The sequence below is a fragment of the Enterococcus sp. MMGLQ5-1 genome (genome assembly GCF_013155265.1).
Taxonomy (GTDB): Bacteria; Bacillota; Bacilli; order Lactobacillales; family Streptococcaceae; genus MMGLQ5-1.
The window spans coordinates 1-57,671 of record NZ_JABJXU010000004.1 but is presented as its reverse complement, the minus strand read 5'-3'; the positions used below and the strand labels follow the sequence as shown (position 1 = coordinate 57,671).

The following is a 57,671-nucleotide window of genomic DNA, read 5'->3' as shown; positions in this document are numbered from 1 at the left end:
GGCGATATTCATTATTCTGGTAAAAAACTGTAGGAGATCGATTATCTAAATCTACAACAATTAACTCCTTAGGTAAAGCTTGCTTTTCCATAAATGATTTTCCAGATCCTTTCGGATGTGTCCAACCGATAATAATTTGACCTTTCCTAATCAGTTCATAGTCTATAGGTTGTATGAGCTTTAAAGAAAAAACGCCATCACATAGAGCAAAAATTTCATTATGTTCTACGATAACAGCACCCTTATCTCTGTATTCTTGATCAGGGATATCTAAATAATCACCCAATCCTTGTTCAATATAAATTTCGTTGTTAAAATTTTTGATGTCTTTTGGAAATAGTGGAACTCTTTGTTCGTTTGGAAAATTTGATTTAATAAATCCTAATTTCATTTTTACCACCTTCCGCATCCAATGTACAGTTAAATTCTGTGTACCATTTTTAAGTATACGCTTTATTAGTGGTAATAACTGCTTTTATCGAAAATAAATAAGTCACATCACAAAAGATGACTGAAATGAGGTATATTAACACAAATTATTTATCTAAATAAGTTTTAATCGATAGCCTTAAATCTGCCAAAATTATTAAGTATAATACCATTTATTTTGATAAATTATTTATAAAAATACTACTCAATTAACAAGTGTTATTATTTTATGTAAACATTTTTATTCTACTTGATTTCTAAGCATTTCTCTCTCAATTATAATTATTTTTTCGTTTGCAATCTTCTCAATTATTTTTTTTAACTTTCTACTATCAATAGTAGCCCTTATTTTATTCTCTTCACTGATTATCTGCGCTACAGGTAGCTGATCATGCTTTTGAAGATTTTCAGAAACAAAACTATGTGGAATATATTTATCGATAATTGATTTAACTTCATCACTATAGTCCTCACAATCGTATACTAAAATAAAATCAGAATCTGATAAATTTTCATAAATGTTTTTGTTTGTTCTGATAGATTCTTTTATGATTGATAAATTTATTAGTTCGCTAAAATGCTTACGTTTCAATATGTTTTCTATTTCTTTTATATCTTTTTTCTGGGTAAAATTCACTTCATTATAAATTTTAGTTATTAATACATTAGCTTGATTTACTGTTAAAAAAGAAGTACTGAAATACTTTACATCTCTTTTTTTAGGTTTTATTTCTAAAACATACCAAAATATAACTGTATTTATCAAATAACTTTCTAACTCTCTAAAACCGAATTTTTTATTGGTTTCTTTGGATATCAATGTATGTAATATTACATGTTCTATTAAATTACAATACACTAGATTTTCTTTTTTTTGAAATTCGAATGGATAATTTTTCCTTTTAATCGTATTTAAATCTGATAAATTATGAAACTTATTTTCAAAAACATGATGACAATACAATCCATCGCTAGTTCTGGAGTAACTACCTTTAAAAATTCTTTCCACGTCACCATTTAGAAATCTACTATATGCTCCCTTTTCAAAATAATCATCTTTTACACTTCCGTATTTCTGTATCAATTCATCTACTAATTGTAAATAAGACATTTTAAATAATGAACTATAATATTCAAATTTATTTTTTTCTATCATATCTATTCTCCTGCTAATAATAAATATTATTATTATATTAAATGACTAAGAATTTCTTTGTTTATTGAGAATTATAAAAAAGATTTCCGAAAAAAAAAGAGCCACGAAGTAAATCGTGACTACTTTTGAAATTATGCTTTACGAACGTTAACTGCTTGTAAACCACGTTGGCCTTCTTCAGTATCAAATGTTACTGCTTGACCTTCATCTAAAGATTTAAATCCATCAGATTGAATTCCTGAAAAATGTACAAATAAATCTTTGTTGTCTTCTCCAGTGATAAATCCAAAACCTTTTTCCGCATTAAACCATTTTACTGTACCGTTACTCATATTGTTTCCTCCTTGTGCATATCTTGTATGCTTATTATTGCAAAAAATGTTTGATAAGCAAAAGGAGAACTATCTATTTCTATATACTACTCTCATTACATGCCAAAATTGATTACATTACTAGAGTAACACGTTTAGTATCATAAAGCAAAATAAGTTATAACTATGCTATTTATTCATATTCTCCAACTCCAACAACCGCCTGTCTTGGTACGTCCTACTCTTTTCATATTTCCAGGTATCCAAGGCACTTAAATAACAATTATCTTTAGTAAATACTTTGGCTTGCTCATGTTCAGTAGTCATAAGGACTTCATCACGATTGGCTGTTCTATCCTCTTTAACATACAATTGGCCCATTTTAAAAACAAACTCATCTAGTTTATTTGATTGCTTAACCTTTATTTCATTTTCTACAAGTGAATATAGATAGCCTAAATCACTCTCAGCACGTATCCTAAGCTTACGATAATCCTGTAATGTCATTGCGTATTGTTTAGCTATTTCATCATCTTTATTGGGTATAATAGAGGTGTAAATCCCCCTAGAATTATCGAAATTGGCTTCTTTATCTGAATGATAATATTTATCGGCTAAGATATTACGTTGTTTTTCATCTAATTGCTGTAATGCTGTGAAAAATATTCTAGCATTATCTTTTTCATAATAAGTCAATAGAGTGATGTTTTTTTCAGTCATTTTCCAATGTCTTAACAGAAAAACAATTTGCTGATTTCTAGTCGTCAAGAAACATCATCAACCTTTCTAATTTATCGTCCATGTTATCCGTCAGCTTCAACGGCTCTTTTGGAAACTCTAAGCCGTATCGATAAGCTGCAGCCGTTTCAATCTCATATATCTCATCTTGTAATTGCTCGATGATATCTTTTGATATAGAGGTAGTATGTTCATATTTAAAGTATTGGATCATCAGCCAATAATCAGCCTTAGAAAATGACTGCAAACACTGTTTAAAAGCCTTGTGCTTAAATATAGTGATTTCTAGTGCATGACTGACGTATTCTTTAGCGCCCTCAATATCATCAAGCAACATATCAATTCTAGGCGCTTCTACATGGATATCTAAGCCACTATAAACGATACGAGTTGCTAGGGTGCGATTATATAAAGAATGCTCTAAATCGCTCATACGTGCATATAATCGCTTTATTTTATTATCTAATCTAAAGTATCGCTGTATCTCTAAATGGCTTTCTTCCAAGTGTCACACCTCGCTTTATAAATATGTTTAGTTGCTGTATAATGTAGTTACAAAAGGAGTTACATTCCTTCCGCATTAACGCTTAGGCGGTGGGGGGGATGTAATTCCTTTGGTCCTATAGTCAAGCCTTTTTTAGGGCGTCAGAAATGTCAGATTTTATCTCTTTTTTAGAGTGCCAATTTTATCCTTTGGTGTCATTTTAAATGGCACCTATACTAAAAAACACATCACTCTTAGTGATTAGATTGACCCACTTTTTTCACTATCGTTTTGTGCGATAGCAGATTTTATGATAATGTGGTCATTCTGAATGGCTACTTTTATATAAATGGACTGTATACTTTTGTACTCTCTTATTGATTGTTATTCAAAAAACAGCCAATTTTCACTAATCAGATATTAAATGACAATCCAATATATAAAAATCAGCTCTTTTTTTAAAAGTAAGCCACCAATTAAGGCAGCTTACTCACAAAACTAATCTAAAATTGCAACGCTAATTGCCTTATTACGTCCGTTATGTTCAGTAACTTCATACTCAACCTTTTGACCCTCTACAAGCTTTCTGTAACCAGTAACCACAATATCGGAGTAGTGAACGAAAATATCGTTATTATCGTCTCCAGTAATAAATCCGTAGCCTTTTTTTTCGTTAAACCATTTAACTGTACCTGTAATCATTATTTATTCCCCTTCTAGTTTTCTGCTCGATTTAAAATATCATCGATACTATTTTGAATACGTAAGTTTTGAAGTGATGAAATTGATGTAGTTAAAAGATAATCTTTACTATTATCGACATAGATACGCAAGTTCAAGCGTTCCTCATATAGATCATTTAAACCACTTCGTAACTCTGTTAACCATTCTTGGCGAATACGAACAATCTCTTTGGCTGCAGCTTGTAAATCTTCCAAATACTTAATTTGAAGGTTTTCTTCTAAAGTTCTTTGCTCATTTCGTACAATATTTTCTATTTCTGACATCAGTTTCTTTGATTGATACTTAACCAAGTTTTCACGTTCTTTTTCTGCTTCCTGAATCAATTTATTAAGGTCATTCAAATCATTATTAACACTATTTTTATCTTTAAAAGTATCCAAAGAATATTTAGCAGTGCCTACTAATTTAGCACTTGAATTACTACGCAGCTCACTCTCATGATTACGTAAATCGCTAATATTCTTATCGATAACTGAAAATTTAGTCTGTTGTTCTTGTACAATTACACTTAATTTACTCATAATCTTCTCCTATAATCCTTCTGTAAAAGCATCGATCATTTGATCCATAACACTTTTTTCTTTTTTATCATCCTTAGCCTCATCTATACCTTTTTCTTCCGCTTCTTTAATACAAGCGGCGATGATATCCTCAGGTAATTTTTCATCTTTTACCATTTGTGCTAAAAGCTCTGTTAAAATTTCATACTTTGTTTTTGTATTTTCCATGATTTACTTTTCTCCATTCTATTTTTAAAATATTTATCAATCTAATTATTGGGTTGGATCACGCTGCCTAATTTTATTTAGACGAGGTATAACACGCTCACTATAAAATTTATCTGCAGCAACATCATCAGCCGCAATCGCCCTTAGTTCATCATCTGTTGCCTTTTTTAGTTCCTCATTTAAAATTTGATTCCCTAAGCCAACCTGTGAAGGTAAGGCTTGGCGCTCTATTTGCTTTAGTCTTTTAGCAATATTTTTAATGTTCATTGATAACCTTCTCAATTTCTTCAATACGTGCTTGGACATCATCTAATTCAAGTGAGCGATAAGCAACATCAAGCACATTCTTGGCAGCCTGTACACGTGCATTAGGTGAATTATCAGAATCAAGCATAATCTCTTGTAACACCGTCACAGCTTGCTCACTGGTCTTTTGAAGCCTAGCAGTCACCTGTTGCATAGCTTCACGCCTTAACTTGCGATATTCAGTTAAAAAGACTTCGTCTTTCAAATATTTATAGCCAGTCGTTCGATTAATACCAGCTTGCTTACAGGCTAAATCTACGGAAGGGGCTTCAAGTAATGCTTTTAAAAATCGGTCTTGTCTAATATTTAAAGTTTCAGCCATAAAATCTCCTTTCTGTTGTTTTTTTAATTATTCTGTTGATTACATGCCATCCCATTTACCGAGCTTTATATCAATATCAGTATCCTTACAAAATATACTAGGATTAATATTAGGTGGATCAATCGAAATAACGGCTTCCTCATTCTCAGGATCATTGACTTGTATAATCATTAATGCGCTAGCCGTCTCCATACTGATAAAGTTTTCAGCGCTTTTTATGAAGTTTCGATATTCTTTTTTCACATTTCCACCACCCTAATAAATAAAAAAGAGGACACCGTTAAGCCTTTTAGCTTAAAAGTATCCTCTAGTATTCTAGTCAGATTATTTAATTTTTTCTTTTATAGAACGCTCTACATGAATAATTTTACCATCTTGTACTTGGATCGTAATTGTTCCAAATTCTGGCACTTCATAGTGTTTTTCACTACCATTATTCACTATAATGACTTCGTTTTTCATACGTTTCTACCTCACTATTATATCATTTTTACCATACTTTTGATAGCTTTTTCACCATGAATATACTATATTAACCAGTATCCTCGGTGTTTCTTCGGATAATGTTTTTAATACTGAGTACTGAATATCAATCAATCTATAATTATTACGATTTAGTATTTCCAATTTATCATTTACCCTATCTTCTATATTTAATTGAGTTACCACTACCGATAAATACCTATAATTCATATTTTTTCTCCTTATTTTTCTGAAATTGATTAATAATTGTCGGTTTACCAACCTTTTTTTATCATTTGTCGGTCTCTGTAACCATTGGTAATAAAGGAGTTCCGCTATTTTACCGACAAACCAACATAGAAAACGCTCACGGCTTTATATATAAAAAATAGAATAATATATAGCGCATATATATAATATTATTTATTCTAAGATATATATAAATATTGTTGGTTTGTCGGTATAAACCTATTTTCCTTACTCCCCCAACGGTTTTAAACACCAACAATATGTAAATTCTATGTTGGCTCGTTGTCGGTTTGTCTTTTAAATAGCGGTTGATATTTTTCTCTATCAACTTTTGAATAGAATTTATAGCGAACGTCTAAATCATAAAGCGCTTCATCGTCACCCTCTACAAAATAGCGTAAAGGTGCTAAATTATTCCTTGTGTATTCCCAGCCCTCTTTTTCAACTAAAGGTTTTAATTCTCTAGTAAACGTATTTTGTTTCATTTTTGTAGGTTGGTTATCATAAAAACAATAAGCTTGAAAGTAATTAAATAAAAACCTAACTGGTAATCTTGTGCTTTCTAAAGATGAAAAAACTTCCTCGTAAAAAGCAAACACTGGGTTATTATCCATCACTAAATCATAAATCGCTTCTCGACTTTCCGAAGTATCCTCAACCTCTTTAAAATCTAGCTGCAAAGCTTGGTATAAGATAAATTCTAGTAGTCGCTTATCATAAATATACTTCTCTTTGATATTCCGATTGTTTTGATTGCCTTGATAAACATGATTAAATCTTATTACACGCAATCTCCTTAAAAGTCCGTCAGTCATATCTCTAAAACGTGGTAAACCGTTCATCGATTGAATCACGAACGGTGTTAAAACTGTCGTAAATGGTGTTTTCCCTTTTGGATTAAGCAGTACGCCATCTCCAGTCAAAACACTTTTAAAGCTTTCGCTCGTCTCATTAAAGTCTCTAGGGTTATTATCATCACCAATTAATAAGGTTTTACCGTAGGCACTGGCCAACTTGAAATCACTCTCAAATTCCTTAATTTTAAGACTGCTAGTGTTATCTTTACCGACTAAGTTTTTCATCAGTGCTTGAAAAGTTGACTTCCCTGTCCGCCCTTTTTCACTATTAAAAAAGACTGTAATTTCAGAAATATAATTAGCATTGATAGCGACTGCAAAAAGCTGCCATAGTAATTTTTCTTTGCTAGCATTATCATCAGACAATTCTTTTATCCAATCGCTAAAACACCAGTCTTTAAAAATAGGCTCTTTTGCATGCTCTACATAATCAGTAGCAACCTTATTTACAAAGACATAATGGCTAGAAAAAGGCTCTAATCGCTTAGTTTTTCGATTATATACACCATTGTTTACTACAATTAAATTTTTATCCGTTGTCCTAGAATATTCTTCACTCTCGACAGTCAAATAATGTCTAACTGTATTGCATTGTTGATTTGTGAGAGTATACTCCACAGATAACACTAAACGATTAATAAAACGCTCTCCCTTTTGATAAATGCCACTATCGATGTCATAAACAGCTAAAGGGGCAAGTTCGGGATTATCTTCATCAATCAAAATAAAATTACATTGTTTCTTTAAAATATTTGCGACTGCTCTAGGGCTAACATTTGGTATTTTTTCTTCACCATTTTTGTTAATTTTAGTATGCTCTTGCCGCCATTGCTCACCTAGCATAACTAACTTTTCTTTTAATTCATCCATTGACTGAGGTTCTGCGTTAAATTTTTCCTCAGCAATCTGATCTAGCTCTTCAATAGACTTCACTCTCTCACTCCCAACATTGTCATAGTAACGGACTCAACCGTCTGTTTGACTTCTTTTTCACTTAATGGGGGCATAAAATAACTATTAGCAACTTTAGCAACTTCAAACATCACGCTAGGTTTGACACCTTGTTTGATAAATTTTTTTGTTAAGTAGGCTATTCGATTATTTCTACCACCTTCTTCGCTACCTTGAAAAATCTCAATTAACATATTATTCAAATATGATTTATTAAATACTCGTTTGGTCGGGGAGAGTGTTTTATTATAATCATCAGAAAAGCCTTTAGTTTGCACTTGCCAATCTTTAGCAATATCAATTAGTTTATTAGATTCTAAACGTTTTAAACCCTTGTGTATGTATATATCAGATTTATCATTTATAGGTAAACCCTGAGCTTGACTCCATGTGCCATTACTTTCGTCAACTTTATCGATAATCGATTTTAAGACAACCTTACTGAAATAATTAACTAATAAATGATATTCTCTAGCTTTAACTGATTCTCTAAGTGGTAATACTAAGCGATACCGCAATCCTTTAAAACCGTTTGAAATCGTTGGATATAACACAAAATCGTAATTTTTAAATAGTTTTTGAATCTTTTGAATTAACTCATTTTTTTCTTTAAAAAAGATATCATCTAAATCAATTATCAAACAATCTCGACTAATTAAATTCTGATTTTTTCTGACAAGTTCTGTCATTTCACCTGAAATAAAACAATTCAATTTAAACCTTTTAAGTTGTGATCGCTGCTCTTCATTTTTTGGTATATTAACCTTAAATGGCTCATATTCTTCAAAAAAGGTGAGGACATCTATATCTATAACTTCATCTATCTTTGATGGTGATACTTTACCTATATATATCAATTATCAACACCTCTCTCAAATGCTTCTATTTTTTTATTATTTTTTTCGCTTAACGCACACAAAGCGCTTGTAAATCCACTCAATGCACTTATGTCATTGACTGTAATGCTGTCAGAACTAGAAAAACGTTCAAAAACAAATATATCTAAAGCTTGGATAGCATTATCTAAATTATTACTATCTGAAATCAAATCATCTAAATCAATTTGTTTTTCATTCATGTTTAAAAATCCTCCGTAATCTGTTATAATTGAGGATAAAGATAGGCTTAAAAGCCTTGTATTCAGCCTTTATCACTGTCCGCCAAGACTTTTACGTGATAAGGCTTTTTCTTTATCCTCATACATTATTTAGTCCTCAATTTCATAACCCAATAATTCATAAATCTGATACAAAATAGTAGCATTGAGATAGTCGCTTAAATCTTTAGCACGGTCTAATGCTGATTGTTCTAGTTCGACACCATCTAAAGAATAAGGGTATAGTTTGCCCTCTTCCAAAGTTGCAATATCCCCTGAGATACCTTCAATATCTTTTAATAAATCCTTTAGTGTTGGTGCTTGTTCTTCGTGTTGCTCTAATTTGATAATTTTTGACATAATTTTTTCCTCTTTCTTGGTTAATATTTACTAAGTATTGGCGTGATGGATTACTTATTATTTAAGAGCCATGCTCTCATTTGCGATTTACTATATACTTCTTTCCGTTCAGATAATAAACGCCCCCTAGGCAGCCCTAAGACTAATAACTCCTCAAAGTACTCCGCCGAAACGTTTAAAAAAGTGTATGCTTCTTTCTTAGTGAGTAAAATGTCACTATCCAGGTGACTGTCTTTTCTAGCCTGTTTAATCGCTTCTAGAGTAGTGTTATATACTGATTGATATATTTGGTCTAACTGTGTAGGTTCTAACGTATGAGATACCTTAATTTCAATCTCTGGGCTTACTGGTGTCATGCAGATACCTCACTTTCAATCATCCGATTAAGTGTTTGCTTAATGAAGTCGTAAGATTGTTGAGCTTGTAACATTGCAATTACAATACGCTCAAAATTTAGGTAAATTGGTTGTTCAACAGACGTCAATAAGTCTAAGCCTACTTCTTTACCACTAAAGCCACGTTGCGCCCTAAGCTGCTTAACGTTGTAACCTGTTGTACTTTTAGCTAATAAATTGTTAAAATGAACATATGAATGAGGTTTTTTAAACTCCCATTCGTTGATAACGTCTACTAAATCCCGATGAGTTGGTTGCTCTATTGCTCGGTTTAGTTGGCGTTTTTTTAGTTCTTCACGCATTAAAAAGAAACTATTTACTAAATTAACTTTAAATTCCACTACTTCAACGGTATTAGCTAAAAATGTAATAACTAAAGTTGCTTGTGGCTCGTTTAGATGATAAATTTTCTTTCTCGCACGTCCTGACGCTCGGATTTCAAATCCGACCGTGCCGAATTTTTCTAACTTTTCTATATGAGTTCTAATCAGTCGAGTAATACTATCTCGGCTATTCCCCGAATACTCTGCGATGATTTCATCGGTTGTAAAAGGCTCACTTTTCAATGAATTGCCATTCAAAAAAACTAACTCTTTTTTGTTCTCCATATAATTCCTCCTGTTCCTGTAAAAAGTTCTATTGCGTGATAGTTGAATGGTTAGGCTGTTAATTCTTCAATCGCTTTTAAAACTTTAGCCTTGCGCTCATCATTTAATGGTGTACGTAACCACACACAGAAACGACTATCGGAAATGCCGATTTTTTCAGCGATTTGCCAGTTTCTAATATTGTGAGTAAAAATGATGTTTCTGATTTCTTGGTTTGCTTTCATAGATTCCTCCTGTATTTTTTAGAGTGCAATTTAAAATATTTATGTAACTCTAAAAAGACAGTAACATATTTTTATTTACAATGCAACATCAATCTGTTATTGTTTTTATAGAATGCAAAACTAAGGAGAGAAAATGGAACTATATCTAAATGAAATATTAGCGGAGAAAGGTATCAGCATTAATCAACTACATAAAATTACTGGAATTTCTAGAACCACTTTAGACCCTTTATCAAAAGAAAAGATTGTTCCTAAAAAAACTAGAATTGATACATTAAATAGAATTGCAGAAGCCTTGAATATCAATTTAAATGAGTTGATTTCTTTCTCAAAAGTAAATGAACAAGAATTTAACATTAAATTACACGAAGTCATAAAACATGATTACCTCGCTTATGAAAATTCATTCATGGATAGATTATTGTTAGAGGTTAGTAATGGGAATAAAATTTTTTATGCCTATGTGACTGCCTCATATAGACCACTTGATATTTTTTTGAAAAAACACGAAAAATTAATAGAGGAACTAGAACATCTTGTCAATGATTATAAACACGGAGAAGAATTGGATGATAGGTTTGATGAAATATCTAATTTTTTGAATGATAAAGCGATGTTGTACAGAGGAAAATTTATATTTGATAATTATTTTTTAATTAATGATTTTTTTGAGGTTGAAAAACGCCATACTATTTTGAATAAAATTCCTTTAAACAATAAATTTTCATCAATGAGGGAAAATTTAACCGATGAATATTTTTTGATGTCTATTTCCAATTGGTTAGGTAACTACTATGAACTAAAAAATCAAATAAGTATGGCGTACCCTAAAATAAATAGTTTCGATGCAGCCGAATATGAAAAAGTAGAAGTTGATTACTTTATTAGCTATTTTACTGCAACAACCATAAACACTGATATTAAAGTAGAATATAAGTTTAAAATTGAATAAATAACCTCTAAATCTCAAATATCTATTAACTATTGGCGTGGTGGTAGATAGGAGAACAAAATGGCACAAATTAAGAAGTATATAACTAAAGATAATCAAACTAGGTATATGTTTAATGTGTACGTGGGGAAGCATCCCAAAACTAAGAAGAATGTATATCGTAAGAGGCAAGGATTTAGGACTAAGAAACAAGCACAGATTGCACTTGCAAACTTAATCAAGGATATTGAAGAAAATGGACTTGAGGATCAGCAAGAAATAACGTTCAAAGAATTATATGATCTGTGGCTTAAGCAGCACAGACTGAATACCAGGAGTTCAGCAATTGGCACTAATAGAAATTACATTGAACACAGGATAATGCCTCATTTTAAAGATATGCTGCTATCTGATATTAGCGTAGCGTATTGCCAAAAAGTATTGAATAATTGGTTTGAAAATGGCTACAAGAGCTATAAAACGTATCGTAAACTTACAACTCAAATATTGAGATATGCTGTTGTAATGGAGCTTATTAGCGATAATCCTATGAGTAAAACGATATTACCACGAAAAAAAGAAGCAGATAACAAGCTAAAATATTATACAAAAGATGACCTAGAACATTTCTTTAATTGCGTTGAAGATAACCATGATTATAAACAACTTGCCTTTTTTAGATTACTAGCTTTTACAGGTTGTCGTAAATCAGAAATACTGAGTTTGCAATGGAAAGATATAGACTTTTTTAATCAATCCATTGATATCAACAAAACTTTGGCCATTGATGAAAATGCAAAAGTTGTTATTCAGAAACCTAAAACATTGGATAGTATTAGAAATATTAGTATTGACCACGAAACCTTGCTGATACTAAAAAAATGGCGCAGTATTCAAAAAATAGACTACTTCAAAATGGGTTTTAATAGTGGATCAGATACGCAATTCCTATTCACCACTCTTAAAAATAATATCTATAATCCAAAAGTAGCCAATGACTGGCTTAACAATATAATCAAAACGTATTCATTACCTAAAATCACACCTCATCACTTCAGACATACACATGCTAGTTTATTGCTTCAAGCTGGTGTTCCAATAAAAGAAGTATCTGAAAGACTGGGGCATAAAAACATTAAAATTACACTTGAGATATATTCTCATGTTATGCCAGATGAAGCCAAAGAGACGGGGAATAAATTTGCTACTTTTGTAGGTTTTTAACATAAAGTACAGACAAAAGCACAGACCCTTACAATATTTTAAAATAAAAATTCATATAATCCCTTATATATCAGCATACTAGGCGATTCATAAATTTAAACCTCCTAACCAAGAAGGATTAGGAGATTTTTTATGCCGGAAACAAAACAATTTAAAATTTGGTTCAAAGCCGTTTTACCAATTATTCATCGCTATTGGAAACTATACTATTTAAATCTTTGGGAATATGATGATTGGTTACAAGAAGCAAGGATTATACTTCATCAAGTGATCTCCTTAAAAACGCCAGAACAACAAATCATTGCTCACTTTTCCGTAAAATTCAAATGTCATATCCTAGATAGTTTAAGAAGACAGGATACTGCAAAAAGAAAAGCTAATCGCCAAGAATATTTGGTGCTTGATGATGAAAATATTAATATTGATTTATCGGTTGATTATCTGGTGGCCGAGCAAACCATCTGCAAGGAATTATTTTATAACTTTTTTGATAAATTAACTGAAAAGGAGGCAATTTTTCTAAAGCAAATTATTACTGACCCAACCACACCCAAAGATGCTAAATTTAGAAGATTAAAACGAAAATTAATCAGTAATCTCTATCCAAGTGATAGCTAATCTACTAATTAAAAGTAACTGCACTATTCTTGATTTTTTATCTATCCTCTCGTATCATGGATATACATTTAAGTGAGCTGCTAAATTGTCACTTAAGTCGAATCATTTAATGAAGGGGAATGATATGATGACAGAATATTTTGAACGTAATCGAAAACGCTTTGCCTCATTTGGCGTAGTTAACACCCTACCCGGTGAAATCATTGATAGCTTTTGGTTGATGATTGATCGAAATTTAAAAGGGCTGATTCCTTTAAATAGTTTATTACACTTCATACTGATCAATAATCAGGGCACCCTGACAATCCACTATGCTAGCCCTGAAAATAATATTGCTATATCTATGGATTTACCATTTATTTATGAAGAGGGCTGGGCAACCGATGTCTATGCCTATGATAATGGACAGCAAGAAACAATTTTATTGCCCGCCGAATTACCTGCTGGTGTGAAATACTAAAAAATGGATAATTGTGTACAGAACCCCTTAAGTTAGCCCAAAAAATCTAACTTAAGGGGTTCTGTACATTGGTTTATGACAATTATTCGTTTTTTTATTTTAAATCATCGTTTCTAAAACTTGGATGACAATCTTAGCAGAGTTGCGTCCAGCATCCAAAATAAATTGATCAAAACTTGCCGTCGCTTGCTGATCGGCCGTGTCACTGATTGCACGGACAACAACAAAGGGCTTACTAAATGCCAATGCGGTTTGAGCAACACTTGCACCTTCCATCTCAATTGCTAACGCAGTTGGAAAATGAGACAATATGCTTTCAATTTTTTGACTAGAATTAATGAAGCTGTCACCGGTCACAATTAAGCCTTGATGTAAAATAAGACCATTTTGTTTGATCCTTTTACCAAGCTCGCTCACGAAATATTTACTAGATTCAAAATACAATGGTTGGTTAGGGAGCTGACCAAATTTATAACCAAACCCTGTAACATCAACATCATGATATGCTAGCTCTGTTGCAATCACAATATCACCAATTGAGATTCCTTTAGCAACAGCGCCTGCTGAGCCAGAATGAATCAGCCCATCCACCTTGAAGGTCGTGATTAATAAAGTGGCAGCAATACTGCTCATTACCTTTCCAATGCCTGACTCTACCAAAACCACCTCGTGACGACCAATCACGCCTTGATTAAAAATAAAATCACCAATTATTCTTTTTTCAGCGTTGATCAGTGCAGCCGATAGCTGCTTGATTTCTTCTGGCATTGCCGCGATAATTCCAATTTTCATTTAAAGCCTCCAAATTGCAAAAATTAAAAGTGCAAGTAAAACAATAACAATAAACAAAGCACGATTTAAAAAACGGCGCCTGCCAACTGACTTATATTGTTCAATGGTCCGATTGGATTTAACCTGACTCTTTTCATTTTTTTTTCGTTCTTTCCGATAATGATTATACATTGCTTTTTCACGTTCAGAATAAGAGCTTTCAGATTCTTGAATTTGCTGTTCACGTAACCTTTCCTGCTTTTCTCGTTCCTTACGCAAAGCTTCTCTGGTAACTAATGGTTTTGACACCTACATCTCACCTTTCAGCCTCTTATTTTCCCAATATAATAGCGCAATTACTGTTTTGGCGTCCTCAATTTCACCATTTTGCAATTTGGCTTGCGCTTCCTCAAAGGTTAATTCCTGTTTTACAATGACTTCATCATCATCTTGGGGTAATGGATTGGCTTGTTTAACCAAATCTTTAGCAATGAAAATATGTAATAGCTCATCAGCAAAGCCTGGGGAGGTGTAAACCTCAGAAATCAATTCAATTGATTGAGCAAAGTAACCTGTTTCCTCCTCCAGTTCTCTTAAGGCTGCCTCTTTCAAATGTTCACGTTCACCAGCCTCTAGCTTTCCTGCAGGAATTTCAAGTAAAACTTTTTCCATCGGCTTTCGATATTGACTAATTAAGATAACCTTATCCTCAGGTGTTATTGCTAAAACTGCCACACCACCTGGATGAAAAACTAATTCCCGCTTAGCTTGACCTAATCCATTTGGAAGCTCTACGTCATCATGGACTACTTCGATAATATGCCCTTTAAAAATTTTTTTTCGGTTTAAGGTTTTTTCTTCAAAATTTTTTAAATCCATCTTATTCTCCATTTCATTTGAACATTATCATTAAAAAAATTGTATCACAAAACCAATAAATTAAGCTAAAACTTATAAATTTTAAGAAAAATAAGTCTTTTGACTTATTCTTTCCTAAAAAAAAAGTGTTATAATTCTTCTATCATCAACTGATGGAGGAAACGATATGTCTAAAAAAAAGAAAATCATTATAAAAATCTTAATTACCTTTCTAATTCTGATGGTATTGGGTTGGAGTGATGAAATAGCACCTGAGGCCTTTTCAGATTTAGCCACTATGATTGCTCTAAACGCAATTTTTTGGACTTGGTCTTCATTTAAAACAACGATTAAATGGTTTTTGCCTGTTTCATTACTAATAATTGCTGCAGATATTTCAGATTCGCTAACTGGCTTCCTAGCAATTGGTTTAATAATCTATTATGCAATATTTGCTAAGAAAGGACATAGTATGAGACAAAAAGCAAAAAGCAAAAAAACGAATAGCGAAAAAGAAAAGCTATATCACGAAGCTGGTTTAAATGAGCAAGACATTAAGGCATTCCGTAATACGATGGCTGAAGCGAAGCAAAATATTATTGATTGGGAAGCTAATGTAAAGCAAAATGCCACACTCAAAAAAATCGAAAAGGAAACTCAAGGGATTATTGCTGCTAAGGCTTTATTCAAGGAAATCGTTGAGGAACCCAAGCGTATAACGGAGGTTGATACTTTCCTCTACAAGCGCTTGCCCAATATCGTTAATTTAACTGAGAAGTATCTAAAAATAACAGCGCACAAAATAAAGGCTGAATCAACCATCGAAACATTGAAGAAAAGTGAAGAGGTCATTCAAAAGGTATCAATTCAAATTTCAAATGACTATACAAAATTCGTCTCAGATGATTTGGAAGATTTAACGATTGAAGCCGAAGTCGCAAAAGAAAATTTGAAGAATTAACAACTCATTACATGATTCTTTCTATGGGCCGGTTAATAAATGCATTCCCATTTAAAAACCGACTTAATTGAGAATCATGTTTTTTCTATACATTTTAGACTTCTACTTGTGTTAGTAAATCGTTTATTTTACAATGATTTTAGTAACCTTATTTTAAAATAATCAATTGATAAATCGTTTACAATAACAGCCCAAACTAAATGAATGGAGAAAAATATGGCGAACGAAATTTTAGCTGATTTAATGAAATCGGACATTCCAGTAGAAACATCCACCCTGCCCCAAGAGCAGCAGCAAGAAATTAAGGCGATGCAAGAAACGAATCGCGTTGCTAAAAGCTATGAAACACTCTCAAAAGAAGAGCTGGAGCAAGCTAAGATACTTGCAAAAACAATTGACGAATCAAATTCTCAGGCCGTGATTCAATATGGTGCCAATGCGCAAAATAAACTGGCCGAATTTTCTAACGGTATGCTGACGCAGGTTAACTCTCAAGAAATCGGTCCTGTCGGTGATGTTTTAAACGAATTAATGTTTAAGCTTCAAGAAGCCAATCCAGATGAATTAGTAGCCCAAGATAGTAATATCTTTAAGAAAATATTTGGTAAGGTTAAGCAATCCATCTTTGAAATTACACAAAAATATCAAAAAATTGGTGCTAGTATCGATAAGGTGGCAATTAAGCTAAATCATGAAAAAGAAGAGCTATTAAAAAGTAATACAACCTTGGATGGTTTATATAAACAAAATTTAGATTACTTTAATGCGCTCAATGTCTTTATCGCTGCTGCTGATTTAAAGAAGGATGAGCTAGAAACTCAGACAATCCCTGAGGCTTTGGCAAAAGCCAACGAAACTGGAAATCAAATGGATATGCAAATTGTTTCAGATTTACGACAATTTGTTGACCGCTTGGATAAGCGTTCTTATGATCTCAAGCTTGCACGCCAAATTACGATTCAGCAAGCACCGCAGATTCGTTTAATTCAAAATACCAATCAGGCTTTAGCTGAAAAAATTCAAACCTCAATTAATACAGCAATTCCTTTGTGGAAAAATCAAGTGGCAATCGCTTTGACATTATTGAAACAGAAAGAAGCGATTACTGCACAGCGCCAAGTCTCTGAAACAACCAATGAATTGTTGACCAAAAATAGCGAAATGCTGAAAACTTCTAGTATTGAAGCTGCGCGTGAAAATGAACGCGGTGTGGTCGATATTGAAACACTTCGCAAAACTCAGAATGATTTAGTTGAAACGATTCAGGAAACCTTGCGAATTCAAGAGGATGGACGCACAAATCGCCGGAATGCTGAAGTTGAGTTAGCTCAAATGGAAGAAGAGCTCAAACAAAAGCTGCTCGAAGTAAGTCAAACCCAAAACGGACATCAATAAGCTAAGCAACTGAATGCCTAATAATTAAATGCAAAATAAATAGATAGGTGAGCTCATTTTTAATAAATGACTGACCTATCTATTTTTAATACTAGCTATCCATCAAAAATAAATTGACAAATTACTTGGTCTGACGCTTCGATTAATACCAATAAATTGAGTTCATTTAAACAAGCTTCCTTTTGTGTTTCTTTTAGCCAACTTTTAATTAGTAGAGCTGAAGAGCATTGATATTTTGCCAATAGCTGCTTTAATAATTCTTCTTTGTGAATATTTCTCTGAATAGGATCAATAAAATTAAACTGCCCTCCTTCAATTTTTAACCGCATCTCGAACACTCTTGGCAACCGCCTCAGCAACGCCCTCCTGAAATGCACCGGGTATAATGTAATCCGTCGTTAATTCACTATCTGGAATAATGCTCGCGACACCTCTAGCTGCCGCCAGCTGCATTTCAATCGTAATATCCGTAGCACGTGCGTCTAACGCGCCTCTGAAAATACCCGGAAAGGCAATCACATTATTGATTTGATTTGGAAAATCACTTCTGCCAGTACCAACAATGTAGGCACCTGCTGCTTTAGCAACATCTGGCATAATTTCAGGAACGGGATTTGCCATTGCAAAGATAATTGGCTTGTCTGCCATTGTCTGAATCCAATCTGGATTTAATACGTTTGGCGCAGAAACACCGATGAAAATATCCGCACCTTTCACAGCATCCTCTAAAGTGCCTTCTAAATGTGATAAATTAGTCACCTTGGCGATCTCTTGATGATGGGCTGGTAGCTCTGGGTTAGTTGCTGAGATAATACCAATTTTATCAACAACAGTAATATTTTTCGCACCAGCATCAAGCAATAATGAAGCAATTGATAAACCAGCAGCGCCACCGCCATTAACCACAATCCGGGCTGTTGCAAGCGGTTTATCAATCAATTTCAAGCTATTAATCACCGCAGCTAAGACAACAATCGCTGTTCCATGCTGATCGTCATGGAATACTGGAATATCTAGCTCTTCAATCAAACGGCGCTCAATTTCAAAGCAGCGTGGCGCACTAATGTCTTCTAAATTAATCCCACCAAATGAAGGCGCAATGGCTTTAACGTGTGCAATAATTTCTTCCACATCTTGAGTAGCCAAAGAAAGTGGAATCGCGTCAACATCAGCAAAACGTTTGAATAAGGCAGCCTTACCCTCCATAACAGGGATGGCTGCTTCTGGACCAATATTACCAAGACCTAAAACAGCTGAGCCATCAGTCACAACAGCGACCATATTTCGTTTAGTCGTTAATTCATAAACTTTCTCCTTATCATTGGCAATCTCGGTACAAACTGCTGCCACACCCGGTGTATAGGCAATTGCTAAGTCTTCCATTGTATCAATTCTCACTTTAGGGATAACCTCTAGCTTGCCACCCATAGCTCTGCTTACTTCGATTGCTTTAGCTTTTACATCTGTCATTATTAATACTCCTTCTAAATTATAATTATTTAACTAAAAAATAAACGCATAATTGTAACCATCGTTAATACGGTCAAAGCACCACCAAGTCGAGTCGCTACTTGAGCAAATGGCATTAAATTCATTCGATTGGCAGTTGAAAGAATTGCGACATCTCCTGTACCACCCATGCCACTTTGACATGAGGTGATGATTGCTGCTTCAATTGGATACATATTTAACAGTCCGCCGACGAAATAACCAGTTAAAACAACGGTCAAAACTACTGAAATTACTACCACAAAATATTGCCAAGTCAGCATACCAACTGCATCTTTCAGCGGAATATAAAGTAAACCTAGGCCAACCATTAATGGAAAAGTAAAATTAGATGAGATAAATTTATAAAGCTGCTTTGAGCCTTTCGTCACGTTCTCTGGCAAAAGATTTAAATACTTAACAAATGCAGCGACTAAAATCATTAAAACAGCGCCAGGAAAGCCTGTAATATGCTCTAATAGCTTGCCCGTAATAAAAATAGTGCAGGCAATTAAAACGCCGCCACCCATTAGCTGTAAATCAATTGGTGATTTATCCTCAGCCATTGCGTCCGATAAATCTGTATCATTAATTTTAACTAATTCACCATTGCCGCACTTGTGCTGCCATTTTTTATTTTGACCCATGCGGCTTAAGATTGCTGAGCTAATAATCGCAAAAAAATTGCCGACAATCGTCGCTGGAATTAATTGTCCGACAAGCTGCTCACTCGGTAAACCAGTTAAGGTACTATAGCCAAGTGAGAGTGGCAAGATTCCCTCACCAATTCCTCCAGCTAGTACAGGTGTGACAATATAAAACAGCGTATGCTCAAATCCAAGTCCTAATAAAGTGCCAATCGCCGTACCAATAATCATTGCTAAAATCATACCCGTTAGCATTGGGATAATCATTCGAATCAACCCCTGAATGAGTATCTTACGGTGCATCCCCAGAATACTGCCACATACTAAGCAGGCAATATAAAAATACAAAAAGTTGGCTTGCTTCATTAGCATATCGGCTGCATCTAGAACATTTTGATTGAAGAAGTTAAAAAAAACCAGAATTGATGGAATTAATAATGAACAAATTGCGGGACCTCCGAACAGCTTTAATCCCGGAATATTCGCACCAAGTGTCCCTAGAAGCCAGCCAAGTGACAAAATAACGGCAAAGCCACCAATCATCGAGACAGGTAATTGTTCAAGGTAACCAGTAACCATAATGATTATACTGACAACTAAATAGACAGGTAATGGTAATGCCCCTACTTTAAAACTACTTAATTTTTCCCATTTACCCTGTTCATTTTTTTCAATTTTCTTATTTGTAGCCTCCATTTTGAAACTCCTTTATTATTTTTTAAAGAAAGCGCTTTCTTTGTTACATGTTGAGTATAACGAGTTAATTTTTGCTTGTATCTTTATTTAATTAATTAAAGTATTAAATAAATAAAGAAACAGGATTTAAATACCTTTAGCTTCTATTATTCGATATAATCAATTTAGAAAACGAGCTTTAGGAGGATTAGATGAAAATAAAAAATGTTACACTCTGGATTCGTCTGACGTCTTTAATTTTTTTGGTCATTTCATTATCAGTTGGTTATCTAGCTTTTCAATTAAATAACCATTTCTATCAATTAGAGCAAAAAAAGCAAGAAGAGAATCTAATTGCAATCGGTCGCTCCTTGACTCATAATCAATTGATAATCACGCAGCTTGAACGTGAGGAAACAAATACTATGCTACAGGCGTTGACCAAAAGCGTTGAAAAAGACTTTAATCTTAGCTTTATTGTTGTGATGACTCCAAATAGTATTCGATTAACACATCCCAATAAATCAGAAATTAATCAAAAATTTCAAGGTGGAGATGAGAAATATACGCTCCAATCAGGGAAAACATATATTTCAACCGCCAAAGGCACAATGGGGACTTCATTAAGAGGCTTTGTACCTGTAAAAAATCAAGATGGGGAAGTTATCGGGGCGATTGCAATGGGTTTGAATTTAAAAAGAATTCATCAGCAATACCAACAAATCCAGAATCTAGTTATTATTAATATGATAATTTGCTTAATTTTTAGTATTATTATAGCTTCAGCAGTTGCCTTTTCTTTAAAAAAAGGCATGTTGGATATGAATCGGAGCGAAATTAAATTATTAGATGAGAAATATCAGGCAATGTTTGAGAATGTTTCAAACGCTATTATCCTAACTGATCATCATGATCAAATTCAGCTAATCAATCCAGCTGGGGAAAAGATAATTCAAAAAATTTTAGGTAATGCAGAGATTCACCAACAAAGGCTGTCCGATATTTTCCCTGTGATTAAGCAAACTAATCCGATAAAATCTAGTCAAAACTATTTTCAAGATGCTGATACTGATTACTTAATTTCCACCACACCACTTAAAATTAATCAAAAAAATAATGGCTCATTAGTTATCATTCAAAATATTTCTGAAATGAAGGCTTTACTTGGTCAATTAAATAACACCACAACCTACACTTCGGCATTACAGGTACAAACACATGATTTTTTAAATAAGATGCATGTTATCTATGGCTTAACCGATGCTGAGGAGTATCAAAAGCTCCGAGCCTATTTATCTGAAATTTTAGAGGCTGACCAAGAATTCATTGGACGAATTACTTATTTAGTTCATAATCCTGTTATCGCTGGCTTTTTAATTCAAGAGAGAACGCGCTTTATCGATCAAAAAGCGAATCTAATGATTGAAATTTATCCAGATATCCCTAATTCTGCTGATTTTATACAAACTCAAAATTGGATACAGCTCATTACTAAAATTCATCAGTTCATACTAGAGCATAATATTTTCGATAACTTACAAGTTTCTATGAGCTACGATCAAAAGTCAATTGAAAGTCACTACCAAACCTATTATGAACCAATTAATGAGGATGCTATCACGAACGCATTAATGAGCCTTTCAACTGATTATCTACTTACTATATCAAAAAGTGTAATTTCTTATTCAATAAAGGATGGTTGGTTCGAATTATCACTAATCACCCCCTATCAGGAGGACTAATCATGTCGAAATTAAAATTATTAATCGTTGAAGATGATCCAATGGTGCTTTATATTAATAAAAATTATTTAAACAAAATGGCTATTTTTGATGAAATTCTAGAGGCAGATGCCTTTGATTCCGCAATAAAACAGCTACACCATCAAAGCTTTGATCTCGTTTTAATTGACATTCATTTGAAGCAGGGCAATGGACTAGAACTTGCCAAAGCAATCCGTGCCAAAAATATCAAAACAGAAATCATCATGGTAACCGCATCTAATGACCGAAAAGATATTCAAGAAATGCTAAAGCTAGGTATATCAGACTATCTCGTTAAACCCTTTAATTTTAATCGATTAGAAAAAAGCATCTTAACTTTTCTTAATAAAAAAAACATTCTGGAACAGACTGAAAAAATATCACAAACAGAGATTGATACCTTGGTTGGCTTAAATGGGCAGCATAGCTTAGTAGGAGAAAAAGAGCTGGAAAAGGGGCTGACTAGAGAAACAGCTAATCAGATACTTAAATTAATTCAAGCCGCACCAGCTGTTTTTACCGTTAATGACTTTCAAGAGAAGACCAAGTTATCTCATGTCTCCATTCGAAAATACTTCAAATTCTTTGAAAAAGAGGGCTGGTTAGTTGCGCAAACAGAATACGGCAGTATCGGCAGACCGATTATCTACTATTCTATTAATCCCACTGGTCAAATGCCGAGTGAATATTAAAATGGAGGTGGGACAAAAGACGTTTAACGCCGTAAAAAAGGTGCTTTCTATCTCTGATCAAAGCTGTGAAAAATTGACAAGTCATTCGTTTATTCAGTCGGACGTTTTCTGTCTGACCGAATGACGTAACTATTTGAACAGTTTTGAGAGAGAAAGCCCGTCAACCAAGGTGCTTTCTATCTCTGATCAAAGCTGTGAAAAATTGACAAGTCATTCGTTTATTCAGTCGGACGTTTTCTGTCTGACCGGATGACGTAACTATTTGAACAGCTTTGAGAGAGAAAGCCCGTCAACCAAGGTGCTTTCCATCTCTGATCAAAGCTGTGAAAAATAGACGAGTCATTGTCGCATTGTCCTCCGTAAATTACAAACAATACAAAAGGGGCTAGGACTTTGGTCCCAAACCCATTTCGCATTATTTCAAAATTTGATTAATTAAATCTAATTCTACTTCGGTAAATTCTAGATTGTTTAGTGCCTTTAAATTATCCTCTAACTGACTTACTTTAGAAGCACCAACCAAAACACTAGCAACTGTCGGATTCCTCAAATTCCAAGCCAATGCCATTTGTGCAAGTGATTGCTGTCTACCTTGAGCTAAACCATTTAATTGCCTAATCTTAGCTATGGTTGCATCGACTTGATCTTCACTTAGAAATGGGCTATCGGAGCGATGTGCTCGGGAATCCTTTGGAATACCATTTAAGTATCGATTACTCAGTAAGCCTTGAGCTAAAGGACTAAAGACAATTGCACCTAATCCCTGTTGCGCCAGTACATCTAAAAGTGCTGTTTCAATCTTACGATTGAACATATTATACTGAGGCTGATGAATAATAAAAGGGGTTTGCCATGCTTTAAAATACTCAGTGATTGCTTGAGTCTGCTCAGGAGAATAATTAGAAATACCGATATAAAGTGCCTTACCTTGACGTACCAATAAATCTAATGCATGCGCCGTCTCTTCAAGTATTGTCTCAGAATCTGGGCAATGATGATAAAAAATATCAAGGTAATCTAGCTGCATCCTTTCCAAGCTTTGATTACAGCTGGCGATAATGCTTTTCTTAGAGCCACCTTTTCCATATGGTCCTTCCCACATACTAAAACCGGCCTTAGAAGAAATAATTAACTCATCACGATATGCCTTAAAATCTTCATTAATAATTCGACCAAAGCTGCTTTCAGCAGACCCTGCTGGTGGACCATAATTATTAGCTAAATCGAAATGAGTGATACCGCTATCAAATGCATGGTGCATGATTGCTCTTTGATTAGCTATGTCATCGACATCACCGAAATTATGCCAAAAGCCTAATGATAAAGCTGAAAGCTTCAGTCCTGACTGACCCACTCGACGGTAAAGCATCTTTTCATAACGATTTTCACTTGCTTGATACATTATTAATAACCTCTTTTCATAATATTTTCTCTAGCTTTACTTAGTCTAACACTTAAAGTATCCTTTAAGTAAAGCATAAATAATAAGGAGAAACATTTGAAAAGACAAACAAGCTTTACAATTCGTGAATTAAGCCAAAAATTTAATTTAGCACCGTCTACCTTAAGATATTATGAAACAATTGGTCTTTTAGACCCTATTGAACGAAAGGGTAAGCATCGTGTTTATTTTCAAGCAGATATTGATCGTTTGGGTGCCATTCAATGCTTCAAACAGACGGGCATGACAATTAAACAAATCCAAACGTTTTTTGAAAATGAAAAAATTGAGAATAATTTTGATTGCCTCTTGACCGCATTGATCAAGCAGCAGGATAACATCGAACAACAAATCAATCAATTAAATGAAAATAAAAAATTTATCAAAAGAAAAATTAATTATTATCAGGCTAAACAGGTAGCATATCTAACTCATCAGAATGAACCACAGTGGCTTTAAGCCAATAATATAACTATTAATTCTAAAAATGAGGCTGAGACATAAGTCCTTGTCTATTTTCATAATTTCGTAATTCAATGCGGCAATGGTGTAGGAAAGCAAGCAAATTGCCGAACCTTATCTAAAATACTAAATCAGCTTTTTCACATCATTAAACGTTTTTTGGTCATGCCTCTTTAAAAATGACTTTATTAACAACACCGTATTTATGGTAAAACAGTAAATTTTAATTGATATGGTAGCTTCGCCTTAGAGTTATTTTGAATAAAATCAATGAGAAGCTGCTGAATTTCAACGCCAGTATTAAAGACAGAGCTGGCCTGCTGATAAATTTCATAACCACCACCACCCAAGGCACGATAATTATTTAAAGCAACCACAAAACTGTCCGTTGGCTGAACATCAGCCTGATGATATTTTAGGCTCACCACACGATTGCCCACAGGACGACGAATATCTAAAGCATACTCAATACCAATAAAAAAATCATAATTATAATGTTCAAGCTTTGGTGAGAGCCAGCGGGGATTTAAAACAACTCCCTCATGCTGAACATAAGAAAAATATTCCGCAGAATGCTCGATTGCTTGCTTAAGCATTCGACCATTCATCTTTACAATATATAAAGTATTATCATAGGGATAGTTGCTCATAATATCACGAATCGTTAATGACTTGGGAATCGAATTTAATTGATTAAACGAGCTAACCACGGCAATATCAGCATTACCCTTTAGCATTTCTACTGCTCCAACGAGCTCAACCCATGGACTACCCATTGTTGCAAATTCCAAGTGTGTTTGCTTGGCAATTGATACTGGGAGATGACCAATAGGCTGACTTAAAAAATTTTGTACCTCTTGCTCAAGAGGGAGTAGGTTTTCTGCTAAGTTTTTATCATAGGAATTGTTAGGTATTTTAAGCTTACTTTTGATTTTAAGATTATTTTCAACCAAACAACCTTCAATTTCAAAATAATTTTTCCCCATATTTGTTGGCTGAACAATGTATGTACCAAATAAATATTGCCCTTCAATTGAAGCGTGCTGATGACCGGTTAAAAGCAAATCAAAGCTCAGCTCCTTCGCAATTTTATAGCCAATATTTTCCCCTGATTCAAAAAGCAGCTCACCAGTTACTAAATCCGCTTCAAAGCCACCATGATAAAGGCAAATCGTCACATCAACCTTGTCCTTAATGCTTTCGAGTGCTACCTTTGCTGCTTCAAATGGTTTATTTATCCGAATATCAACAATATTTTGCGGATTTTCCCAGATATTTGTAAAATCAGTGGTAATCCCGACAATACCTACCTTAAGCCCATTTTCCAAGGTTTTTAAAACGGTCGGAAAGAGCAGATTCCCTGATGCATCTGTTACATTGACAGCACTTACTTTGGCATCAATATGACTGAGGTTTTCCTTTAGTGCTTGAAAGCTATAGTTAAAATCATGATTCCCTAAGGTAATCACATCATAACCTGCTGCATTCATTAGCTGAGCAACACCCTGTTCATAATTCTGCTTTTTTTGGAAAAAATTAATATAGGGTGAGCCTTGAAAAATATCCCCACCATCTAAAATCAAAGTATTGCCATCCTTATTAAAATTAGCGATAACCTTTAATAAGCCAAGCGCCTTTTCCTGTTGATCGGTATAATCTGTTGGGAAAAGATAGCCATGAATATCTGAGGTATAATATATTTTAAACGACTGCATAATGATTTATCCTTTCAATAAAGCATTCCGAATATGTGATGAGATCGTTTCAACTATTAATATCAAAAAGAATAAGCCAATCAATAGAGAGCCAACCTGAGACCATTTATAAGCATTCATTGCAAAAATTAAAGGTGCACCAATGCCGCCTGCGCCGACCAGACCTAAAATAGTCGCATCGCGTAAATTCATGTCAAAGCGATACAGTAAAATTGAAAAGAAGTCAGCCTTTAGCTGTGGAATAATGCCAAAACGAATTTTTTGAAAAAACGATAGACCCGCTGCGTCTAAGGATTCAAGAATACCGTTATCTAAATCTTCAATCGTCTCAATAAACAGCTTGGAAATCATCCCAATTGAAACAAACCCTAATGTCAAAACACCTGCTGAGGCACCCGGACCAGTTACACGAATAAACATCAAGCCATAAACAAAGGGCGGTACTGTTCTAATCGCCATGATTAAGAAACGAATCACATAGGCAATTGCTTTAGGCATCATATTCGTTGCGGATAAAAATGATAAGGGCACCGCAATGATCGCGCCAACAATTGTTCCCAAAATAGCAATAGCAATGGTTTCTAGCAATAGATAAAGTACACCAGATTTAGAAAAATCAAACAGAAATGCTAAGTCTGGGTGGAAAATACCTTTAAAAATATTTTTAGCAATCTGCACACCATCCTTTGATAAGGGTTGTATTTTAATGACTGAAGCAGACCAAATAAAAATCAGTAATAAGATAACAAGGATTCCGAGATAATAAAAAATTTTATTTGATTTTTTATCCAAATATTTTTGTATTAATAAATTTTCCATAATTTTCCTAACTTTTTAATAATGAACTATTATTTACGTTCAACCCCAAAATTAGGTTAAACGGGCACGGATTTGTTGACTGATTGTTTCAATGCAAATCACAGCAACAAGCAGGGTCAAAAGAATCATGCCAACATTTTGATAATCCCGCCAAGCAATATTCTCATTTAAAATAACACCAATCCCACCTGCACCAACGTATCCTAAAATTGCTGCATATCTAACATTACCCTCAAAATTAAATAAAGCTGTCGAAAGATAGATTGGCAATAACTGAGGGATAACACTGACGACAAATGCTTTAGCCTTAGAGGCCCCAAGCGCTTCTATAGCTTCAAAAACTGCCATATCAACGGTTTCTATTTGTTCAAATAATTGCTTACCCATATAGCTAAAGGAAAAAATAAAAATTGCGACTGTGCCCGCAAAGGTACCTAATCCCCAGATATAAGTTGCGATTAAAGCTGTGACCAAAGTCGGCAGGGTTCGCATAACCGTAAAAATAATTCTTACTAGCTGATTAAGCCATTTGATATGAACAATATTATCAGCCGCTAAAATGGCAAAGGGGACCGCTAAAATACAGCCTACAATTGAACCAATGAAGCTCATTTTAATCGTATCTAGCAATGGTGAAATAATTTTATCTAGATATGATACTTCTGGTGGGAACATTGCAAATAATATTTGCCAAAATTGGCGCCCATTCTGAACTAATTTCACAAAATCAAATTCAGTAATATGAAACGCTAAAGCAATAATCACAATAAACAGAACAGCATAAATTGGCGTTCTAGTCGCCTTCTCCTCAACAACCTCCTGATTCGCTAAAACATAACGTTTCGGCTTGAAAATTTTATCATACAGATTCATGCACAATCGCCTCTTTTCGATAAATCTCATCTAATATTTCCTGACTTACCGCCTCGGTTGGCCCATCAAAAATAATCTTGCCCTGTTTAACAGCCACAATTCTAGTGGCATAGGATAATGCAAGCTCAACATGATGAATATTTATCAAAACCGTTTTATTTAGTTCTTCATTAATACGTTTGAAATCATCCATCACTTCTTTGGCGGTAACTGGATCTAGAGCAGCAACGGGTTCATCCGCCAAAAGAATTTGCGGATTTTGAGCAAGGGTTCTTGCTAAGGAGACACGCTGCTGCTGACCACCAGAAAGCTGGTCTGTTCTGATAAATGCCTTATCTAATATTCCAACACGACTAAGAGACTCTAAAGCGATTTGTTTATCTACTTTAGAAAAAATGCCGAATAAAACCTTGATAAAAGATATTTCCGGTACTCGAGCACTCAAAACATTCCGAATAACAGTAACACGAGGCACCAAATTATACGATTGAAAAATCATACCAATGGAACGTCTAAATTTTCTTAAATCCTTACCCTTTAACTTAGAAACCTCTAAACCATTAACATTTAAAATCCCTGATGTAATATCATTTAAACCATTAATTGTCCGAATTAAAGTCGACTTTCCAGCGCCACTAGCACCAATAATCGCGACAAATTCACCCTGCTGAATCTCTATGCTAATATCATCAAGCCCTTTAACACCATTAGGGTAAATTTTTGAAACATTTTCAAATTTTATCATTTCGTTTTCTCTTTCCTAATTCATCGTATTTAAAATGGATTAAAAATAGAAAGTGTTCCTGTAATTGTTATCATTAGATATTTTTCTAATGAACAAGTAACAACGCTACAGAAACACTTTTAATATTCTAATTTATGATTAAATCACTGATTTCTAGCTATTTGCCTTCATCAGCTCTTGTGCCTTAATTTCTGATTTATAGTCATCGTTTGTAGCTTTCTTATAACCTTCGTGTGAATAAATGGCGATTACTTTTTTACCCTCATCAGTTTTTGCTAAGTTAATCAAAGCTTCTTGTAATGCTGATTTAAGACCAGTTGTAATCGTTTTTGAATTCTTAGAAACCACAATTGCATCATTGTAAATTGCTGGCGTTACACCTATAACATTAGTTTCTGTCCAAATATCAGATTTCCCATATTCCTTTGTCCATGCCTCTACAAAATCACGACGTGCATCTGCATAAACTGGTAAAACATCAATTTGACCTGATGCTAAACGCGCAAAACCAGAGCCATATGAATCATTTTGGACAGTTGTTGTTAATTCAGTAATATTATGATTATAATTTTCATCTAACCAAAGTGATGGATAAATATAACCAGCAGAAGAGGTTGTTGAGGCTAGTCCCCAATTGGCACTACTTAAATCGTCCCAAGTTAATTCCTTACCAGCATTAATTTTTTTAGCTAGTTCTTGTCCTTTTGCAGATGGTCCAGCGATAATCAATGAACGATATGAAGTCGCTTGCTTATCGGTTGTTTCAGTTGCTTTACCGTCATTCCAGTCTTTCGCATTTTCACTATCCTTATCTAAGCCAGCACGAGTAGCAGTCAAAATAACATCGGTATCATCCTGATATAGAGCATAGGTCCCACCAGAAACGCCATAGCCCACATCTGCGGTCCCAGAGGCCAAGGCTTCTCCAACTGCTTCGTAATTCGTACCTACTGTAATATTAACTTTTTCAACATTGTAGCCTTCTTTTTTTAATTCATCCTTCAATAAGCTTTGCAAAGGCTCCGTAGCTGTTACAATATCATCAGGATTTTTTGAAGGAACAAACATAACATTTAATTCACTCACATCCTTAGATTCTTCTGAGGCCTCATTATTACTTGAAGAACAAGCTGTTAATGACATTGTTAATGTTGCTAACGCTCCCATAGCGAATAAACTCTTTTTCATTTTTTTACTAAACATTATTTCTCCTTTGAATTCCAAGCAAGCTGTTGTTTACGCAGACCCTTTTACGCATTATTAAATTTAAGGTAATTAGTCTGTTGACAGCACCATTTAATTATTTTTTAAATTGGTCGCCGCTTACGGCAACAAAACAATTTTATACAAAAGATTTCAAAAATCTGTCTGCTTTTCGTAAATTTACTGTAAATCTTTATTTATTTTTTTTCGGGTTAATAAATAAGCAATAACTATTAATAATAATACTATCATCACTGCTAAAACGATTAATAATATATTAGATTGATGATTGGAAGCAACCATTGCATCAGTTTGATTCAGAGCCTTGGCTTCAGCTGTCTCAATTTTAAAATCATTCTTAAAAGACCATTGATAATCATACTTGTCGGCTTCATTACTAGCGGAACCTGTTTTCTCATTGCCATAAACGGTAGACTGATATTGATAATCCCCTGCTTTGAGGGCAGCACCATTTAAAAAGATTGGATAGTCAAAGTGAGAATTTGGTGCCATCTGCATTTCTATCTTGGTCTGCTCATAAACCAATTTACCAGTTGATTTTTGGTAAATTTTAGTCACAACCTTCATTTGATTTAAATAGGCTCCCGCTAGATTTCGATAATTGGCAACAATCGCATTTCGATTATTCAGCTGAGTGGCAGAGACAGTAGCAAGCTTTAATTCAGGTACGTCAGAAATTTGCTCATCTTGTTGCATTAAAACCGCCACAACATAAGCAAATTGATTATTGATTGTTGTACCATCTAGCTTATCAGTATTTGAATGCGCCGCTTTGGATTGAAAAGTAATACCAAATGCTAGTACACCTGATATTTGATTTGCTGGCATCTTCACTTCAAAGGTATAATCCTTTGTTTCGTTTGCTTCAAGTAAAATCTCTGTCGGTAAGTCAACTAAATCATTTATTGAATAAGCAAATGAGGCGTCTGCTTGATTCACAGTGGGACTATAATCAACCACACCATTAACATTGGTCGTCGCTATGCTTGCAGTAGCATTCAGAGTAATTTTTTTTGCAGTATTATTAAAAAGCTTGATTGTTAGTGCTTGATGCTGCCCTTGATCAATTTTAAGATGAAAAAAATTTGATTCATCGCTAATTTGATTATTCGGTAAAACTGGTTCAACGGCAAAGTCAATTACGTTAGCGTTAGCTTTTCCCTCAAAACCCAAGAAGGCAATTAAAATACCTAATATAAATACTAATTTCCTAATTTTCAAATCTTTACTCCTAATAAATAACTGGGCTAATAAATTCATAAAAGCTGACTAGCTGACGTACATAAATGAACGACAACCATCAGCTTATAGGATATAATCGAAAATTTAATAATTAGCCTAAGGTGCTGGAACCATTGACAAACGATAAGTTAAGCTAGTTTGATAATTCTTAGTAAGTGGATTAGACACGCCCGGAATCGTTAAGAATACGGATGATTGACCATCTTTAATCGAATCATCAACACCAATATTTGCATCTTGAGTTGAACCAAAGGCAAGTGTCCAAATACCACTACCTTGACCACGATCAGCAGACATTAATACTGAGCTTTGACCAGGAATTAATTCTAAACCACCTGTAACCTGCTCATTTTGAACTGTTGCTTTAGCAACGTAATTTTTAGGTAATTGTGCGTCGGTTAAACCACCATCTGTTAGTTGTGAAGAATTAATTTTACCATTCGCTAAGGTTAATTTGGCACCTGTTAACTCTTCATTTGCTGCTGTTTTAAATTGACCATTTTGAACTACATTTAATACCCAACCAGCATTCGTACCACGACGGTCTGAGACTTGGATATAATTGGCAGAAACAGCATCACTATCTTGATATTTTTGAGCATGAGCACCATATGTTTTGGTTTGACCAGTGATTTCTTGTTTACCAAAAGCAAAGCTAGAGGCATAGTCAATTGACAACAGACCTTTTGAGCCATAGCTAGGTAATGTACCATCAGGTAGCACAGGCTTAACAGAATTAGCCGGATTTTCCGGATCTGTCGGATAGATAGTTTGATCAGAAGCTGTAAATTCAATATTACCTGTCACATCATAGCTTGAAGCTTCCGTCGGTGCTTCTGGTTCTTCAGGTGTTACAGGCGTTTCTGCTGCTTTCAATACAATTGCTTGAGTCAGGACATTAGCTTTATTATTTCTTAAGCGAATATTATATGAGCCTTCTGTCGCAACCTTAAAATAAACCTCTTGAACAGCATTCCCATCGGCATCTGCAGTCACGTTAAAGCGGTTAGAATAGCCCAAAGCTTCATTCCAAGCATTATCACCAATTTTAGTTTGAGCAACTTGGGCACCTTGGGTAAAACCATTTTGTGCTGTTGGCGTATATAGCCCAAAGTCCAAGCCTTCAACTGTACTATTTGCAGCTAATCCCGAAAGTGTAATTGTAACCTTATTTTCCTTACCAGCTACAGTACTAGCAATATTAAAGCCATATTGAATTGTAGCTGCCGGTGCCTCTGAAGAGCCGTAGCTACCTGCTGCAAAGGTTGAGCGATCATACCATTTATACTGAGCCTGAGAGGTTGACCATGGCTCACTTTGTGTTTCTGTTGTATTTTCTGGTATTTCATAATCATATATGGGTGTTTTTTCAGAAAGTGAAATACCACTCTCAGAGAACGTTGAATACGCTTCGTCAGTTCCTAGCCAATCAATCAATTGAACTAATAAAGTTGCATCGTCACCTTCTTTGAAGCCATCATAAGTCTTTTTGGTTTTACCGGTTTCCTCATTAGCATACTTTGGTGAAGCATCCTCAACGATTGAAGAATCGCCCACAAAAGCCGCTTTACCTTGACCACGTTTACTGATTGCAACATAAGCACCTTCCTCTTTGCCACCACCATTATAAACACCTTGGTCAACTGAATTGCTCCATTTATTAGCACTTGTTAGCCCTGATGGTAAATAAACCAAGCCACGAGCCGTTTCCGGATTTGTAATGGCTAAAGTCGCACCTGCATGGATCGGCACCTCATCAACACCATTTAAAATACCGTAGGCATCATCTAAAATCACTGAAGAGCTATTAACATTATCTATAGCATTAAATCTAAACCGGATTCCGAAGGTATTACTTAACCAGTCACTGCTTACCACATCCTGCATCGCTTGAGAGTTCTTCTCAGCGTCAGACATACCAGAAGTCATATCAGAATAGGCACCACGTCGATAGCCATTAAAGGCTTCAGTTGTATCAATTCGATTTTTATTCCGATCAGCATTATAATGATCGCCAATATAAAAGACAGCACCACCATTTGAAACATAGTCAGCAATCGCCTGCTGTTCGCTTTGCTTAAATGGAACATTGGCCTCTGGAATCACAAAAACATCATAAGCTTCTAAATCTGAAAGTGTAATTGGGGTTGTTTTTCGTAATTCAGTGACATAATAGCCTTCATTACCTAAAGCATTCGCAAAATCTGAAAAACCACCGTCAATCACCCAGTCTGCTGCGCCTGCTGTTTGGGCATGTGTATTATCAAAAAGCACTTTTTTACCATTAGCTGAAGCAGGTTGAATGATTGCTGGTGCATCCAATGGACCTTCAGCAAATGTCGTTGTGCCCCCTAAAGCACCTACTGCTAGTAAACCAAACAGTACGACCGCTGATTTAAACTTAAATTTCTTCATCCTAAATAATCTCCTCCTAAAATGTTTAACATTGCATTTGGCAACAAGGTAGATTATATAGAACAGTTTTTAAATTCTAATTGGCTTTCAGTAAATAAAAGGTAAAGTAAAAATTATTAAAATAGGCGCTTTTTTACAAAACCATTGAGCCTTCAGTGAATATATAACCGCAGTTTCATACACATTTACTTTATATTTACATCACACCAAGCTCGACCAATAGCTAGACATTTTATTAATCTAAAAATACAAAAAAGGAGGTGGATATGATAATCCTTCCTCCAATTAAATAGTTATAATTAATAAACATATTATAAATAAAAGCTTCCAACAAATACTTCCAGCAATGACAGCTTGAGTTAATACTGGGGTAGCTGGATTCGAACCAACGCATGAGGGAGTCAAAGTCCCTTGCCTTACCGCTTGGCTATACCCCAATCAGACAAATAATAGTTTATCAAAAAATGCTGGGTAATTTCAAGCAAAATTAGATTTTTAAATAAAAAATTTTGAGTGACGATAAAATGAATCACTCAAAATTTTTATTGTTAACCAAGGTTATAGTTTAAAATTGCTTGATTAATTGCTTCAGCTTCAGTTTTTAATAAATTTTCCAGCTTACCATTATTAATCACAGCAAATTTATCATCAACGGCAATCACTTCGGCAATTTCTCGTTTGCCAATCTTGATAGATAAGCCATCCTTCACTTGCCCTTGATACTTGACTTTTGCATCAGTAACCGTAACCTCAATATCCTTGTTTTTCTTAGACATCGTCGCCCTCCAATTTCTATCTCACCTATTGTAGCAGAGAATGCACCTCATTGACTAATAAAATTAGATTTTTTTACCAGCATTTAATCTACCCTCTGGATCAAACGCAAATTTAATTCTCTGATAAAGTGCGTATAGATTTGGATCTAAGTGCTTAATAAAATAAGGACGCTTTAAGGTTCCAATACCATGCTCAGCACTAGCTAAGCCTCCAATTTGATTGACAAACTGATACATTTTTTCAAGATAATTTGTTAATGAAGCCTCCCAAAGCTGTGCTGAGAGCTGTTTCTTTAAAATTAAAGCATGAATATTCCCATCTCCCGCATGACCAAAGGTCACGATTTCAAGGCTGGTCTCCTTAGCAAGCGCCTTCAGATATTTAACCGTTTCTGTAATTTTAGAGGTTGGAACAACAATATCAACCGGCTCAGCAATTGTTTCGGCTTGAACACCTGCAGCCAAATTATCTCTTAGCTGCCAAGCAATAATAGTCTGAGCTTCATCTAGTTCAATTTGCTCACGAAAGCTATTGACAACAGAACTGATTTTTTCCTTTTCACGTTCAACTTGCTCTAAATTACCATCAATAGTAAGTAAAATAAATGCAGCGCCATCTTCAATAAATAGCTGCTGCGCTGAATAAATTTCAGAGTATTTCAAGCCCTCACGCTCAAAAAATTCAACAGAAGCCGGTCGAACACCTGATTTAAGGATTGCCGCAACATTTTCAATTGCTAAATCGAGGTTATCAAAGCTAATTAAGATTGATTGACTAACCTGCGGTCGTGCGATTACTTTTAAGGTCGCTTTAGTAATAATTGCTAAAGTACCCTCCGAGCCGATTATTAAATCCTTAAGATCGTAATTCGTGCTATCCTTTTGATTAATACTACCTAATTCTAAAATTGTACCATCAATCAAGACCACCTGAAGTGCTTTTACATAATCACGGGTGACACCATATTTAACCGCACGCATCCCTCCAGCATTCGTTGAGATATTGCCGCCAATCGTTGCCTGCTTTGCACCTGGATCTGGGGGATAAAAATAGCCCTTTGCTTCAACATAATCATAAATTTGATTAAGTGTAACACCTGCTTCGACAGTTAAAGAGCCTGTCGCTTCATCCAAAGCTATTATTTTATTCCAGCCACTCAGATCAATTAACAGCTCGCCATTTTCTGGCAGCGTTGCCCCTGAGAGACCTGTATTCGCTCCAATGACGATTACACCAATTTTTTGAGCCTCAGCAAATCTCAATGCCTCTACTAATTCTTCCATGCTCAAAGGCTTAACTACGCCATATGCACTACCAGTTAAACCTGTCATATTATCAACAAGATAATCTGAAGTTGCCTCAATTATTTCCATTATTCCTCACCTCATTATTTTTATTAAATGAACCTAACTGCTGTTACTTGATTCAATTAATCGTATATCTATTAAGAATAACGATTTTTAAAAGTATTTCAAGCACTAACAGGATAAAAATAGGCAGCGTGTGCTATAAATAATAAAAATAACCACGCCATCAGTTATTTATATTACTCGTAATATAAACTTTAAATATGATATTATAAAACAAATTAAGGATTAGCTGATTATCATGAATTTTAATGCTACAATACTGACTAATGAAGCTATTATTAATAATAACTAACGGGAGTCCCGATGATTACATACTATAAGATACAAAATAACAAAATGATTGAAACTTTGAATGAGGCGGAATGTATTTGGATTCATCTTGAAAAGCCAGATATTAATGAAATTAAGGCAATTAAGCAGGAATATCAATTACCACTTGACTACCTAACCGATATTCTAGACGATAATGAAAACTCTCGTTTTGAGGTCAATTCAGATTCAGCTGAAACCTCTTTAACCCTTTTACAATTTCCTAAAAAGGAAACAAAGGGACCTGGCATTACTACCATTTTAACCTATCCGTTTGCGATTATTCTGACTGCCAATCAAAAAATTATTACTGCGAGTAATCATCAAAAAACATTTTTAAATACTGTTTTAAGTCAAGATTTCTATCCGGAAAGATTAATTCAACAGCTATTTTATGCCTTTGTCTTTAATTTATCCAAAAAATTCAATTATTATCTTGAAGAATTACGCAAAGCGAGTGATGAGCTAGAGGATGAGCTTTTATCCAGCTCAGAAAATCGACCCTTACACAAAATGGTTGAAATAAAGAAAAGTCTTGTTTTCTTTGAAGAATCGCTGAGAAGTAATGTTGTTGGCTTAACTGAAATTTATGATGGTCGATTATTAAATAACGATGAATTTAGAAATCAAATCTTCGATTGCATTATTGAGAGTAAGCAAGCACTCTCCAGCACGCGTGTGCAAATGAAATTAATTGATAATGTATCAGATATTTTTAGCTCTATCGTTTCAAATAATTTAAATATCGTTATGAAAATCTTAACCAGCTTAACCATCGTTCTAACGATTCCGACAATCGTAGGTGGCTTTTATGGAATGAATGTTAAAATCCCCGGCTCAGATGATCCCTACGCCTTTTATATTATTTTATTTGGTACTATTCTTTTTTGTATTATAATGATTCGTTTACTCAAACGTAAGCGTTTAATGTAATTTTAGTTTATTGATAATGGAGGTGAAGCAATCAATTGATTTGATTGTCCTTATGAAAAATCTCTTTAACACCCAATCGATTATCCTCGAGACAGGTATCTTGATTTTATCCGCTCTTGTCCTATTAATTTTGCTGACAAGCGATATAGTTCATGATTTAAAATGGTATATTTTTATTATTTTTTTAATTGCAAACGGTACACTGTCAGTTATTCACATCAAAAATATTCGAGCTGAACGACAAAAAAAATAAAGACAAGCTAGTTGTCTTTATTTTTTTCGGCTCTTTTTTTATTGCGTCGTATTCGATGCTGTGCAATCATAAAGTGACGATATTTAGGATTACCTAATAATTTCATTAGCTTTAACAACGGTGTCCGCTTTTCACCAAAAATACCAACCATTTCAGCAAATAGCTCCACCCCAATTAAGCTGGCAACTAACAGCATACTAGCACCCAATCTACTAGACACGTTAATCAGCAAAGCAATAAATGAAAAAATCAGAGTAATTGCATAAATCATTAAAACAGCACCACGATGAGAAAAGCCCAAGGAAATCAATCGATGATGTAAATGCATTCTATCGGGCGATGTAATGCTTTGATTATTTAGCTTTCTACGAATAATAGCAAAAACGGTATCAGTAATTGGTACACCAAAAATTAGCATTGGTGTTAATACAGCAACAAAGGTTGCATTTTTCAGCCCTTGTAGTGAAACAACTGAAATCATAAAGCCAAGGAATAATGCCCCTGTATCACCTAAATAAATTTTGGCGGGGTTAAAATTGTAAGGTAAAAAACCTAAAATCGCTGCAATTAAAGTAAAAATCGCAATTGAAACATAAACATTAATTTCACCTAAAAAGAAATAACCAATAATTCCGATTGTAGTCAATGAGATAATTGAAACTCCAGAAACCAAGCCGTCTAAGCCGTCCATCAAATTAACAGCATTAGTTAGTGAAAGAATCCAAATAATTGTCAAAAGTAACGATAACCACCAGTCAAACTTCACCAAGCCCAATATCGGCAATGTCATACTATCAAAACGCGCTTTAGTAAAAAACCAAATGATTAATCCTGCTACAACAATGCCAAAGGTTTTTTGCTTTGGTGAAATTTCCTTGATATCATCAACTAATCCTGTAATCACAACTAATGATGAGGCAATAATATAGGGTGAAATATATTTTAAAAAGGTGATGTTCGGGACAACAACACCAACTATTTTCGGTAAAATCACCAGGCATGAAAGTGTAAAAGCAATAAATATTGCAAGTCCGCCTGCACTAGGCATCGGAACCTTATTAATTCTTCGTTCATTGGGCATATCGACAGCGCCAATTTTAATTACGATCAGCTTCACAATTGGCGTTAAGCCAAGTGAAATCAAAAAAGTAATCAGCAATGTGATTAAAAAATAAAATGTAAACTGCATAAATTTCCAACCTTATCTGATAATAGCTGCAATAATTCTTATTAACTAATCTCTAAATAATTCTATATTTTGGATAGGTTATCGTCATTATAACATATACCATTCTTATTTTTGGAATTATTAAAGACAAAAAAATTTAGCTTAATTCAACAAAAAAGAGTGTGATCAAATTCATCACACTCCAAAGCGTTTAAGCTTATCTAGTATGCTAGCGATAGCTATTAATTCAAATTACCTACTGATAACCAGCAGCACCATCTGTAACTGCTCCAGTACCGTTATCAGAATATGTACCTGCGCTTGAATCTGAATTATAGGTATAGTCACTACTTGTAGTTGTATCGCCTGCACTCGAATAGCCATATGTATCAGAAGTAATAATATTTGCATCTAGCACATCTGCTGTTGCCTGACCAAGCTGTGTTTTCAAAACATTTTGGATTTCCAATAATTGAGCCGCATCGGCTATCTGATAATAAATACCATCAATTTGCGTACTCGAACCTTGAAGCTGTTTAGAATCAATTGTACCAAAGCTATCCTTATAGCCTAATAAGTACTTAATATTAGTGGCGTTAGATTCAATATTGGTCTTAAGATTAGTTTTAACTGCGGTCAAGATTTTTTGATAATTAGAAACACTATCCAAGCTCAACATTTTTTCTAGTATCTTCGTCACCACTTCACGCTGTCTCTTTTGACGCCCAACATCGCCCTCTGGGTCTTGATAACGCATTCTGGCATAGGCCAAACCAGTTTTACCATCCAAATGAATCTTTTGTAATTCACCATTAACCTCTGGACTTGCTGGTACTGTCGCTACAAAATCGCCATCCTCTACTGTAAACTCACCGTAGTTATTAACCACATCGATACCACCAACAGCATCAATCAACGCACTTAAACCATCCATATTAATAATGGCATATTTATCAATCGGAATATCTAGTAGTTTTTGGATTGTTAAAATACTCATTTCAGTTTGCCCATAGGCATAAGCATGATTCAATTTATCCTGTATGCCATTCTCTGCATTTCCCTCAGGTCCAACCATATTAACTAATAAATCACGGTCCAAAGAGACAATTGTTGTTTTCTTTTCGGTTGGGTTAATCGTTGCAATCATCATTGAATCGCTTCGACCCTCCCACTGATCTGTCCGACCAACACCACCAGTATCAATTCCCATTAGCAGAATAGAAAAAGGTTGTGTTGCCTGTAGCACTTCTTCACGATCCTTCGTTGCTTCATTGCCAAAGCTTTCGTAGGTTTCCTTCAATGAGCTTTCCGCAGCAAAATAAGCCGTTGCGATGTAACTCCCAGCGGCAACTATGGAAATACCAAAAATACTTAGTAGAATAATAATAATTTTTTTTGTCAAAGATTTTTTAGGCTTAGACTTATGTTTCTCTAAACGAGACATACCGTTCTCCTCTATTAGTTAGATAATGGATATTTTCTCAGATATTACCAGAAAAAACAAGGTTTTACGAAATTTTATACAAAATCTTAACTTTTTTTATACTACTTATTCAATAATTAGTTAATTCGTTCACTAATTTACCCGATTAATCTAATCAATCAATCGACTCATCGATAAAACTTCAATATATTCACCGCTTTGCAATCGCGCACCACGCAGCTGCTCGCCTTCAATTCTAAAACCCTTCCTTAAATAAAGCTGGACTGCTTTTTTATTTCTCTTTTGCACAGTAAGCTCTAGCCGTTTGATCACCTTCGATTCAATTGCCCAGTCAATCACAGCATCCATTAAATAGCCACCTATTCCATAGCCCTGATACTCACTTAAAATACTAATGCCCAGCTCACCAATATGAAAAATACGATAATGCGAATCGCCACTAATGGAGACTGTTCCTACAATTTCATCATCAACCAGAGCCACCATCAAGGTATTGTTTGGCGACTCATAGATTGCAGCTAAAGCCAAGGCCTCATCCGCCTCTGAGATGTCAACACCGTTTTCATCCATTGTTAGAAATTCTGATTCGCCACCAATCCGTTTCAAAACTGCTAGAAGCTGCTTTGCGTCTGTTGGAATTGCTTCTCTTATGATTAAATCATTCATTCAAAAAATACTCCTCTACGTCATCAATGATTGGTTGATATCGCAAACCATGTGCTTCAAAATTAACGTTTCGACCCGCAGAAGACTGCAAAAGCGTGATTTTTAAAAAGCTTTCTGGCAAATAATTACCAAGTAATTCCCCCCACTCGACAACCGTGACACCATCACCATAAAAATAATCATCTAATTCCAAATCTTGAACCTGATTGGCTGTTCGATAGATATCCATATGGTAGAACGGTAGTCGACCAGAGTGATATTCACGAACAATTGTATAAGTCGGACTTTTTACCATCTCATTAACACCCAAGCCCTTGGCAATGCCTTTAGATAGGCTTGTTTTCCCCGCTCCCAAATCTCCCGTAAGAATCACAGTTGAGCCAGCAAATAGCTGCTCACCCAGCCGTTGCCCCAAGAGAGCAGTCTCTACCTCAGAGTTTAAATACATATTTTTTAATTCCTTTCCAGCATTTCAAAAGCATTATAATACCTATCAATCATTACTAACTATTAATTATAATCAGCGAGGCTTCTAGCCAAAATTGTATCATATTATCCAATTGAGTAATCAAAAAATCAAAACATTTGCAAAGTATAAATATTCCTAGAATAATCACTTAATTTATTATACTATTAATTAATTAAAGTAAATAAAGAAGGGAGCATACGGTTGAATAAAGGCTTGGTACAACTTTTAATCTGCTATCTCTTATGGGGTGGCTTGAGCATTTATTGGCATGCATTAAATACAGTCAATGCGATTGATATTTTATTTTATCGAATTATTTTTTCCTTTTTATCAATGCTAATTTTATTAGTAGGCACTGGACAGCTGAAGCTCGTCTGGCGAGAAACAAAACAGCTTTTTCACCAGCCCAAAGCACTCCTTAAAATTTTCAGTGCCGCAGTGTTAATCACTATCAACTGGGGAACATATATCTATTCTGTCAATCACGGGCGAGCAACTGAAGTTAGCTTAGGCTACTATATCATGCCACTATTAAGTGTTCTTTTAGCGGTGATCTTTTTAAGAGAGCATTTATCAAAAAATACACTAATCGCACTTGGCTTTTCAATGGTTGGCGTCAGCTTTTTAACCATCATGCAGGGTGGACTGCCCTTTCCAGTTATCCTAATGGCCTTAGCTTTTGCCTTTTATGGTCTGATAAAAAAAGGATTAACAATTTCTACAGTCACAGCAATGACCCTTGAGTCTGCTATAATGGTACCAGTTGCAATAATTTATTTTATCCTTTCAAAGCACCAGATATTATGGCAATATCCGCCACACATCATTATTTTAACGGTTTTATCTGGCCTAATTACTATTATTCCGCTTATTCTCTATGCAGAAGCACTAAAGCATTTGAAGCTATCGACTGTTGGCTTATTACAGTATCTTAACCCAACCATCCAGCTATTTATTGCCATTTTTATCTTGAAAGAAACCTATAGCGTAACCAAATTAGTCGCCTTTAGCTTCATTTGGATTGGTGTATTCGTTTTCTGCATCGGTCAATGGCACGCATATCGTATACAAAATAAAAGCATAAATTAATTAAACAAAGGAGAAATATGAATTATATTATTTTTGATGAATTTATTAAACTTGGCGACCTGCTCAAAGATTTAAACATTATTTCAAGCGGGGGACAGGCAAAATACTATTTACCGGAAAATCCAGTCATTGTAGATGGGGAGCCCGAAATCAGACGGGGGCGTAAAATTTACCCAGATATGCTTTTGCTGATTGAAGGCAATACCATCAATACAATCAAGGCAAATTCTAGTCAAAGGGCTGAAAGAAAAGCGGACTCAGAAGAAAAGAAGCGGATTCAAGCTCTAGTGAAGCAAATGAACCAAAAGAATATTGTCAGCAAGAAGCAAAAAAATAAGCCTAAATTCCCAGGACAATAATTATGAAACTACTCAATATTTTTCTGAAAAATTTCAGAAATTACCAAGAATTAAAGCTGGAATTTAACCCTAATCTTAATATTTTTATCGGTGAAAACGCACAGGGCAAGACAAATTTATTAGAAAGCATTTATTTTTTAGCATTAACACGTAGCCCAAGAACAACAAGTGAAAAAGAACTAATTCGCTGGCAGGAAGCCAGTACATTTGTTAGCGGTCTCCTGTCACGTGATATCGGTAAAATGGATTTAGAAATTCAGCTGTCCTCAAAGGGACGAAAAACCAAAATTAATCATTTAGAGCAAAAAAAACTCTCTGACTATATCGGTAAAATGAACGTCGTTTTATTTTCACCCGAGGATTTAGAATTGGTTAAGGGCAGTCCTGCCAAAAGAAGACGCTTTATTGATATTGAGCTTGGACAAATCAATCCAATTTATCTTTACGATTTGAGCCAATATAATCGTATTCTAAAACAGCGTAATAGCTATCTCAAAAGCGAAAAAATAGATGACATTTATCTCAGTGTTCTAGACGAACAGCTCGTAGCCTTCGGTAGCAAGGTCATTGAAGCCAGAGGTCGATTCATCTTAGAGCTTGAGAAAAATGCGCAGACACTACATCAAGAAATTAGTCACGGTCGAGAAGAGCTAAAATTAGAATACCAGACACAGCTACCACTTAACAGTGACATTCAGTCAATATATCTTGAAAAATTAAAGCATGATCGGCAGCGTGAAAGCTTTCAAAAAACCACCTTGACTGGTCCCCATCGTGACGAATTAATTTTCATTGTAAATGACAATCCGGTTTCCATCTATGGCTCACAAGGGCAACAGAGAACAACAGCACTAAGTGTCAAGCTTGCTGAGATTGAATTAATGAAACAAGAAGTTGGTGAATACCCAATCCTGCTTTTGGATGACGTGATGAGTGAATTGGATAACCAGAGACAAATTGATTTGCTGGAATCCGTTTTAGGAAAAACGCAAACCTTTGTATCAACCACCACCTTAGACCATCTTCAAATTCTCCCAGAGGCGCTAACAATCTATCAAGTCGACAATGGCAAGCTTTCAATAACAAAACCAGAATAAATCAATTAGGGTAATCACGTGAAAGAGTTTTTCTATTAGTCTTTCTAATAAATTGTAGTAAAATAAAGATTGGATAATCAATTAATAAAGTAATTATAGTTGAACAGAAAGTAGGAATTAATAGTGGCAATCTTTCAAATTGAATATCGTTCAGACTTATTAGATATGGATCGCAATATGAATGTGATTTTACCAGATTTAAGCGAATTAGCGCCTGGTGAAACGCTTGATGACATTCCAGTGCTTTACTTACTTCATGGTATGGCTGGTAATCACAATACTTGGCTCAAGCGAACAGGTATTGCTCGATTGGTTCGTCATACAAAACTAGCAATCGTGATGCCCTCTACTGACTTAGCATGGTATAGCAATACGCAATATGGTATGCCCTATTTTAGCGCCTTAACAGAAGAATTGCCTCGAATTATTCAACAATTTTTCCCACAAATTTCAAGCAAGCGAGAAAAAAGCTTTGTCGCAGGGCTATCTATGGGGGGCTATGGCGCCTTTAAATTTGCCTTCCTGACTGAACGTTTCAGCTATGCAGCAAGCTTATCTGGCTGCTTATCCTTTACAGGTATGAAGCCAACCGATCTTGGCCAGGAAGCTTATTGGAATGGTATTTTTGGAAATCTTGACTTATTTGAAACCAGTGAAAATAATTTAATGATTGCTGCTGAAAAACAGGTAAAGCAACATCAAAAGCAGCCCAAGCTCTACGCTTGGTGCGGTCATCAGGACTTCCTCTATCAAGCCAATCTTTATGCTGTAGAAAAGCTTAATGCGCTTAATTACGACTTAACTTTTGAATCTGCTGATGGCAAGCATGAATGGTATTATTGGGATAAGCAAATTGATCGTGTTCTTGAATGGCTACCAATTGATTATGTTAAAGAAGAACGTCTAAGCTAAATTAATCACCTCTATTTACGCTTAAGTCAAAGAAGACTGATTCTTTTAGTCTTCTTTGGCCTTTTTTTAATCATTTTAAATAAATAATGTCAATTCTCTTTTTTTGTATACAATTTTAGATATGATTTATGATAAAATAAAATAAGGTGAAAAAACAGAGGAGGAAATTATGAATTTAAAAGAAATGGTAGGCATTGAAGCGGCAAAGTATGTCAAAAATGGGATGATTGTTGGACTTGGAACTGGCTCAACTGCCGCCTATATGACTAAAGAAATCGGAAGACGTGTCAATGAGGAGGGACTGGAAATTATTGGGGTCACAACTTCAAATGATACCGCTAAATTAGCCGCGACACTCAATATTCCCTTGAAATCAATTGATGAAGTCACACACGTTGATATTACAATTGATGGTGCTGATGAAATCGCCGAAGATTTTTCAGGCACAAAGGGTGGTGGGGCAGCGTTACTCTTTGAAAAGATTGTTGCAACCTACTCTAAAGAAATCATCTGGATTGTCGACCAATCCAAAATGGTAAAAAAGCTAGGCGCCTTCCCTTTGCCAATCGAAGTCATTCCTTATGGCAGCCAGCAATTATTCAATTATTTTGAAAAACAGGGCTATCAGCCAACCTTCCGAAAAGATAATAACAATTTTTTATTGAAAACGGATTCAAATAATTATATCATTGATTTACATTTAGAAAAAATAGAAAATCCAAAATCATTTGCCAATCAGCTTGATCATTTAGTCGGTGTCGTTGAACATGGACTATTTATTAATATGGTTTCTCGAGTTATCGTGGGCTATGAGGATGGACCAAAAACATTAGAGGTGTAAAAAGTGAGAACTCCGGAAGAAACGCTAGCCTTTACAATTGAAATGGCTGAAAAAAAAATCCATAAGCCCCTTGAAAGTAAATTAATCCTTTCGTTTATCGGCGGGGCAATGATTTCTCTTGGCTATCTCGCCTATATTAGAGTGGCCGCAAGTATGATTGAAGATTGGGGCAGTGTTGCTTCCTTTTTAGGTGCTTGTGTCTTTCCAATTGGTCTAATCGTAATTCTATTAGCTGGAGGAGAATTAATCACTGGTAATATGATGGTTGTGTTTGCAGGATTACTAGATAAAAAAGTATCTTGGTCAGAGCTAATCAAAAATTGGCTTGTCATTACCCTTGGCAACCTCATTGGTGCCTTATTTGTAGCCTTTTTCTTTGGTAAGGTTACAGGACTACTAACAAGTGGCGATTTTCTAGCAGAAGCAATCAGCTTAGCGCATGCTAAGGTCAATGCCACGCCTACTCAGGCTTTCTTTTCTGGTATTGGCTGTAACTGGTTTGTTGGACTGGCATTATGGCTATGCTACGCTGCCAAGGATACCACAGGCAAAATTTTAGCGATTTGGTTTCCTGTCATGACCTTCGTCGCAATCGGTTTCCAGCATAGCGTAGCTAATGCCTTCCTAATTCCATTTGGCATGATGATGGGTGAGGTAACCTTGACCCAATTTCTCGGTAACTTTATCTTTGTTTACCTTGGAAATATTGTCGGTGGCGCCATTTTTGTTGCATTATTTTATTATAAATCATTTAAGCATTAAACAGTTGAAATAGAAAAACGAGCGTAAACTTAAGGTTACCTCTAAAATAAGGAGGCGGATTTTATGGCTGTAATCGGCTTTATTCATCAATCAGATGAACGTGTTCAATTATCAGATTACGCTTGCCAACAATATTTCCAAAGTAATGATTTTACATTATTTATCAAAAAATTAAAAACAAAGGATACCGTCATTATTCCCGAATTAGCTACGATTCAAAAATCAACGCGCCAATTGGGTAAAATTGTGCCTAAATTAATTGAAAAACAAATTCGTTTAATTGCCGTCAAAGAAAACATTGATACAGAAGTTGATAAGCATTTTTACTCACATATTCTTGCATTAGCTGAGTTAGATCGGGCAATCACCAAGAATCGAATTAAAACTGGTATCAACCGTGCCAAAAAGGCCAATCGAATCGGTGGTCGACCAAAAATTGAACCAAGAATAATTGAAAAAATCAACGACTATTATCACAAGCGTCGTTATACAATTCAAATGACTGCCGATAAATTAAATATTTCAGTTGGTACCGTTTACAAGTACTTGAAAAAATAGGATACCCCTAGAAATTTAAAGTAATTCATAGTAAACTGGATGAGGAATGAAAAAAATTTAAAGGAGCGATTTCTTAAATGGCAAAATTAGTCTTTGCACGTCATGGTTTATCTGAATGGAATGAAAAAAACTTATTCACAGGTTGGGCTGATGTTGATTTAGCTGAGCAGGGTGTTGAAGAAGCAATTAAAGCAGGTCAATTAGTTAAGGAAGCTGGCATTGAATTTGATATTGCCTATACTTCAGTTTTAAAACGTGCGATTAAAACAACCAACTACGTTTTAGAATTTTCTGATCAATTGTGGGTCCCAGTTGAAAAATCTTGGCGCTTAAACGAACGTCATTATGGCGGTTTAACAGGTTTAAATAAAGCTGATGCTGCTGCCAAGCACGGTGATGAGCAAGTTCACATCTGGAGACGTTCATATGATACTTTACCACCTTTAATGCCACGTGATGATGAATATTCAGCGCATACTGATCGTCGTTACGCTTTGTTAGATGATTCTGTTGTCCCTGATGCAGAAAACTTAAAAGTAACTTTAGAACGTGCCTTGCCTTTCTGGGAAGATAAAATTGCACCTGCACTTAAAGAAGGTAAAAATGTCTTTGTTGGTGCGCATGGTAACTCAATTCGTGCATTAGTAAAACATATTGAACAATTATCTGATGATGAAATCATGGATGTTGAAATCCCTAATTTCCCACCATTAGTTTATGATTTCGATGATAAATTAAATGTTAAGGATAAATATTATTTACAAGAAAAATAGTATTTAATCTTAGTACGCTTCAAAAGCGCAACTATAATCTCATATCACAAGCCAGCGCCTAAAAACGCTGGTTTTAATATATTAAATTCATTTTGGTTTTATTTCATCAAATTATATAAAATCAGCAGCCTATCTTGAAAAAGAGGCTCTATAATAAATTGGACTAATAAATATTTTGGTCCAATTTTTATTTATCTTGAAATAATAAAAAAAACATACCATCCTAAACTACGGTAAATTGGGTTGTTTATAAGAAACAATTCCGTCTTTACAACAAAACTGCAGCATTCAAAACAGGCATGAGCGATGCAAAAGGAAGGCGGGACAAAAGACGTTCAACAATGTAGAAAATTATCTATTTTCGTCGCTGTCGCATTGTTCCCCATAAATTACGAACAATATGAAAAGGGTTAGGACTTTTGTCCCAACCCCTTTCTAGTTTTTTTGTAAAACCAGTCCAATTCGACATTGAGCCGAAAAAGATAGCTTGCTAATTTTTAATATTAAAGTATCTATTGGGTTCTACCTTGAATTAATAATTATTTTTCGTATTAAATTTTTTCTTTAAAAGTACAGCTACAGCTACGCTAATTAATATCAACAGACCGATAATTTCAGTCAAGCTACCTTGTGATTCATTGGTAGTTGGCAATACCGTTTTACTTTGTGAGCTATTCGTATTTTTCACCAATTGCTTACTGGCATTAGAAGATGAATCCCCTTCTCCTGCTTTATGCTCTAGGATATGCAGCTTAACTGCCTTAGTTTGTCCATCCTCACTTCTTAAAAACACAGTGTAATCTCCCGCAAGATTTAAATTTACGTTATTTAAATCTACAGTTATTGGTAAATTTTCACCTGATTTGCCAGTTGCACTCGCCTTAAAATCAGCTGCTAAAGGAGTATCGCCACCGACATACATAGAGAAATCTTCTCCATTAATGGATTGCTTATTTTCTAATACCGTAACAGATATTGTTTTATTGGCTGTTACTCCATATTGATTGGTTACACTATAGGTAATAGTATATACTCCAGCTTTATTAGTATTAACATTACTGCTTAAAACTTTAATCTGATCGGTTAAATCTGACTGAGCTGAACCATCTAATTGCTGATCATAGGCCGTGACTGTAGATAGTGAATCAAATACATCTCCAGTATAAACTGTTTGATTGCTAGCATTAATAATAGGGGCTTGTGCATCAACCCAATTTATATTAATTTTAGCAGTACCAGTAAACTGACCTTGTGCGCCACGCCAAGAAAATGAAAGCTGGTCTGGCAGCTTTGATTGTGATGCTTCGACGACAAAGCTCTTTACTCTGTCATAATCACTGTTTTCATCAATATTTGTTTCTAATATATCCTCTGTAAGCCGAAGCTTATCAGCACCAGAAATTGAGAATAAAGAAAGTGTTTCTGCATTCGGATCTGGTGTCCCTACATAATAACCAACGGAATTATCATATTTATAATTTAGCGAAGTAACTGGTACCTCAATTTCATATTGTTGCAAAGCTGCTCCAGAGGGCTTAATTTTAGTTACGGTAGTTTCAAAGCTTTGATCTGCCGCTGATGTACTAGAATATAAATAATAACCTTCCATAAATTCAATACTATTAATATGATTTCGATCCACATTATAAACATGCAAATTTGGATATCGATCCTTTAAATTTTTCATCACAGAAATATCTGAAATTTGATTATCATTAACAATTAAACTTTCAAGCTTGGTGAACGATGAATTTGCAAATGCATCTACATCTTTAATCAAATTATAACCAGCATCCAAATAAACTAAATTAGTTAGAGATGAATTAGCAATTGGCGCAATATCTGAAATTTGATTATGTGAAGCAATTATAGTTGAAACGTTAGGTGCATCTAAATCTTGAATAATTGAAATATCATTTAATTGATTATAAGAAATATCAATATATTCTAAGCTTGGAAGGCTGATGCCACGAATGCCATTTAAATTGGTAAACAAATTATCCGATAGACTAATCGTTCTCAAAGAGGTTAAGCTATTACTATTAATAAACGAAAGATCAGATAAATTATCACCATTAGCAATTACACTTTCTAAATTTGAAAGTGTACCAACTTCAGCTAGATTGGCAGTCGCAGATAAATCAGTATTATTTATTGTTAAATTAACTAAATTTTTAGCATACGATAGCCCTTGAAGGTTGGCAATTTCCTGATTTACAATTGTTAAATCAGTTAGCCTTAGCATATCCTCCTGTGTAAAATCACTTTGACCTAATGCTGCCCCAACAATATTTTGTAAATTCTTATCTGGCATCCAGCTGTCAATCGTTTCTACAGAAGCCGCTGAAGCAGTATCATTTAACGGTAAAATTGAGACATTTTCCTGAGTTGTCGTAGCTGGAGTAGCTTCATTTGCAATATTTTCTGTATTCTCCGTCAGTGCTGCTTCAGTAGCGCTTGGTGCTGCTTGGGAAAGTATTGCTTGGTCTGTTTCTTGATTGCTGTCAACTGTTTCTGCAATACTGGCTATTGGACTCAATACTTGAACACCGATCAGCAATGTAGCTAAAATAATATTCCTACTTTTCATTTTTTATTCTCCTATTTTTAAAATTGGTTAAATTATCAGTACTTATGGCATATAACTTTCATTTCAAAAATCTTAACTTATTTTTTATCAAATCTATATTAAATATTGATGTTTTTTGACAGCCACGAATCCCTATAGTAATCAACTTTTATTTTATTTTTGGGAAAGAATTGCTTCATCACTTCTGCTATATCAATCTCATTAGCATCAAAGCCCGCTACTAGAATAAAACTGAATTTCTGCGTCTGATTTTGAACCTCAATAATGAATTCCTTGACGTCATACCAGTAATAATCAATCATCCGCTTATTATTCACTTCAAAATTTTTAATACTTTCATGAAAAATAAGGACATCTTGTATGCGCTCTACACTAATTAATTCTTTGGAAATATTCATCGAACGCTCTAAATAAATATTAATTTTTTTTAAGTCCCAGTGGTCAGGTATAATACATGTTCTGCTATAAGATGAATTATTGATGCCTGTATTGATTGAAAAAAATAGCTCTCTTTGCTTATCAAGAGGAGCATCCAGGTATTTTTTCATATAATTCACATCCTCTAAAATAAGACTAGCTATAACGAACGATAAAAAAAGTTTATAAAATTGAAAATATTTGTACTGCGAATTGCTGATTTAGTAAGTTTTTTATTTTACTAAAGCGGCTTTTTTTTGTCCTCTTTTTATCGTTCGATAAAAAAAGTATCAACACAGTCATAATAACATAATAAACTATATTAATGAATTTTTTTACTTATTATTTTTCAATAATTTATCCTGATATCTGCTATTAAACTCGGGCATTATCATAAAATCTCTATTTACAATAAAATGAAATTCGGATTTTCGTTATTTTGTTTAAAAGTTATACCTACTTTTTCGTGTTTACTAGCTAACAAAAACTTTCTAGAATTTATTAATTTCAAAATGGTCTCTTGAGCATATATAAATCTAAAATATTATTAATACATGAAAAATTGCAATAAGCCTGTCAATGATATATAATTAAATAACTAAATATATTTTAATTTTTATATAAGATTAATATTTCTAGGCTATACCAAACCAAAAAAAGGAGCTGAAAATGAAAAAAGCTTTAAATATTATTTTTTTGATTGTAATGTTATTTTTAGGCATTAAAGCTAATGCTGAAACTAATACTCTCAAATCAAATGTAGAAATTGAAGTGGGACATTTTTCCGAGCTGCAAAGTGCCGTGCAAGGTGCCGCAAATGATGGAACTCAAACCAGAATTATTATTAATTCAGATATCGTTGTTGCTTCTACAATTAATATTAATTCTGGGCAGAATATACTAATAATTTCTAAGGATGATGGAAATTTCAGCTTACTTCATGGCGGAAATTCAAATGAGCCAGTAATAAAAAATAAGCTTGGTGCTAAATTATCGCTTGGCGAAACATCTGAGGATAAAAATTATGTCACAATTAATGGTAATAATAACGGAAGCGGGGCTCTTGTTTGGAATGAGGGGAGCTTCTATTTAAATGCTGGAATTATCTCAGGCTCGACAGGTGTATCAGATTCAACCACAGGAGGCGGCGTATTTAATAGCGGTTATTTTGAAATGAACGGTGGAAGTATCCGTGATAACAAAGCCTATGGACTAAGTGGCTCAAATGGTGGGGGTGGCGTATACACTATTGGTAAATTTGTTATGAACAAGGGTTCAATTGTCAATAATTCAGCTGGTCATCCTGATGAAGCAAGCTTAGGAGTAGGTGGCGGTATCTTCATTAAAGGGGGAGAGGTTACTTTAAATGGTGGAAGCATTGGCAATAATACCGCTGGTAGTGGGGGTGGTATTTATGTTTATGGTGTCAGTAATATCCCAGGTAATTATGCAACTCTCATCATTAACAACGGATTAGTAACAGAAAATGAGGCAACATTGCAAGGTGGCGGTGTTTGGCTATGCCCGACAGGCAATGCAACCAGCAGTGATATGTCCACCATTATTGGCAATCAAGTTAATACGCAGGATGATTATCGCTCTGGTGGAGATGATTACTATATTGCAAAGCACGAGTATCCCAATGCTTTAATTACTTTTCCTGAAAAATCGTTAAATGAGGATATTCTTTCTTACTATCATGATAATCCAAGATATCAACCAACTGATGAAAAAATTTCTTTATCTGATTTGAATTTTAATAATAATGATACATATTTACATGTCGGAACTGATGGTATTAATATAGACGCTTTAAAATCAATTACCAGTTTTCTTATTTTTAATAACCTTGCAAGAGAAGGTGGTGGTATCGCTAGTAATGGGATTGTTAAATTTGGTGAAAATCCAATAGTAACACCAACAAATGTTAAGCTAAATGCTACCAAAATATTAACAGGGCGAGTATTGAACGCCGAAGAGTTTAGCTTTAGCTTAAAAGATGCTAGTGGCAATATCATTCAAACTAAAAATAATGATGCTCAAGGTGCCATTAATTTTGACTCTTTGTTTTATGATAAGGCTGGCACCTATACCTATACAATTGAAGAAGTACAAAAAACGCAAACTGGTATAACCTATGATCCGCATATTATTGATGTGACTGTAATAGTTGAAGATAAAGCTGGAAAGCTAGAAGCAGCTACTGTCTATACTGGCAGCCAAATATTTGAAAACACCTATCAACCAATCTCAGATACAATTACTCTAACCGCACATAAAACATTAACAGGACGGGCATTGAACGCCGGAGAATTTAGCTTTAGCTTAAAAGATGCTGTTGGCAATATCATTCAAACTAAAAATAATGATGCTCAGGGTGCCATTAATTTTGATTCTTTGTCTTATGATAGGGCTGGTACCTATACCTATACAATTGAAGAAGTGCAGGAAGCTCAGACCGATATAACCTATGATACACACATTATTGCTGTAACCGTAACAGTTGAGGATAAAAACGGTCAGCTAGAGGCTCATGCAGCTTACACAGGCAACCAAACATTTAAAAACAGCTACACACCAATATCGAAGAATAACTCTAATTTACCTAACACTGGATTAAAAACATCTAGTTTATTCATTTATATGGGAACGTTAATAGCATTGTTTGGTGTATTGTGCATAATCAAAAATAATCGGTCAAGTTTCTAAAAAGTAAAATTCCCTCGCTGTATAATTTATGCTAAGCAGGAAATAATAAAGTTTTGCATATTCTATTTATTTAGAATTTCACTTTTATAATTAGAGCTTAATATAAAGCGCACATTCCTAAAAAAGAGCTAAGGACTTATGTAGTGACCCCCTAAAAGTTAGATTTTCAGGTCTAACTTTTGGGATTCACATCATTATTCCCAAGCTCTTTTTTGATTCTTAATGAAAGCTACTCTATTTAATTATCTAATTGCCTTAATTTAACAATTAAGGCAAAAACTAGAAAGGCAATCACACCTAAAAGAATTAAATCGTAGTTTGTTGACATATTAGTATTTGGAAGCTGTTCTGTATAAATCTTAGTTACTACAATAGAATGATTATCATTATTCTCACTGGATTCTGATTCCGGTAGCTGTTCAAAATTCAAAATTCCAGTAACTTCAATTTGACTTTCCACTACGAAACCTCCTTAATGATAAAATAATCTATTTTTTACCAATTTGTAGGAACACTAAATGAAAGCATCAAATTATAGGTTCCAATTTTCTGAGTATTGACAGCCGTAAGTGTTCCACCATATGAAAATGATAATTGATTGGCACCTGAAACAGCAGCTCCTGCAGAAGTAAATCTATTATTTACATTTGCTAAATCAGCTAATTTTGTATTTAAAGTACCGACAGCTGCTGCACTTGAAATGACTGAAGTAGAAGCCGTAACACTACTTTCTGTTGCCCCAGTTGCATTTAAACTAACAGATAAATTAGTGCCAGAAATCGCTGTCTCATCTACTGCATTAAATGAAGCGATATCAACAGTTACAGGGCGACCAGATTGATTTTTAACTGTATAAGTCGGTGACTGGATAGTTGTGGCACCAGGAAGACTATAGAAAATTGTTTTACTAGGTACAACAACATTGACCCACTGTGTACTCCCCTCAGGAATTCCACCATCTTCTTTAGTATTGTCAGCACCTAAAGTTCCAGTAACTGGAATACTAGTACTACCTGTACCATCAACTGTTTTAGTACCATCACCATTATCAACCTCTGTTGCTGAGCTTGTAGCTGATAAACCAAGAATTCCCGCAAATAAAATCATACTTAATAACAATTTTTTCATAATTTTCTCCTCATCTTTTTTATTCAACCACTAGGGTTAGCTTTGCTTGGACCGAACCCTGTTTTTTCTTCGTATCAGGATTATATATATTAAACGTTGCTGTCGCTTCATAAGTTCCAGCATCGATTTTTTTATTTAACGTTGCCTTTGTAATTTCTTCTCCTGGCTGAATTGCGCCTGAGTCATATACTTCAAGATTACTGCCATCAATTCTGATAATTACATTAACCGGTTGTGAATTATTGGGAGGATTTTGAATAGCCAAATTTCCACTCATAGTCTCTTTATCAAAGGTTGCTGTAGATACTATTCGCATATTAAATTGACTATCATCTATCGCAGCCTGAGCATAATTTTTGAGTTCATCCTCAGTCATTTTTGAAGCATCTTTTGCATCGGGTAAAAAATCCCCCGAAACAATTGTTGTATTCATCATATCATTTTTAAAATAATGATTATAAATCAAATAACCACCTGCAATTAAAAGTAAAAATATTAAAAATAAAAGTAATCGCTTTTTCCTTTTATGATCATCAGTGGCTTGGTTTTCTTTTTTAGAATCTATCGTTTTAATCAGCTCCTCTCTATGTATCTGTAATATTAAAAATCAAGCTATAATCAACATTTTTTATTTTATTAAAGGGACCTGAATATTCGCCCCCTAAAGAAATATGAGCTACATTATTTGATTGCCAATAAGGCTGTAATATCAATTGATCCGAATTATTCAGAGCGCCTGGTAATAAATTCCAGCTAAATGCTTTATCAGTCATCTCCACATTAAAATCTAATTTTAATTTATTAGCATCGCCCTGTGATAATTGTTTAACTAATTCAATACTACTGTCAGAATTTGAATTTTCTATTAAGTAAGCTATGGTAATATTGGTTGGCGTGTTACTACAGCTTTGAATTATATAATCACTAGAATCGCTGATTACAGAACTTGTTGGGGCCTTGAAGGCTAATTGTTTCGTAAAAATAGTTGCAAAATATTGCGGAACAATAACTGTAGTTTCATACCAATTAGTGGATATATTACTGCTATTATTCGTTGCAGTAACTTGACCATAAACATAATACTTACCTGCTAATATATTATTGAATGTAGTTGTTCTATTATCAATCACTGAATCAAGATTGGAATTTCCAGTATAACGAATCCCGTCAACTGATTCCGTCCCCAATTGATAAGCCGACTGAATTTCTGTTTGCAATTTTAATTGAACACTTGAAATTAAATAATTCGCCTGATAATTCCACGCTAAATTACTAGGGGCTACAAAATCAACTAAACTTGCAACAATATCACTCTTTTGATTGTCAACCTCGGCACTGGCAGTAATACCAGAGATAGAGATCAACGGTAAGTATGTAAGAGAGGTCTTGCCAGAATACTGGGCTGATGTTAAGGTCGCAGTATTACCGGAAGAAATAGAAGAAACTAAAGGGTCAACATCTTTACCACCTGTAGTTTCTGAAATAATCTGATAAATACCAGTACCTGAATTTGTAAAATTTAGAGCTCCCGCTGCTATGGCTGGATTAGAAGTCGCAGATCCAAAGCTAACTTGATTTGGATCTGAGGCAGTAATATTTAAGCTTCCAGCATTTAGAGCGGTGTTATTAGTATTAAAATTAACTAAGGCGTTCTGACCAGCATATAAAGGAACTACTTTATTTTGATACATCAACTGATTACCTGATTGATAACCATTAATTTTGGTATAATTAAACGATGCGTTGTCACCAACATCCAGCGATAACGAACCGTCACTATAAAATAAAGCTGTTTTTCCCGAAGAGATTGCAAGCTGCGCATTATTTTCAATTTTAATTTTAGCATCAGACTTGGTCCAAAAAACACCTAATGATTCACTACTATTTTGATAAATATCAGTTTGACTGCCTTCCTTAAAATTAATTGTCGAAAAACCCTCAGAAAATTCCTGATTATAATTCCCAGACTGATTAACTTTAAAATAATTCGTACCACTAAAATTTAAAAAATTGTTGCCGGACGACGAATAAAATGGCTGACCACCATAATTGATTTCATAGTTTATATTCTCAACATTTAAAGTAACATTTGTAGAATTTACCTGCACTATCCCCCAATAGCTATTACCTTGATATGACTGACTTCCAAAATTAATGTTCTTGAGAGTAATATTTACTCCTGCAGACGAAGTATACAGCTGTGGTGTCGTATAAGCAGTACCACTATAGTTTAATGTGCTGGCATTTTGCTTACTTGGTGGTTGAGAAGCATCTTTTATACCATCTATTACAACATTTTTATTAATCTGTGTGTAAACATTAGAATATGTTAAATCCTTGACAATATTGATATGTAAGGCATTAGAACCACTTGGGATACTTTTTTGAAGCGTTGTAACCAATAAATCATAATTATCAACGATATATGGGTTTGCTTCTGAACCATCCTCAACGGCGAGAGATTGACCAACCAAATCATTGCTTTCAGAAGCTTCACTTTGTAACGTGCTTCCATCATCAGCAGACACGTTTACAGCAAAAATTTTAATCGGCAAAAACATAAGAATAATTAAAATTAAAATTTTGAGTCTGAACATTTAGCCTCCAATTCTAAGAAAACTTGTTCTTTTAAATATCTTTTTAACATAATTAATCAAAAGATAATAAACGTTCTTTCATTATCTATACAACTAAAATAACAATTTTTCTTTTATTTATCAATAAGATGATAAATAAAATCAAAAAGTAGAATGCCGCAACAATATATATTAACACCCTGACTATAAAAAAATTTATAATAGCATGGTCATAGCACTATTTTTTCTATAGCCCTAAAATCATTGTCGAGCCAATCAATATTCACAGCACAGTATTATTTCAATTCGGCAATGCAATATAAAAAAGAGGTGTCAGAATATTATGGAAGTGCAACTACTTTTTGATACAAAATAAAAAGAGCGACTCAATTTAATCTTGCTGATCGGTATTCGACGGGCGAAAGATACCCTAATTTGGATAAAATTCTATTATGATTCCAAAAATAGATGTATTTTTCTACAATATCGATTACTCTAGTATTAGAGCCTATCGGCTCTTTTGAGATGTAGAACGTTTCTGACTTTAGTGAGGCATGAAACGACTCTATTGGAGCGTTATCTGAAGGTGTACCCTTACGGGACATACTTTGGATAACGTTTTTCTGTTTTAC

General features: G+C 34.5%; 65 protein-coding genes and 1 tRNA gene (1 of these 66 running past the window's edge). 19 read left to right on the top strand and 47 right to left on the bottom strand.

Annotated features, from left to right (window positions below; all coding sequences use genetic code 11):
* The 19 genes from HOY35_RS05640 to HOY35_RS05550 all read right to left on the bottom strand — a co-directional run.
* Nucleotides 1-391, bottom strand: the beginning of a protein-coding gene (locus HOY35_RS05640; protein WP_172211172.1) for a N(5)-(carboxyethyl)ornithine synthase. It extends 548 nt beyond the left edge of the window; 391 of the gene's 939 nt are visible here — the first part of the coding sequence; its start codon is at nt 389-391; its stop codon lies beyond the left edge, outside the window.
* Nucleotides 392-670: 279 nt separating this feature from the next.
* A complete protein-coding gene (locus HOY35_RS05635) occupies nt 671-1,585 on the bottom strand; it encodes a hypothetical protein (RefSeq protein ID WP_172211170.1) in 915 nt (304 codons plus the stop codon).
* Between the two features lie 131 nt (nt 1,586-1,716).
* The gene (locus HOY35_RS05630; protein WP_172211168.1) at nt 1,717-1,917 is read right to left on the bottom strand and encodes a cold-shock protein; all 201 of its coding nucleotides are present in this window, start codon (nt 1,915-1,917) and stop codon (nt 1,717-1,719) included.
* Nucleotides 1,918-2,085: 168 nt separating this feature from the next.
* Nucleotides 2,086-2,616: a hypothetical protein gene (locus HOY35_RS05625; protein ID WP_172211166.1), complete on the bottom strand. Its 531-nt coding sequence runs from the start codon at nt 2,614-2,616 to the stop codon at nt 2,086-2,088.
* A 37-nt stretch (nt 2,617-2,653) separates the two neighbouring features.
* Nucleotides 2,654-3,139 carry a hypothetical protein gene (locus HOY35_RS05620; RefSeq protein ID WP_172211164.1) on the bottom strand — a complete coding sequence of 162 codons (486 nt, stop codon included), beginning with the start codon at nt 3,137-3,139 and terminating at the stop codon, nt 2,654-2,656.
* Nucleotides 3,140-3,616: 477 nt separating this feature from the next.
* Complete coding sequence (locus HOY35_RS05615; RefSeq protein ID WP_172211162.1) at nt 3,617-3,820, bottom strand: cold shock domain-containing protein; 204 nt, start codon at nt 3,818-3,820, stop codon at nt 3,617-3,619.
* Between the two features lie 14 nt (nt 3,821-3,834).
* Complete coding sequence (locus HOY35_RS05610) at nt 3,835-4,383, bottom strand: hypothetical protein (protein ID WP_172211160.1); 549 nt, start codon at nt 4,381-4,383, stop codon at nt 3,835-3,837.
* 9 nt (nt 4,384-4,392) lie between these two features.
* Nucleotides 4,393-4,590 (bottom strand): hypothetical protein, encoded by a 198-nt coding sequence (locus HOY35_RS05605; RefSeq protein WP_172211158.1) that lies wholly within the window; start codon nt 4,588-4,590, stop codon nt 4,393-4,395.
* A 45-nt stretch (nt 4,591-4,635) separates the two neighbouring features.
* Entirely contained in the window at nt 4,636-4,857 is a 222-nt protein-coding gene (locus HOY35_RS05600; protein WP_172211156.1) for a hypothetical protein, read from the bottom strand.
* Nucleotides 4,847-5,218: a phage replication protein gene (locus HOY35_RS05595; RefSeq protein WP_172211154.1), complete on the bottom strand. Its 372-nt coding sequence runs from the start codon at nt 5,216-5,218 to the stop codon at nt 4,847-4,849. The genes HOY35_RS05600 and HOY35_RS05595 overlap by 11 nt, the downstream gene beginning before the upstream one ends.
* 39 nt (nt 5,219-5,257) lie before the next feature.
* Nucleotides 5,258-5,461 carry a hypothetical protein gene (locus HOY35_RS05590; protein WP_172211152.1) on the bottom strand — a complete coding sequence of 68 codons (204 nt, stop codon included), beginning with the start codon at nt 5,459-5,461 and terminating at the stop codon, nt 5,258-5,260.
* Between the two features lie 81 nt (nt 5,462-5,542).
* Nucleotides 5,543-5,680 carry a DUF2292 domain-containing protein gene (locus tag HOY35_RS05585; protein WP_172211150.1) on the bottom strand — a complete coding sequence of 46 codons (138 nt, stop codon included), beginning with the start codon at nt 5,678-5,680 and terminating at the stop codon, nt 5,543-5,545.
* Between the two features lie 518 nt (nt 5,681-6,198).
* Nucleotides 6,199-7,719 carry a phage/plasmid primase, P4 family gene (locus HOY35_RS05580; protein WP_349627492.1) on the bottom strand — a complete coding sequence of 507 codons (1,521 nt, stop codon included), beginning with the start codon at nt 7,717-7,719 and terminating at the stop codon, nt 6,199-6,201.
* On the bottom strand, nt 7,716-8,594 hold the full coding sequence (locus tag HOY35_RS05575; protein WP_172211148.1) for a primase C-terminal domain-containing protein: 879 nt from the start codon (nt 8,592-8,594) through the stop codon (nt 7,716-7,718). Before HOY35_RS05575 ends, HOY35_RS05580 begins: the two co-directional genes overlap by 4 nt.
* Nucleotides 8,591-8,815, bottom strand: a complete 225-nt coding sequence (locus HOY35_RS05570) for a hypothetical protein (protein WP_172211146.1) — start codon at nt 8,813-8,815, stop codon at nt 8,591-8,593. The genes HOY35_RS05575 and HOY35_RS05570 overlap by 4 nt, the downstream gene beginning before the upstream one ends.
* Before the next feature lie 129 nt (nt 8,816-8,944).
* A complete protein-coding gene (locus HOY35_RS05565) occupies nt 8,945-9,193 on the bottom strand; it encodes a hypothetical protein (RefSeq protein WP_172211145.1) in 249 nt (82 codons plus the stop codon).
* Between the two features lie 50 nt (nt 9,194-9,243).
* Nucleotides 9,244-9,549, bottom strand: coding sequence for a hypothetical protein (locus tag HOY35_RS05560; protein WP_172211143.1), 306 nt, complete (start codon nt 9,547-9,549; stop codon nt 9,244-9,246).
* Nucleotides 9,546-10,196 (bottom strand): Rha family transcriptional regulator, encoded by a 651-nt coding sequence (locus HOY35_RS05555; protein WP_172211142.1) that lies wholly within the window; start codon nt 10,194-10,196, stop codon nt 9,546-9,548. The genes HOY35_RS05560 and HOY35_RS05555 overlap by 4 nt, the downstream gene beginning before the upstream one ends.
* 50 nt (nt 10,197-10,246) lie before the next feature.
* Nucleotides 10,247-10,420 carry a hypothetical protein gene (locus HOY35_RS05550; protein ID WP_172211140.1) on the bottom strand — a complete coding sequence of 58 codons (174 nt, stop codon included), beginning with the start codon at nt 10,418-10,420 and terminating at the stop codon, nt 10,247-10,249.
* 133 nt (nt 10,421-10,553) lie between these two features.
* On the opposite strand from HOY35_RS05550, the gene HOY35_RS05545 reads away from it, so the two are divergent.
* From HOY35_RS05545 to HOY35_RS05530, 4 genes are all read left to right on the top strand, one after another.
* Nucleotides 10,554-11,372, top strand: coding sequence for a helix-turn-helix transcriptional regulator (locus tag HOY35_RS05545; RefSeq protein ID WP_172211138.1), 819 nt, complete (start codon nt 10,554-10,556; stop codon nt 11,370-11,372).
* Nucleotides 11,373-11,432: 60 nt separating this feature from the next.
* Nucleotides 11,433-12,575 carry a site-specific integrase gene (locus HOY35_RS05540; RefSeq protein WP_172211136.1) on the top strand — a complete coding sequence of 381 codons (1,143 nt, stop codon included), beginning with the start codon at nt 11,433-11,435 and terminating at the stop codon, nt 12,573-12,575.
* 132 nt (nt 12,576-12,707) lie between these two features.
* Complete coding sequence (locus HOY35_RS05535; protein WP_172211134.1) at nt 12,708-13,193, top strand: sigma-70 family RNA polymerase sigma factor; 486 nt, start codon at nt 12,708-12,710, stop codon at nt 13,191-13,193.
* A gap of 127 nt (nt 13,194-13,320) precedes the next feature.
* Nucleotides 13,321-13,653, top strand: a complete 333-nt coding sequence (locus HOY35_RS05530; protein WP_172211452.1) for a DUF960 domain-containing protein — start codon at nt 13,321-13,323, stop codon at nt 13,651-13,653.
* Nucleotides 13,654-13,752: 99 nt separating this feature from the next.
* Here the strand turns inward: HOY35_RS05530 and HOY35_RS05525 are convergent, their stop codons facing one another.
* The 3 genes from HOY35_RS05525 to HOY35_RS05515 are packed head-to-tail and all read right to left on the bottom strand — an operon-like array spanning nt 13,753 to nt 15,303.
* On the bottom strand, nt 13,753-14,445 hold the full coding sequence (locus tag HOY35_RS05525; RefSeq protein WP_172211132.1) for a 5'-methylthioadenosine/adenosylhomocysteine nucleosidase: 693 nt from the start codon (nt 14,443-14,445) through the stop codon (nt 13,753-13,755).
* The gene (gene macP, locus HOY35_RS05520; RefSeq protein ID WP_172211130.1) at nt 14,446-14,733 is read right to left on the bottom strand and encodes a cell wall synthase accessory phosphoprotein MacP; all 288 of its coding nucleotides are present in this window, start codon (nt 14,731-14,733) and stop codon (nt 14,446-14,448) included. It lies immediately after the preceding gene.
* Complete coding sequence (locus HOY35_RS05515) at nt 14,734-15,303, bottom strand: NUDIX hydrolase (RefSeq protein WP_172211128.1); 570 nt, start codon at nt 15,301-15,303, stop codon at nt 14,734-14,736. It lies immediately after the preceding gene.
* Between the two features lie 166 nt (nt 15,304-15,469).
* Between HOY35_RS05515 and HOY35_RS05510 the strand changes: the two genes are divergently transcribed.
* Nucleotides 15,470-16,243, top strand: a complete 774-nt coding sequence (locus HOY35_RS05510; RefSeq protein WP_172211126.1) for a 5-bromo-4-chloroindolyl phosphate hydrolysis family protein — start codon at nt 15,470-15,472, stop codon at nt 16,241-16,243.
* 216 nt (nt 16,244-16,459) lie between these two features.
* On the top strand, nt 16,460-17,638 hold the full coding sequence (locus tag HOY35_RS05505; protein WP_249641482.1) for a toxic anion resistance protein: 1,179 nt from the start codon (nt 16,460-16,462) through the stop codon (nt 17,636-17,638).
* Nucleotides 17,639-17,733: 95 nt separating this feature from the next.
* Here HOY35_RS05505 and HOY35_RS05500 read toward each other — a convergent pair whose 3' ends face one another.
* The 3 genes from HOY35_RS05500 to HOY35_RS05490 are packed head-to-tail and all read right to left on the bottom strand — an operon-like array spanning nt 17,734 to nt 20,469.
* Nucleotides 17,734-17,967 (bottom strand): hypothetical protein, encoded by a 234-nt coding sequence (locus HOY35_RS05500; RefSeq protein ID WP_172211122.1) that lies wholly within the window; start codon nt 17,965-17,967, stop codon nt 17,734-17,736.
* On the bottom strand, nt 17,951-19,108 hold the full coding sequence (locus tag HOY35_RS05495; protein WP_172211120.1) for an NADP-dependent malic enzyme: 1,158 nt from the start codon (nt 19,106-19,108) through the stop codon (nt 17,951-17,953). The genes HOY35_RS05500 and HOY35_RS05495 overlap by 17 nt, the downstream gene beginning before the upstream one ends.
* A gap of 29 nt (nt 19,109-19,137) precedes the next feature.
* Nucleotides 19,138-20,469 carry a 2-hydroxycarboxylate transporter family protein gene (locus HOY35_RS05490; protein ID WP_172211118.1) on the bottom strand — a complete coding sequence of 444 codons (1,332 nt, stop codon included), beginning with the start codon at nt 20,467-20,469 and terminating at the stop codon, nt 19,138-19,140.
* A 191-nt stretch (nt 20,470-20,660) separates the two neighbouring features.
* On the opposite strand from HOY35_RS05490, the gene HOY35_RS05485 reads away from it, so the two are divergent.
* Entirely contained in the window at nt 20,661-22,190 is a 1,530-nt protein-coding gene (locus HOY35_RS05485) for a Spo0B domain-containing protein (protein ID WP_172211116.1), read from the top strand.
* Nucleotides 22,191-22,192: 2 nt separating this feature from the next.
* Nucleotides 22,193-22,903, top strand: a complete 711-nt coding sequence (locus tag HOY35_RS05480) for a response regulator (protein WP_172211114.1) — start codon at nt 22,193-22,195, stop codon at nt 22,901-22,903.
* Nucleotides 22,904-23,318: 415 nt separating this feature from the next.
* Here the strand turns inward: HOY35_RS05480 and HOY35_RS05475 are convergent, their stop codons facing one another.
* A complete protein-coding gene (locus HOY35_RS05475) occupies nt 23,319-24,305 on the bottom strand; it encodes an aldo/keto reductase (protein ID WP_216656327.1) in 987 nt (328 codons plus the stop codon).
* A 96-nt stretch (nt 24,306-24,401) separates the two neighbouring features.
* Here HOY35_RS05475 and HOY35_RS05470 point away from each other — a divergent pair, with 96 nt between their 5' ends.
* The gene (locus HOY35_RS05470; protein WP_172211113.1) at nt 24,402-24,803 is read left to right on the top strand and encodes a MerR family transcriptional regulator; all 402 of its coding nucleotides are present in this window, start codon (nt 24,402-24,404) and stop codon (nt 24,801-24,803) included.
* A 206-nt stretch (nt 24,804-25,009) separates the two neighbouring features.
* On the opposite strand, the gene HOY35_RS05465 is transcribed toward HOY35_RS05470, so the two are convergent.
* The 10 genes from HOY35_RS05465 to HOY35_RS05420 form a co-directional block, all read right to left on the bottom strand.
* The gene (locus tag HOY35_RS05465) at nt 25,010-26,521 is read right to left on the bottom strand and encodes a bifunctional UDP-sugar hydrolase/5'-nucleotidase (RefSeq protein WP_172211111.1); all 1,512 of its coding nucleotides are present in this window, start codon (nt 26,519-26,521) and stop codon (nt 25,010-25,012) included.
* 6 nt (nt 26,522-26,527) lie between these two features.
* Complete coding sequence (phnE, locus tag HOY35_RS05460) at nt 26,528-27,340, bottom strand: phosphonate ABC transporter, permease protein PhnE (RefSeq protein WP_172211109.1); 813 nt, start codon at nt 27,338-27,340, stop codon at nt 26,528-26,530.
* A 51-nt stretch (nt 27,341-27,391) separates the two neighbouring features.
* A complete protein-coding gene (gene phnE, locus HOY35_RS05455; RefSeq protein ID WP_172211107.1) occupies nt 27,392-28,213 on the bottom strand; it encodes a phosphonate ABC transporter, permease protein PhnE in 822 nt (273 codons plus the stop codon).
* Nucleotides 28,200-28,958, bottom strand: a complete 759-nt coding sequence (phnC, locus tag HOY35_RS05450; RefSeq protein WP_172211105.1) for a phosphonate ABC transporter ATP-binding protein — start codon at nt 28,956-28,958, stop codon at nt 28,200-28,202. The genes phnE (HOY35_RS05455) and phnC overlap by 14 nt, the downstream gene beginning before the upstream one ends.
* 153 nt (nt 28,959-29,111) lie before the next feature.
* The gene (locus HOY35_RS05445; RefSeq protein WP_249641493.1) at nt 29,112-30,101 is read right to left on the bottom strand and encodes a phosphate/phosphite/phosphonate ABC transporter substrate-binding protein; all 990 of its coding nucleotides are present in this window, start codon (nt 30,099-30,101) and stop codon (nt 29,112-29,114) included.
* A 240-nt stretch (nt 30,102-30,341) separates the two neighbouring features.
* Complete coding sequence (locus HOY35_RS05440; protein WP_172211103.1) at nt 30,342-31,403, bottom strand: DUF916 and DUF3324 domain-containing protein; 1,062 nt, start codon at nt 31,401-31,403, stop codon at nt 30,342-30,344.
* Between the two features lie 117 nt (nt 31,404-31,520).
* Nucleotides 31,521-33,839, bottom strand: a complete 2,319-nt coding sequence (locus tag HOY35_RS05435) for a WxL domain-containing protein (RefSeq protein WP_172211101.1) — start codon at nt 33,837-33,839, stop codon at nt 31,521-31,523.
* A gap of 365 nt (nt 33,840-34,204) precedes the next feature.
* A tRNA-Gln gene (locus HOY35_RS05430) sits at nt 34,205-34,276 on the bottom strand.
* Nucleotides 34,277-34,387: 111 nt separating this feature from the next.
* Complete coding sequence (locus HOY35_RS05425; RefSeq protein ID WP_172211099.1) at nt 34,388-34,615, bottom strand: DUF2969 domain-containing protein; 228 nt, start codon at nt 34,613-34,615, stop codon at nt 34,388-34,390.
* A gap of 63 nt (nt 34,616-34,678) precedes the next feature.
* Nucleotides 34,679-35,989: an FAD-binding oxidoreductase gene (locus HOY35_RS05420; protein WP_172211097.1), complete on the bottom strand. Its 1,311-nt coding sequence runs from the start codon at nt 35,987-35,989 to the stop codon at nt 34,679-34,681.
* Between the two features lie 300 nt (nt 35,990-36,289).
* Between HOY35_RS05420 and HOY35_RS05415 the strand changes: the two genes are divergently transcribed.
* Nucleotides 36,290-37,228, top strand: coding sequence for a magnesium transporter CorA family protein (locus HOY35_RS05415; protein ID WP_172211095.1), 939 nt, complete (start codon nt 36,290-36,292; stop codon nt 37,226-37,228).
* 260 nt (nt 37,229-37,488) lie between these two features.
* On the opposite strand, the gene HOY35_RS05410 is transcribed toward HOY35_RS05415, so the two are convergent.
* The 4 genes from HOY35_RS05410 to tsaE all read right to left on the bottom strand — a co-directional run bounded on the left by HOY35_RS05410 (nt 37,489) and on the right by tsaE (nt 41,207).
* Nucleotides 37,489-38,670: a glycosyltransferase family 4 protein gene (locus HOY35_RS05410; protein WP_172211093.1), complete on the bottom strand. Its 1,182-nt coding sequence runs from the start codon at nt 38,668-38,670 to the stop codon at nt 37,489-37,491.
* A gap of 235 nt (nt 38,671-38,905) precedes the next feature.
* Complete coding sequence (locus HOY35_RS05405; protein ID WP_172211091.1) at nt 38,906-40,093, bottom strand: LCP family protein; 1,188 nt, start codon at nt 40,091-40,093, stop codon at nt 38,906-38,908.
* A gap of 150 nt (nt 40,094-40,243) precedes the next feature.
* Nucleotides 40,244-40,759 carry a GNAT family N-acetyltransferase gene (locus HOY35_RS05400; RefSeq protein ID WP_172211089.1) on the bottom strand — a complete coding sequence of 172 codons (516 nt, stop codon included), beginning with the start codon at nt 40,757-40,759 and terminating at the stop codon, nt 40,244-40,246.
* Nucleotides 40,752-41,207: a tRNA (adenosine(37)-N6)-threonylcarbamoyltransferase complex ATPase subunit type 1 TsaE gene (tsaE, locus tag HOY35_RS05395; RefSeq protein ID WP_172211087.1), complete on the bottom strand. Its 456-nt coding sequence runs from the start codon at nt 41,205-41,207 to the stop codon at nt 40,752-40,754. The genes HOY35_RS05400 and tsaE overlap by 8 nt, the downstream gene beginning before the upstream one ends.
* 222 nt (nt 41,208-41,429) lie before the next feature.
* On the opposite strand from tsaE, the gene rarD reads away from it, so the two are divergent.
* The 8 genes from rarD to HOY35_RS05355 all read left to right on the top strand — a co-directional run bounded on the left by rarD (nt 41,430) and on the right by HOY35_RS05355 (nt 47,619).
* Nucleotides 41,430-42,317: an EamA family transporter RarD gene (gene rarD, locus HOY35_RS05390; RefSeq protein ID WP_172211078.1), complete on the top strand. Its 888-nt coding sequence runs from the start codon at nt 41,430-41,432 to the stop codon at nt 42,315-42,317.
* Nucleotides 42,318-42,334: 17 nt separating this feature from the next.
* Complete coding sequence (locus HOY35_RS05385) at nt 42,335-42,676, top strand: RNA-binding S4 domain-containing protein (RefSeq protein ID WP_172211076.1); 342 nt, start codon at nt 42,335-42,337, stop codon at nt 42,674-42,676.
* Nucleotides 42,677-42,678: 2 nt separating this feature from the next.
* Nucleotides 42,679-43,773: a DNA replication/repair protein RecF gene (recF, locus tag HOY35_RS05380; RefSeq protein WP_172211074.1), complete on the top strand. Its 1,095-nt coding sequence runs from the start codon at nt 42,679-42,681 to the stop codon at nt 43,771-43,773.
* A 123-nt stretch (nt 43,774-43,896) separates the two neighbouring features.
* Nucleotides 43,897-44,685 (top strand): alpha/beta hydrolase family protein, encoded by a 789-nt coding sequence (locus tag HOY35_RS05375; protein ID WP_172211072.1) that lies wholly within the window; start codon nt 43,897-43,899, stop codon nt 44,683-44,685.
* A gap of 169 nt (nt 44,686-44,854) precedes the next feature.
* Complete coding sequence (rpiA, locus tag HOY35_RS05370; protein WP_172211070.1) at nt 44,855-45,526, top strand: ribose-5-phosphate isomerase RpiA; 672 nt, start codon at nt 44,855-44,857, stop codon at nt 45,524-45,526.
* A gap of 3 nt (nt 45,527-45,529) precedes the next feature.
* Nucleotides 45,530-46,288, top strand: coding sequence for a formate/nitrite transporter family protein (locus HOY35_RS05365; RefSeq protein ID WP_172211068.1), 759 nt, complete (start codon nt 45,530-45,532; stop codon nt 46,286-46,288).
* A 63-nt stretch (nt 46,289-46,351) separates the two neighbouring features.
* The gene (locus HOY35_RS05360) at nt 46,352-46,846 is read left to right on the top strand and encodes a recombinase family protein (protein ID WP_172211066.1); all 495 of its coding nucleotides are present in this window, start codon (nt 46,352-46,354) and stop codon (nt 46,844-46,846) included.
* Between the two features lie 77 nt (nt 46,847-46,923).
* Entirely contained in the window at nt 46,924-47,619 is a 696-nt protein-coding gene (locus HOY35_RS05355) for a phosphoglycerate mutase (RefSeq protein ID WP_172211064.1), read from the top strand.
* 532 nt (nt 47,620-48,151) lie between these two features.
* Here HOY35_RS05355 and HOY35_RS05350 read toward each other — a convergent pair.
* Nucleotides 48,152-50,209, bottom strand: coding sequence for a leucine-rich repeat domain-containing protein (locus tag HOY35_RS05350; protein WP_172211062.1), 2,058 nt, complete (start codon nt 50,207-50,209; stop codon nt 48,152-48,154).
* Nucleotides 50,210-50,307: 98 nt separating this feature from the next.
* Entirely contained in the window at nt 50,308-50,757 is a 450-nt protein-coding gene (locus HOY35_RS05345) for a hypothetical protein (protein ID WP_172211060.1), read from the bottom strand.
* A 538-nt stretch (nt 50,758-51,295) separates the two neighbouring features.
* Here HOY35_RS05345 and HOY35_RS05340 point away from each other — a divergent pair.
* Nucleotides 51,296-53,335: an FctA domain-containing protein gene (locus tag HOY35_RS05340; protein ID WP_172211058.1), complete on the top strand. Its 2,040-nt coding sequence runs from the start codon at nt 51,296-51,298 to the stop codon at nt 53,333-53,335.
* Nucleotides 53,336-53,573: 238 nt separating this feature from the next.
* On the opposite strand, the gene HOY35_RS13610 is transcribed toward HOY35_RS05340, so the two are convergent.
* From HOY35_RS13610 to HOY35_RS05315, 5 genes are all read right to left on the bottom strand, one after another.
* Nucleotides 53,574-53,795, bottom strand: a complete 222-nt coding sequence (locus HOY35_RS13610; protein WP_172211056.1) for an LPXTG cell wall anchor domain-containing protein — start codon at nt 53,793-53,795, stop codon at nt 53,574-53,576.
* Nucleotides 53,796-53,830: 35 nt separating this feature from the next.
* On the bottom strand, nt 53,831-54,463 hold the full coding sequence (locus tag HOY35_RS05330) for a hypothetical protein (protein ID WP_172211054.1): 633 nt from the start codon (nt 54,461-54,463) through the stop codon (nt 53,831-53,833).
* Between the two features lie 19 nt (nt 54,464-54,482).
* Nucleotides 54,483-54,929, bottom strand: coding sequence for a hypothetical protein (locus HOY35_RS05325; RefSeq protein ID WP_249641481.1), 447 nt, complete (start codon nt 54,927-54,929; stop codon nt 54,483-54,485).
* Nucleotides 54,930-55,047: 118 nt separating this feature from the next.
* The gene (locus HOY35_RS05320) at nt 55,048-57,060 is read right to left on the bottom strand and encodes a hypothetical protein (protein WP_172211052.1); all 2,013 of its coding nucleotides are present in this window, start codon (nt 57,058-57,060) and stop codon (nt 55,048-55,050) included.
* Nucleotides 57,061-57,425: 365 nt separating this feature from the next.
* The coding region (locus tag HOY35_RS05315; protein WP_172285821.1) for an IS3 family transposase at nt 57,426-57,671 on the bottom strand (246 nt) is incomplete at its 5' end.

Excerpts from the sequence above, each read along its gene's own strand:
- HOY35_RS05530 (WP_172211452.1), top strand. The coding sequence starts at position 13,321 with ATGACAGAATATTTTGAACGTAATCGAAAACGCTTTGCCTCATTTGGC.
- HOY35_RS05490 (WP_172211118.1), bottom strand. The coding sequence starts at position 20,469 with ATGGAGGCTACAAATAAGAAAATTGAAAAAAATGAACAGGGTAAATGG.
- HOY35_RS05560 (WP_172211143.1), bottom strand. The coding sequence starts at position 9,549 with ATGACACCAGTAAGCCCAGAGATTGAAATTAAGGTATCTCATACGTTA.
- HOY35_RS05350 (WP_172211062.1), bottom strand. The coding sequence starts at position 50,209 with ATGAAAAGTAGGAATATTATTTTAGCTACATTGCTGATCGGTGTTCAA.
- HOY35_RS05465 (WP_172211111.1), bottom strand. The coding sequence starts at position 26,521 with ATGCAGTCGTTTAAAATATATTATACCTCAGATATTCATGGCTATCTT.
- HOY35_RS05510 (WP_172211126.1), top strand. The coding sequence starts at position 15,470 with ATGTCTAAAAAAAAGAAAATCATTATAAAAATCTTAATTACCTTTCTA.
- HOY35_RS05605 (WP_172211158.1), bottom strand. The coding sequence starts at position 4,590 with ATGGAAAATACAAAAACAAAGTATGAAATTTTAACAGAGCTTTTAGCA.
- HOY35_RS05595 (WP_172211154.1), bottom strand. The coding sequence starts at position 5,218 with ATGGCTGAAACTTTAAATATTAGACAAGACCGATTTTTAAAAGCATTA.
- HOY35_RS05345 (WP_172211060.1), bottom strand. The coding sequence starts at position 50,757 with ATGAAAAAATACCTGGATGCTCCTCTTGATAAGCAAAGAGAGCTATTT.
- HOY35_RS05445 (WP_249641493.1), bottom strand. The coding sequence starts at position 30,101 with ATGTCATTAACAGCTTGTTCTTCAAGTAATAATGAGGCCTCAGAAGAA.
- HOY35_RS05425 (WP_172211099.1), bottom strand. The coding sequence starts at position 34,615 with ATGTCTAAGAAAAACAAGGATATTGAGGTTACGGTTACTGATGCAAAA.
- HOY35_RS05505 (WP_249641482.1), top strand. The coding sequence starts at position 16,460 with ATGGCGAACGAAATTTTAGCTGATTTAATGAAATCGGACATTCCAGTA.
- HOY35_RS05500 (WP_172211122.1), bottom strand. The coding sequence starts at position 17,967 with ATGCGGTTAAAAATTGAAGGAGGGCAGTTTAATTTTATTGATCCTATT.
- HOY35_RS05410 (WP_172211093.1), bottom strand. The coding sequence starts at position 38,670 with ATGCAGTTTACATTTTATTTTTTAATCACATTGCTGATTACTTTTTTG.
- HOY35_RS05550 (WP_172211140.1), bottom strand. The coding sequence starts at position 10,420 with ATGAAAGCAAACCAAGAAATCAGAAACATCATTTTTACTCACAATATT.
- HOY35_RS05555 (WP_172211142.1), bottom strand. The coding sequence starts at position 10,196 with ATGGAGAACAAAAAAGAGTTAGTTTTTTTGAATGGCAATTCATTGAAA.
- HOY35_RS05435 (WP_172211101.1), bottom strand. The coding sequence starts at position 33,839 with ATGAAGAAATTTAAGTTTAAATCAGCGGTCGTACTGTTTGGTTTACTA.
- phnE (WP_172211109.1), bottom strand. The coding sequence starts at position 27,340 with ATGGAAAATTTATTAATACAAAAATATTTGGATAAAAAATCAAATAAA.
- HOY35_RS05415 (WP_172211095.1), top strand. The coding sequence starts at position 36,290 with ATGATTACATACTATAAGATACAAAATAACAAAATGATTGAAACTTTG.
- HOY35_RS05355 (WP_172211064.1), top strand. The coding sequence starts at position 46,924 with ATGGCAAAATTAGTCTTTGCACGTCATGGTTTATCTGAATGGAATGAA.
- tsaE (WP_172211087.1), bottom strand. The coding sequence starts at position 41,207 with ATGTATTTAAACTCTGAGGTAGAGACTGCTCTCTTGGGGCAACGGCTG.
- rpiA (WP_172211070.1), top strand. The coding sequence starts at position 44,855 with ATGAATTTAAAAGAAATGGTAGGCATTGAAGCGGCAAAGTATGTCAAA.
- HOY35_RS05475 (WP_216656327.1), bottom strand. The coding sequence starts at position 24,305 with ATGTATCAAGCAAGTGAAAATCGTTATGAAAAGATGCTTTACCGTCGA.
- HOY35_RS05515 (WP_172211128.1), bottom strand. The coding sequence starts at position 15,303 with ATGGATTTAAAAAATTTTGAAGAAAAAACCTTAAACCGAAAAAAAATT.
- HOY35_RS05610 (WP_172211160.1), bottom strand. The coding sequence starts at position 4,383 with ATGAGTAAATTAAGTGTAATTGTACAAGAACAACAGACTAAATTTTCA.
- HOY35_RS05615 (WP_172211162.1), bottom strand. The coding sequence starts at position 3,820 with ATGATTACAGGTACAGTTAAATGGTTTAACGAAAAAAAAGGCTACGGA.
- HOY35_RS05565 (WP_172211145.1), bottom strand. The coding sequence starts at position 9,193 with ATGTCAAAAATTATCAAATTAGAGCAACACGAAGAACAAGCACCAACA.
- HOY35_RS05405 (WP_172211091.1), bottom strand. The coding sequence starts at position 40,093 with ATGTCTCGTTTAGAGAAACATAAGTCTAAGCCTAAAAAATCTTTGACA.
- HOY35_RS05600 (WP_172211156.1), bottom strand. The coding sequence starts at position 4,857 with ATGAACATTAAAAATATTGCTAAAAGACTAAAGCAAATAGAGCGCCAA.
- HOY35_RS05480 (WP_172211114.1), top strand. The coding sequence starts at position 22,193 with ATGTCGAAATTAAAATTATTAATCGTTGAAGATGATCCAATGGTGCTT.
- HOY35_RS05635 (WP_172211170.1), bottom strand. The coding sequence starts at position 1,585 with ATGATAGAAAAAAATAAATTTGAATATTATAGTTCATTATTTAAAATG.
- HOY35_RS05485 (WP_172211116.1), top strand. The coding sequence starts at position 20,661 with ATGAAAATAAAAAATGTTACACTCTGGATTCGTCTGACGTCTTTAATT.
- HOY35_RS05385 (WP_172211076.1), top strand. The coding sequence starts at position 42,335 with ATGAATTATATTATTTTTGATGAATTTATTAAACTTGGCGACCTGCTC.
- HOY35_RS05540 (WP_172211136.1), top strand. The coding sequence starts at position 11,433 with ATGGCACAAATTAAGAAGTATATAACTAAAGATAATCAAACTAGGTAT.
- HOY35_RS05420 (WP_172211097.1), bottom strand. The coding sequence starts at position 35,989 with ATGGAAATAATTGAGGCAACTTCAGATTATCTTGTTGATAATATGACA.
- recF (WP_172211074.1), top strand. The coding sequence starts at position 42,679 with ATGAAACTACTCAATATTTTTCTGAAAAATTTCAGAAATTACCAAGAA.
- HOY35_RS05320 (WP_172211052.1), bottom strand. The coding sequence starts at position 57,060 with ATGTTCAGACTCAAAATTTTAATTTTAATTATTCTTATGTTTTTGCCG.
- HOY35_RS05630 (WP_172211168.1), bottom strand. The coding sequence starts at position 1,917 with ATGAGTAACGGTACAGTAAAATGGTTTAATGCGGAAAAAGGTTTTGGA.
- HOY35_RS05625 (WP_172211166.1), bottom strand. The coding sequence starts at position 2,616 with ATGACTGAAAAAAACATCACTCTATTGACTTATTATGAAAAAGATAAT.
- phnC (WP_172211105.1), bottom strand. The coding sequence starts at position 28,958 with ATGATAAAATTTGAAAATGTTTCAAAAATTTACCCTAATGGTGTTAAA.
- HOY35_RS05340 (WP_172211058.1), top strand. The coding sequence starts at position 51,296 with ATGAAAAAAGCTTTAAATATTATTTTTTTGATTGTAATGTTATTTTTA.
- HOY35_RS05585 (WP_172211150.1), bottom strand. The coding sequence starts at position 5,680 with ATGAAAAACGAAGTCATTATAGTGAATAATGGTAGTGAAAAACACTAT.
- HOY35_RS05570 (WP_172211146.1), bottom strand. The coding sequence starts at position 8,815 with ATGAATGAAAAACAAATTGATTTAGATGATTTGATTTCAGATAGTAAT.
- HOY35_RS05545 (WP_172211138.1), top strand. The coding sequence starts at position 10,554 with ATGGAACTATATCTAAATGAAATATTAGCGGAGAAAGGTATCAGCATT.
- HOY35_RS05400 (WP_172211089.1), bottom strand. The coding sequence starts at position 40,759 with ATGAATGATTTAATCATAAGAGAAGCAATTCCAACAGACGCAAAGCAG.
- HOY35_RS05495 (WP_172211120.1), bottom strand. The coding sequence starts at position 19,108 with ATGACAGATGTAAAAGCTAAAGCAATCGAAGTAAGCAGAGCTATGGGT.
- HOY35_RS05330 (WP_172211054.1), bottom strand. The coding sequence starts at position 54,463 with ATGAAAAAATTGTTATTAAGTATGATTTTATTTGCGGGAATTCTTGGT.
- HOY35_RS05535 (WP_172211134.1), top strand. The coding sequence starts at position 12,708 with ATGCCGGAAACAAAACAATTTAAAATTTGGTTCAAAGCCGTTTTACCA.
- phnE (WP_172211107.1), bottom strand. The coding sequence starts at position 28,213 with ATGAATCTGTATGATAAAATTTTCAAGCCGAAACGTTATGTTTTAGCG.
- HOY35_RS05525 (WP_172211132.1), bottom strand. The coding sequence starts at position 14,445 with ATGAAAATTGGAATTATCGCGGCAATGCCAGAAGAAATCAAGCAGCTA.
- HOY35_RS05360 (WP_172211066.1), top strand. The coding sequence starts at position 46,352 with ATGGCTGTAATCGGCTTTATTCATCAATCAGATGAACGTGTTCAATTA.